The 48,876-nt window shown below is 38.9% G+C and carries 42 protein-coding genes (1 of these 42 only partly in view); 12 read left to right on the top strand and 30 right to left on the bottom strand.

The genetic code is table 11. From position 1 onward, the window contains the following. Positions 1–657: 657 nt before the first annotated feature. The 5 genes from ZA05_RS12945 to ZA05_RS12925 all read right to left on the bottom strand — a co-directional run bounded on the left by ZA05_RS12945 (position 658) and on the right by ZA05_RS12925 (position 10,015). Positions 658–2,625 (bottom strand): putative porin, encoded by a 1,968-nt coding sequence (locus ZA05_RS12945; RefSeq protein WP_053992104.1) that lies wholly within the window; start codon positions 2,623–2,625, stop codon positions 658–660. 206 nt (positions 2,626–2,831) lie between these two features. Then, on the bottom strand, positions 2,832–4,730 hold the full coding sequence (locus tag ZA05_RS12940) for a S8 family serine peptidase (RefSeq protein WP_053992103.1): 1,899 nt from the start codon (positions 4,728–4,730) through the stop codon (positions 2,832–2,834). Positions 4,731–4,838: 108 nt separating this feature from the next. After that, complete coding sequence (locus ZA05_RS12935) at positions 4,839–5,627, bottom strand: hypothetical protein (RefSeq protein WP_157514707.1); 789 nt, start codon at positions 5,625–5,627, stop codon at positions 4,839–4,841. Positions 5,628–5,646: 19 nt separating this feature from the next. Further along, positions 5,647–7,011 (bottom strand): RagB/SusD family nutrient uptake outer membrane protein, encoded by a 1,365-nt coding sequence (locus ZA05_RS12930; RefSeq protein ID WP_053992101.1) that lies wholly within the window; start codon positions 7,009–7,011, stop codon positions 5,647–5,649. A gap of 49 nt (positions 7,012–7,060) precedes the next feature. Next, positions 7,061–10,015, bottom strand: coding sequence for a TonB-dependent receptor (locus ZA05_RS12925; protein ID WP_053992100.1), 2,955 nt, complete (start codon positions 10,013–10,015; stop codon positions 7,061–7,063). A gap of 253 nt (positions 10,016–10,268) precedes the next feature. Here ZA05_RS12925 and ZA05_RS12920 point away from each other — a divergent pair, with 253 nt between their 5' ends. From ZA05_RS12920 to ZA05_RS12905, 4 genes are all read left to right on the top strand, one after another. Next, positions 10,269–10,838, top strand: coding sequence for a ribonuclease HII (locus ZA05_RS12920; protein WP_053992115.1), 570 nt, complete (start codon positions 10,269–10,271; stop codon positions 10,836–10,838). 85 nt (positions 10,839–10,923) lie between these two features. Then, the gene (locus ZA05_RS12915) at positions 10,924–13,350 is read left to right on the top strand and encodes a hypothetical protein (protein WP_053992099.1); all 2,427 of its coding nucleotides are present in this window, start codon (positions 10,924–10,926) and stop codon (positions 13,348–13,350) included. Between the two features lie 256 nt (positions 13,351–13,606). Beyond that, positions 13,607–14,656, top strand: coding sequence for a nucleoid-associated protein (locus ZA05_RS12910; RefSeq protein WP_053992098.1), 1,050 nt, complete (start codon positions 13,607–13,609; stop codon positions 14,654–14,656). Between the two features lie 52 nt (positions 14,657–14,708). Further along, complete coding sequence (locus ZA05_RS12905; RefSeq protein WP_053992097.1) at positions 14,709–15,077, top strand: hypothetical protein; 369 nt, start codon at positions 14,709–14,711, stop codon at positions 15,075–15,077. 95 nt (positions 15,078–15,172) lie between these two features. On the opposite strand, the gene lipB is transcribed toward ZA05_RS12905, so the two are convergent. From lipB to ZA05_RS18085, 3 genes are all read right to left on the bottom strand, one after another. Next, complete coding sequence (gene lipB / locus ZA05_RS12900) at positions 15,173–15,895, bottom strand: lipoyl(octanoyl) transferase LipB (RefSeq protein ID WP_053992096.1); 723 nt, start codon at positions 15,893–15,895, stop codon at positions 15,173–15,175. After that, positions 15,892–16,635 carry a hypothetical protein gene (locus tag ZA05_RS12895; RefSeq protein WP_053992095.1) on the bottom strand — a complete coding sequence of 248 codons (744 nt, stop codon included), beginning with the start codon at positions 16,633–16,635 and terminating at the stop codon, positions 15,892–15,894. Before ZA05_RS12895 ends, lipB begins: the two co-directional genes overlap by 4 nt. 78 nt (positions 16,636–16,713) lie before the next feature. Then, positions 16,714–16,872: a YqaE/Pmp3 family membrane protein gene (locus ZA05_RS18085; RefSeq protein ID WP_082333775.1), complete on the bottom strand. Its 159-nt coding sequence runs from the start codon at positions 16,870–16,872 to the stop codon at positions 16,714–16,716. 176 nt (positions 16,873–17,048) lie between these two features. On the opposite strand from ZA05_RS18085, the gene lysS reads away from it, so the two are divergent. The 3 genes from lysS to ZA05_RS12880 all read left to right on the top strand — a co-directional run bounded on the left by lysS (position 17,049) and on the right by ZA05_RS12880 (position 22,870). Further along, entirely contained in the window at positions 17,049–18,740 is a 1,692-nt protein-coding gene (gene lysS / locus ZA05_RS12890; protein WP_053992094.1) for a lysine--tRNA ligase, read from the top strand. Positions 18,741–18,973: 233 nt separating this feature from the next. Continuing rightward, on the top strand, positions 18,974–20,236 hold the full coding sequence (locus tag ZA05_RS12885; protein ID WP_082333774.1) for a fibronectin type III domain-containing protein: 1,263 nt from the start codon (positions 18,974–18,976) through the stop codon (positions 20,234–20,236). Positions 20,237–20,419: 183 nt separating this feature from the next. Next, a complete protein-coding gene (locus tag ZA05_RS12880) occupies positions 20,420–22,870 on the top strand; it encodes a zinc-dependent metalloprotease (RefSeq protein WP_053992093.1) in 2,451 nt (816 codons plus the stop codon). 75 nt (positions 22,871–22,945) lie between these two features. Here ZA05_RS12880 and ZA05_RS12875 read toward each other — a convergent pair whose 3' ends face one another. Further along, entirely contained in the window at positions 22,946–24,598 is a 1,653-nt protein-coding gene (locus ZA05_RS12875; RefSeq protein WP_053992092.1) for a Zn-dependent hydrolase, read from the bottom strand. Between the two features lie 222 nt (positions 24,599–24,820). Between ZA05_RS12875 and ZA05_RS12870 the strand changes: the two genes are divergently transcribed. Both ZA05_RS12870 and ZA05_RS12865 read left to right on the top strand, forming a co-directional pair. Then, entirely contained in the window at positions 24,821–25,273 is a 453-nt protein-coding gene (locus ZA05_RS12870; protein WP_082333773.1) for a hypothetical protein, read from the top strand. 131 nt (positions 25,274–25,404) lie between these two features. Next, positions 25,405–25,731 carry a hypothetical protein gene (locus ZA05_RS12865; protein ID WP_053992090.1) on the top strand — a complete coding sequence of 109 codons (327 nt, stop codon included), beginning with the start codon at positions 25,405–25,407 and terminating at the stop codon, positions 25,729–25,731. Between the two features lie 59 nt (positions 25,732–25,790). Here the strand turns inward: ZA05_RS12865 and hemL are convergent, their stop codons facing one another. From hemL to ZA05_RS12845, 4 genes are read right to left on the bottom strand one after another with little or no spacing between them, the layout of a single operon-like run. Further along, positions 25,791–27,080, bottom strand: coding sequence for a glutamate-1-semialdehyde 2,1-aminomutase (hemL, locus tag ZA05_RS12860; protein WP_053992089.1), 1,290 nt, complete (start codon positions 27,078–27,080; stop codon positions 25,791–25,793). A gap of 2 nt (positions 27,081–27,082) precedes the next feature. After that, positions 27,083–27,913 (bottom strand): glucosaminidase domain-containing protein, encoded by an 831-nt coding sequence (locus ZA05_RS12855; RefSeq protein ID WP_053992088.1) that lies wholly within the window; start codon positions 27,911–27,913, stop codon positions 27,083–27,085. Positions 27,914–27,920: 7 nt separating this feature from the next. Further along, entirely contained in the window at positions 27,921–28,835 is a 915-nt protein-coding gene (locus ZA05_RS12850; RefSeq protein WP_082333772.1) for a 1-aminocyclopropane-1-carboxylate deaminase/D-cysteine desulfhydrase, read from the bottom strand. After that, on the bottom strand, positions 28,825–29,163 hold the full coding sequence (locus ZA05_RS12845; RefSeq protein WP_053992087.1) for a hypothetical protein: 339 nt from the start codon (positions 29,161–29,163) through the stop codon (positions 28,825–28,827). The genes ZA05_RS12850 and ZA05_RS12845 overlap by 11 nt, the downstream gene beginning before the upstream one ends. 48 nt (positions 29,164–29,211) lie before the next feature. Here ZA05_RS12845 and ZA05_RS18365 point away from each other — a divergent pair, with 48 nt between their 5' ends. From ZA05_RS18365 to ZA05_RS12835, 3 genes are all read left to right on the top strand, one after another. Beyond that, the gene (locus ZA05_RS18365) at positions 29,212–29,376 is read left to right on the top strand and encodes a DUF5522 domain-containing protein (RefSeq protein ID WP_197276095.1); all 165 of its coding nucleotides are present in this window, start codon (positions 29,212–29,214) and stop codon (positions 29,374–29,376) included. 165 nt (positions 29,377–29,541) lie between these two features. Continuing rightward, positions 29,542–30,081: a DUF4136 domain-containing protein gene (locus tag ZA05_RS12840; protein ID WP_053992086.1), complete on the top strand. Its 540-nt coding sequence runs from the start codon at positions 29,542–29,544 to the stop codon at positions 30,079–30,081. A 159-nt stretch (positions 30,082–30,240) separates the two neighbouring features. Continuing rightward, positions 30,241–31,893: a SulP family inorganic anion transporter gene (locus tag ZA05_RS12835; RefSeq protein WP_053992085.1), complete on the top strand. Its 1,653-nt coding sequence runs from the start codon at positions 30,241–30,243 to the stop codon at positions 31,891–31,893. A gap of 35 nt (positions 31,894–31,928) precedes the next feature. Here the strand turns inward: ZA05_RS12835 and ZA05_RS12830 are convergent, their stop codons facing one another. The 17 genes from ZA05_RS12830 to ZA05_RS12750 form a co-directional block, all read right to left on the bottom strand. Further along, entirely contained in the window at positions 31,929–33,998 is a 2,070-nt protein-coding gene (locus ZA05_RS12830; RefSeq protein WP_053992084.1) for a thiamine pyrophosphate-dependent enzyme, read from the bottom strand. Further along, on the bottom strand, positions 33,998–35,065 hold the full coding sequence (locus ZA05_RS12825) for a branched-chain amino acid aminotransferase (protein ID WP_053992083.1): 1,068 nt from the start codon (positions 35,063–35,065) through the stop codon (positions 33,998–34,000). Before ZA05_RS12825 ends, ZA05_RS12830 begins: the two co-directional genes overlap by 1 nt. A gap of 3 nt (positions 35,066–35,068) precedes the next feature. Further along, on the bottom strand, positions 35,069–36,352 hold the full coding sequence (locus ZA05_RS12820; protein WP_231632496.1) for a dihydrolipoamide acetyltransferase family protein: 1,284 nt from the start codon (positions 36,350–36,352) through the stop codon (positions 35,069–35,071). 63 nt (positions 36,353–36,415) lie between these two features. Further along, a complete protein-coding gene (locus ZA05_RS12815; protein WP_053992081.1) occupies positions 36,416–37,012 on the bottom strand; it encodes a transferase hexapeptide repeat family protein in 597 nt (198 codons plus the stop codon). Positions 37,013–37,015: 3 nt separating this feature from the next. Then, complete coding sequence (locus ZA05_RS12810) at positions 37,016–37,771, bottom strand: enoyl-CoA hydratase/isomerase family protein (RefSeq protein ID WP_053992080.1); 756 nt, start codon at positions 37,769–37,771, stop codon at positions 37,016–37,018. A gap of 19 nt (positions 37,772–37,790) precedes the next feature. After that, positions 37,791–40,292 (bottom strand): phenylacetic acid degradation bifunctional protein PaaZ, encoded by a 2,502-nt coding sequence (gene paaZ / locus ZA05_RS12805; protein ID WP_053992079.1) that lies wholly within the window; start codon positions 40,290–40,292, stop codon positions 37,791–37,793. A gap of 1 nt (position 40,293) precedes the next feature. Next, entirely contained in the window at positions 40,294–41,499 is a 1,206-nt protein-coding gene (pcaF, locus tag ZA05_RS12800; RefSeq protein WP_053992078.1) for a 3-oxoadipyl-CoA thiolase, read from the bottom strand. A gap of 155 nt (positions 41,500–41,654) precedes the next feature. Next, on the bottom strand, positions 41,655–42,059 hold the full coding sequence (locus ZA05_RS12795; RefSeq protein ID WP_053992077.1) for a PaaI family thioesterase: 405 nt from the start codon (positions 42,057–42,059) through the stop codon (positions 41,655–41,657). After that, entirely contained in the window at positions 42,059–43,213 is a 1,155-nt protein-coding gene (locus tag ZA05_RS12790) for a 3-hydroxyacyl-CoA dehydrogenase NAD-binding domain-containing protein (protein ID WP_053992076.1), read from the bottom strand. The genes ZA05_RS12795 and ZA05_RS12790 overlap by 1 nt, the downstream gene beginning before the upstream one ends. Next, complete coding sequence (locus tag ZA05_RS12785; protein WP_197276094.1) at positions 43,214–43,993, bottom strand: enoyl-CoA hydratase-related protein; 780 nt, start codon at positions 43,991–43,993, stop codon at positions 43,214–43,216. A 2-nt stretch (positions 43,994–43,995) separates the two neighbouring features. After that, positions 43,996–44,382 (bottom strand): VOC family protein, encoded by a 387-nt coding sequence (locus tag ZA05_RS12780; RefSeq protein ID WP_053992074.1) that lies wholly within the window; start codon positions 44,380–44,382, stop codon positions 43,996–43,998. 9 nt (positions 44,383–44,391) lie between these two features. Further along, complete coding sequence (paaD, locus tag ZA05_RS12775) at positions 44,392–44,892, bottom strand: 1,2-phenylacetyl-CoA epoxidase subunit PaaD (protein ID WP_053992073.1); 501 nt, start codon at positions 44,890–44,892, stop codon at positions 44,392–44,394. 3 nt (positions 44,893–44,895) lie between these two features. Next, positions 44,896–45,648: a 1,2-phenylacetyl-CoA epoxidase subunit PaaC gene (gene paaC / locus ZA05_RS12770; RefSeq protein ID WP_053992072.1), complete on the bottom strand. Its 753-nt coding sequence runs from the start codon at positions 45,646–45,648 to the stop codon at positions 44,896–44,898. 121 nt (positions 45,649–45,769) lie between these two features. Next, positions 45,770–46,057, bottom strand: coding sequence for a 1,2-phenylacetyl-CoA epoxidase subunit PaaB (gene paaB, locus ZA05_RS12765; RefSeq protein WP_053978437.1), 288 nt, complete (start codon positions 46,055–46,057; stop codon positions 45,770–45,772). A gap of 10 nt (positions 46,058–46,067) precedes the next feature. Further along, positions 46,068–47,024 (bottom strand): 1,2-phenylacetyl-CoA epoxidase subunit PaaA, encoded by a 957-nt coding sequence (gene paaA / locus ZA05_RS12760; RefSeq protein ID WP_053992071.1) that lies wholly within the window; start codon positions 47,022–47,024, stop codon positions 46,068–46,070. A 75-nt stretch (positions 47,025–47,099) separates the two neighbouring features. After that, positions 47,100–48,173 (bottom strand): 1,2-phenylacetyl-CoA epoxidase subunit PaaE, encoded by a 1,074-nt coding sequence (gene paaE / locus ZA05_RS12755; protein ID WP_053992070.1) that lies wholly within the window; start codon positions 48,171–48,173, stop codon positions 47,100–47,102. Between the two features lie 160 nt (positions 48,174–48,333). Next, positions 48,334–48,876, bottom strand: the 3' portion of a protein-coding gene (locus tag ZA05_RS12750; RefSeq protein ID WP_053992069.1) for a TetR/AcrR family transcriptional regulator. The gene runs 30 nt beyond the window's last position; 543 of the gene's 573 nt are visible here — the last part of the coding sequence; its start codon lies off the right edge, out of view; the stop codon is at positions 48,334–48,336.

Here is a 48,876-nt window from a genome sequence, read left to right as displayed (position 1 = left end):
CCAATGTGTTAGGCCTGCCGCTAGCGTTCATCCTGAGCCAGGATCAAACTCTTCATCGTTAAATCTTAAATATTATTCAGACTCCCGAAACGGAATTTTCTGGTTCTCAAAATGGCTTGTTCTTTGTGCGACCAAATCTCCTAAAAGATCCGGTCTTACGCTGTCAATTCAATATGTTAATGAACTTGTCTTCTTTGTTTTCCCTAAGCTTATCGCTTAAGCGGGTGCAAATATAGAACCCTTTTTTGAACCTCACAAGCAGTTCGGTTAATTTTTTAAAAGTTTTTTTTTCGTGGCGCTGACCGCTCTCAAAACTTCCCTAACCGACTCTCTCAATGAACTCCCTTCACTCCTACAGCACTCGCTGTTTTTGCGGCTGCAAATATACCGCCTTTTTGGATATGTGCAACTCTTTTTTGGGGTTTTTGGCGATTTTTTTGAGACACGGAATTTACAGGACTGGAATTGAGGTGTTTGGATGTGGAATTATTTTATATTTCCTTTTATCCTTCTCCGTCTCCCTCTTACTACATATATACAATGCACAAACCTTCATATACCTCAAAGCCTTCATTTGTCATATATACAAAGGATAGCCCAAAACAAAAAAGACATACTTTGAAGCATGTCTTTCATAGATATTATAAATTCCATTTACTAGAGAAAGAAGTTCCAGACCAAGCCGAAACGCACAATAAAATCGCGATATGGATAATTAGGAGCGGAATAAAACTTGTAACCTGTCCATGCGGAATTGAAATGTTCTGCCTTCAAATACACCCTCATGGTTCTCACCTTAGCATTTACAAAAAAGTCAAGCATGGGAAAGTTTCCTATTTTCGTGTCGTTTTGAACATAAAATTCAGCAAGCAGCGGATCGTAAGCATTCATATTATATTCGGTGAAATACTTAAAGGTAATTCCTGTTTGTAAAAAAAGTGCCTTCTTCTTAAAGAAATGGTTAGAATAGTAAAGGGTGTTTCTTGTGATAAATTGCGGAACGTTAAATATATTGTCGCCATTCAATACATTTTGATACATAAAGGTGTTATCCAGGGCAAATTTTCCTAATCCAATTTCCTTATTCAGCTTCAACCTTAAATAATTTACAGTATTGTTAGTTTGAAATGGCTTGACACCATCCGCTGTTTCATCCTTGGCAAAATAGGTGTAATTTGTAATATTGGAATAATCAAAAGAAATATTTGCCAACTTCTGGGATTCTAATTCCACAGCCAATTGCTGTGTTTGAACATTGTCAAACACATTAGAATTGTCCCAATTGTAATTTAGGTAATCACTATGGTAAAGCAAATAATTATAGTTTGGGGCCTTGGAGCTAGAATTGAAAGAAGCTCCAAACTTGATATCATCTGAGAACTCATATCTAGCAGAGCCCTGAAAAAAATTACCATCTAAATCTCCCGAAACATTTATCCCAAATTCTCCTTGGACATTAAACTTACCAAATGTGTTGGCATAACTTCCTCCTGCTTCCAGAACATCTCCCTTTAAACGGTTGGTAATTGTATTGCCCTCCAAGATTACCAATGCATCATAACCATAATTATAGTTGTAGTAATCTATGTTCACCTTAATATTCCCCAGTGTTTTTTCATTGAAATCTACATAAAAACGATTTCTGAAATCTTCCAAGGTTACTTTATCATTGATTTTATTAGTCAAAAATGCTTCGCCGAAGAAATCGTTTCGGGCACTTTGTACAAATTGATAGTATTTATCCTCAAAGGAAATAACATGACCAACATTAAAGCTGGGTTTTGGCAAGGAATCATTTGTTTTGGTTATTTGATATTGATGGTCCAAATGAAAACGCTTTCCTTCCAAAATATTTTCAGCATTTTCAAAAACGGGATCAAAAACCGACCTGTCCTTAAATTCCTTATTCCCTGATTCAAAATTCACCAAATCAAGATCCCTTAAACCTCCATTCTCTTCATTCATTAAATCCTGCATTACAATATGACCTCGCAAATTATACCGATTGTTTTTTGTAGTATAATTGGTCGTAAACCTAAAATTTCCAGTACTTGTAAGTTGGTGCTGATATTTCCCCAAAGAACGTAACCCTTTATAGGCTATTGTGAAGTTAAGCTGTTTAGAAGTGTTAACACTGAATAAGGCGTCCAACAAATGGCCTTGTTCAAATACAGTTTTATAGCAAAGTTCTGTAAAAGGCGTCGCCACTTGGTAATAATATATATCCTCAATTTCCATATAATTAAAATGCCTTGCCCTAGCACCAAAGTCCGGCATCACATCTGTATTGGAAACATTATAGCTTAAGGAATTGAAGGTTTGTCCAGTATTTAGGAAATTGATACGCTCAAAATTATCCTTTCTTAGGTAATTAAATTTGTAATCCTTTTTTATGGTAAGTGAGGTATCGACAAAAGTGGTATCATTTTTATACGACACCATTTTGTACATGTCGATTGTAGCCTTCTTTTCTTTTGACTTGCTTTTATTATCTCTTTTAAGATTGGAATTGGTTGTATCAATAGATGTTCTTCCTTCATTGGGGAATGTCTTGTCAAATTTCTTGACCTGAGCATTCATTGTCACAGTCATCAAAATAAAAACAATGAAAAATAATTTTCTCATACCTGTAGTAAAATATGGAGCAAAAGTAAGTATTTAAAACGAAAAATAGAGTTAGAATATTATGACTTAACCTGCTAAACATTTCTCCTTTCTTTATTATAAAAAAGACATGCGTACCCTATAAAAAAACCGCAATAAGTTAATCCTTATTGCGGTCATTTCAATAAGACCTATCCTGTTAAGATAAGTCTAATTACAACTAAATATTATTCTATAACAATTTTTTTGTTAAAGTTCTGTGTGCCATTTTCAACATTCAAGAAGTAAACACCAGCAGAGAACTCCTTAACATTAATAGTATGTACCAAACTTGAAGTTTTTACTTCAGATTGATATACCATACGACCATGGATGTCATACAAACTAACGTTTGTGTTATTCTCTAGCGAAGTTAACTTAAGGTTAATAACATCTTGAGCTGGGTTTGGCCAAACAGAAATATTCTCCATGATATTCTCTTCTACTCCCAAACTAGCATCAATTCCTGTAACAATAAGTGAAAAGTCTTGAAGGTCATCCACCAATGTTCCTTTATGAGTAACTGTTATGGTATATTCACCAGAAGCATTATTAACTTCAATTTTTTCAACATTATCTACAGTATTATCCCCATTATTAGTAGCTGCCCCGGAAGGAAACGCTGCATTAAGCTTCCATGGATAATATGTATTCTCTCCTTGAGTTACCCTTAAATCTAAATCGTTTACCAACATAGACGTTGTATTATCCAACATTTCTTCAGAAGTACCAGTGATAACCGTCCCCTCAGGATCAACCCAACTTATAGTAACAACTAAAGGTTCATCTCCTACCACCGTCACAGTAGTAGAGAAAGTATCTCCATCATCTATTGAAGTTTCAGAAATCATAGATGTTGCTCCATCATTCGTGATACATTCTGCAGCAGCCTCGGCGTTTAACAATCCCCATCCAAATTGAGCATCTGGCCCATCGGTAAACCCAGCTTCATTTGCCGTATGGGCAACCAAAGCTTTTACTGTAGCTGCCTTCATGTAAATATCGTTAAGATTATTATAATGCTCTTGTAAAAGCCCTAATGTTCCAGTTACACTAGGTGAAGCCATTGAAGTTCCTTGATAAGTTGCATATGATGCATCAGAAGTAGAAATACTTGACTTCACACCAACTCCTTGAGCGGAAATATCTGGCTTAACTCTACCATCATCAGTAGGCCCCCAATTACTAAAAGTACTCATACTCACACTAAAAGGACCTGTATAGTTATCCACTTCATTAACGGCCGCAACTACCAATGTATTCTTAGCCGTTCCCCATTGAGTCAACATATCATATCCACCCTTATTTGATCCTAAAGAACTTAAAGCTCTATCATTTCCAGCAGCCCAAACAGGCAAATAATATGGAGCACTATATGCCAATTCATCCATTGCTTTGGCATTAGTAGTGTATTTACCAAATGTATAAACAGGTATCACTAATTGATTATCATTATTAAAAGCAACCTGCCCCCAAGAGTTATTAGATAACAACATACCTGCCGCTGCTTGGGTAGTCATTTCGGACAAAAAATTATTTGTATCGTATGCTATGGCAGTTCCTGCATAAGACATTCCTTTAGCATCACTGCTCACACCAGAAGCAATTATAGTTCCTGTAACATGCGTAGCATGATCGGTTTCATCTGAAGGTGTTGTAAAAATAGCAAAGTCTCCTTGAGAAACACGCCCTACTAATTCTTGATGTGTAGTCCTAACTCCTTCAATTTCCCAAACTCTAAACGAAATGTCTGCACCTGAAAGATCCAAACCTAGACTCCCTCCTTCATACAATTCATCAGCCATAACGGTTGCTGCCGCGTCGGCATTAACACTTGCCACATACATTGCACTTCCATCTTCATTAAGCCCCTGTAAAACAGCCTTTCTTCCATTAATATAGGTTACAGCTGGGAACTTCTCCAAAGCCTCTCGAAGAGAATTTTGGTTGTTTGTCTCGAATTTTTTTGATAATTCCAACAACCTACTTTTGTCGTCTTCCTTAAGATACTTGGATACCTGGTCATTAGTTTGACCAAAGACATTAATGCCGGCACATAATAATAGAGATAGAGTAATATTCTTCATTGTAGAATTTTATAATAATAAAGCGGCCAAATATATAATTATAGCCGTTATAAAACAAAAAAGGAAGAGCTTTTAACTCTTCCTTTTTCCTAAATATTTGTTAAATCTTTACAATTTTGTAAAAGTAATATGTGTTTCTGGGAACACACCAGCATCCACTCTTACTTGGAAATACATATCAATAACTTTTTCACAAGCATCGAATGTCCCATATCCGTTATAGATATAAGCAGGTCCATAAGTTGGATGATCAAAAAGGTAGTTCTCTAAGTATGGAGGGAAATCCAATACGAAATTAGATGGATTATTATCATTTAAAAACACTCGAGTACTAGTAGTTGGAGAAACTCCCCAAACATTACTCAAAATAATTTCGTTATCAGCTTCACCAGCTGTTGCAACAGATTCATAAACACCAAAATCTTCTTCATCTGCTTCATAAACTCCTAAGAATTCATCTCTTACAAATGGACAGAATTGGTAGAATGTCATACTAAATGTGTTATCAAAAGTAGCAACTTCTGATCCAGTTACGTCCTCTAAATTCAATATTAAAGTACTTCCTGAAACTACATCTTCGTAAGAACCGAATACCTGAACTGTTCCTATATATTCTCCTGCAGGGATTACCATGGTATTTCCTATAGTAAATTGAGAAGCGTCCGCTGTAGAAGCTGGGTCAATAGACACTGTAATAGTTCTGTCTGTATCTGAAGCTACAGTTACTCCAACCTCGATATCAAAACTAGAACCATCAACATCTTGTACGTAATAATTGGCAACCGTACCATCCGTAAAATATGCTAAATCTGGTCCATTGTAAATTTCTGGTTCTTGTTCATCACAAGACGTCAAGAACAATGAAAATATGGACAGTATAAATAAATACTTTTTCATCTTTTATATTATTATATTATTAATATTGTGCGTTTTGTTGAATCACATCGTTGGCAAAAATTTCATCCGAAGGGATTGGCAATGCTAATCTGTAATCACCTGCATCCATAGAACAAGGATCAGCTGCTTCTGCACAGTCATCAGCCCCTCTATTTACACCTAATCCAAATCTTTTTAGATCGAAAAATCTATGCCCTTCATACGCCAATTCAAAACGTCTTTCCCCTAAAATATCATTTAAGGCATTGCTTTCACTTGAGTAAGAAACAACCCCCATTGAACCACCAGGAACAACACGCGTATTCCTTAATGTCTCAACGTCCTGAGCTGCTAAATCCAAAGATCCAGTTCTAGCATAAGCCTCAGCTCTAATTAAATATTGCTCTCCTGTTCTAAATAATTTAATATCATTTAGACCATAATTAGCAGAAGTACCTAAATACTTCCCTACCATTAAATTACTTTCGTCAAAATTAGCTACGTCAATGTTCACAAATGTTCTAATATCATTAGTCCATCCGCTAGCGAACATGTGGTCTAACAAATCATATGATAAATTAAAAAATACATCTCCATTTGTATCTGTAAAAATAGTTCCTACAGCACCATCACCTGAAGTTCTTCCTAATTTAAATACTACTTCTGTTTCAACTTGATCTGTAAACACCCCTTGAAACTCAGCAGAAGTCGCTAAAGGAGCAGCATTAATTACTTGTGTAGCATAACTGATTGCAGACGCATAATCTTTTTGGTACAAGGCTATTCTTGCTCTTAAGGCGTTAATACCTGTTTTTGTAAAACGTGTATTGTCAGTGTAAGTTGCACTCAACATATTATAAGCCTCTGTCAAATCTGCATTAATAAAAGCAAACACTTCACCAACAGTATTTCTCGGGAATTGCTCATACACATAAACACCGTCAATGATTGGTACACCCAAAGAAGCATTTTCATAATCCTGAGCAAACAATCTCAACAAGTCGAAATGCTCCATAGCTCTAATCGCCAAACATTCTGCCTTAATACGTTGCATTGTTGCTTCCTCATCCTCATTAATAGGATTAATGTTTTCCATTGCATCCATAAGTCTATTGGCTCTGGCAATAACATTGTACATATTACCCCATAATCCTACAACTTCATTTGTTCCTGGATTAATTGACCATCTATGAACAGCAATACCCTGTCCTCTATTGGTTTCAGCTATTCTAAGATCATCTGTAAAACGAGATGACCATTGAATTATGTTTGATCCAGAGATACCAGCGTATACACCATACATCCCTCTTTCCAAATCATCTACATTAGTAAATGAATTTTCCTCTAAAATTTCATCATCTGGGTCTATATTATAGGCATCCTCACATGAATAATTGAAGCCCATAAGTAGAACAACTACTAAAAATCTTGATATTCTTTTCATACTATTTTTTTTAGAAATTAAGATCCAATCCAATTGTAAACGTTCTTGGCGTTGGATACTCGTATTGAGCAATATTATTATCATCTTCAGGATCGAACCCTGTAAACTTAGTCCAAGTATACAAGTTTTGTCCTTGTGCATACAATCTCAATCCTGAAATATAACCAATGCTATCAATATATCTTTGAGGCAAATTATAGGCAATTGTTAAGTTTCTCCATTTAGTAAAAGATGCATCTTCTATGTCTTTTGAAGAAAACTCTCTGTTATACAAATAACTTTGTACTTCAGTAATATCACCTGGTTCTTGCCACATATCTAACATTACCGTAGACATATTGTACTGTGCAAAGTTAGGGTTTTCTTGGAAGAATGTTTGGTTATTAAATCTATAGTAATCTGCAGCAAACGTAAACAAAGTAGACAATTCAAATCCCTTATAATTTACTTTAGCTCCAAAACCACCTGTCCAAACAGGGTTATAACTTCCAAAATCAGCTACTGCATTAGTTTCACTATAAACATTTGTAATGTTTCCATCCAAATCATAGTATAATGGCTCACCATTCGCAGGGTTAACACCGGCCCACTCCACAATATAATGTGTTCCAAGAGGCAATCCTTCTCTAATGATAGAGGTTCCTTGTTCAAATTCACTTACTTGAGCAAGATCTAAGATTTCATTCTCATTATAATTAAAGTTACCGTTCAACTCAAATTGAAAATCATCAGTTCTTACAAGTACACCAGATAAACTAACATCTACACCAGCATTCCTCATAGATCCCGCATTGGCATCAATACTACCTATACCTGCAGAAGACAACGGCAAGCTAAATGGAATGAATAAATCTGTCGTTTTGTTGTTGTAATATTCAACAGTACCAGATAACCTATAATTAAACAAATCAAAATCAACCCCTACATTAAATTGGTTTGATGTTTCCCAACCTAAATCTGGATTTCCAATTGCACCAAAAGCAATACCAGTATTACCGTTGTAAGAAGTCTGACCATATTGTGTTGAGTATGAAAAATCGGCTGCTGATTCTTGGTTACCAGAAGTACCATAACTAGCTCTTAACTTTAAATTATTGATGGTTTTATTCCCTGCCAAAAACTCTTCATTAGAAATATTCCATCTACCAGCAACCGAGTAAAACGTTGCCCATTGGTTTTCATTAGAGAATTTAGATGACGCATCACGTCTTAACGATAGGTCTAAACCAAAACGACCGTCAAAATCATAGTTCACCAAACCGAAATAAGAAAACAATCCTCTTTCTGTAACACCTCCACTAACTGTTGGAATCAACTCATTATCTGGAGTTCCCTCACTAATTCCCGCAGGCACACCCACTAATGTTGGATTAATCCCATATCCAGTAAACCCACTAGATCTAGCATGAAGCTTCACATATTCGATATATGCTCCCGCCGTTAAGTTATGTTTGTTAGCAAAGGTATTTTCATATACCAATCTACTTGTAGAAGTTATTCTTGCACTATAACTATTAGATTCACTGTAGAATCCTGCATTACCAGGGTTTGTAGTGCTACCATAATGTGTAGCAGGATCAGAAAATCTAAAGGTATTATCTTGACGATAGTCAACTCCTATATCTGCTCTTGCATATACATTTTTGAATAAGTCTCTTTGAGCAAATCCAGAACCTACAAACCTCATTTGTTTATTTTCTCTTCCGTTAACCAAAAGATTTTCCAAAGCATTCGCTCCAACTTTCCCATTTCCCGTCGCAAATGAGCCATCTTCATTATATGGAGCATCATAAGGAGACCCTAAGTAAACCGCAGCATAAGGGTTTTGTAAAGTAATAGAGTTCTCTGAGTCAATCAAATCAGAAATAGTGTAAGCCACCAAAGTATTAAATCCAACTTTCGTTTTATCATTAGGTCTTACCTCAAAGTTATTACGCAAAGTAAAACGCTTTAAAGCAGATCTATCTGCAATCCCTTCTTGATCGAAGTAACTTAAACTACTGAAGTAACGAGATTTATCTGTACCTCCAGACATAGACATTTCATGAGTAGCTGTTTGAGCTGTTCTAAAGAAATAATCTTCCCAATTTGTATTAACTTGTGCAAGTTCAGCGATTTCAGCATCGGTTTTCCCAACTCCAAGTCCATTACCAACCAATCTTTGGAAATTTAGCAATTGTTCAGAATTCATCATTGTGAAACGTGAATTACCTACTTTAGATATACCGTATTGCGTTCTGTACTTGAATAGAGTTTTTTCTCCAAAAGCTCCTTTTTTGGTTGTTACAACAATCACACCATTCGCACCTCTAGAACCGTATTGAGCTGTAGCACTAGCATCCTTTAGCACAGAAACACTTTCAAAATCATTTGAATTTAAACCTGCAAAGTCTGCACCAGAAACCTGAATTCCATCTACAATATAAAGTGGATCGTTACTTCCGTTAATAGACCCATTACCTCTAATTCTAACCCTTGCAGAAGCTCCAGGTTGACCAGAACCAGCCGAAACTTGAACCCCAGGAGCCTGACCTTGTAGGATTTGATCAAATGAAGCAATCGGCACTTGCTCGATAGCTTCAGCATTCACTACAGAAACTGCTCCAGCAACTTTAGATTTGTCCTGTGTAGAATATCCCACAACAACAACTTCTTCTAATGCAGCAATATCTTCCTGCATAGATACATTTATAGAATTACTTGTGCCTACTACCATTTCAACAGTTTTCATACTAACAAAAGAAAACACCAGAGTCTCTCCAGAACTTACAGCAATAGTATAATTACCGTCAAAATCTGTTTGAACACCTCTAGATGTTCCTTTTACAATTACATTTACACCAGGCAATGGCAAGCCATCTGATTCTGATATAACTGTTCCTGTGACCGTCTTCTCCTGTGCGAAAGAAAACTGCATCACTAACGCCATGAATAGCGTCATTAACCATGTTAACTTTAATTTCATAAAACAATTATTTGAGTTAGTCTTGCGCAAACATCTTAATAATATATTAAATAAGCAAGTTATTTTATTAAAAAAGTGTTAACGCAAATTCCAGCAAAAAACTCAGCAATTACAAGTGTTTCAACATGGTACAACAACTAAAAGATGTATAAAATCCAATTTGGTTGCGTTAAAATTTTAACTTTGCCCAAACTTTAACATTTTCACTTCCTTTAACATTTTGCCTTTAAAAACCAATTTTTCAAATTTCCAGATGGAATGCGGCACAGACGAAGCCGGTCGCGGTTGTTTAGCTGGACCTGTTACTGCAGCCGCTGTTATTCTACCAAACAACTTAAAAAACTCTCTGATAAATGATTCGAAAGCACTTACGGAGCATAAGCGCTTAAATCTTAAACCTATTATTGAGGACCAAGCTACCGCTTTTGCCTTTTCGCATATTTGGCCTGAGGAAATTGACACCATCAATATTTTGAATGCTTCGATTCTCGCCATGCACAAAGCAATTGAACAGTTACTCCCCCAGCCTGAATTTATCATTGTAGATGGCAACAAGTTCAAACCGTTTAAAGACATCCCATTTGAAACTATTATAAAAGGAGACGGCAAATACCTTAGCATCGCGGCCGCTTCCATTATAGCAAAAACTGAACGAGACGCTTACATGAACAAAATCCACGAAGAATTTCCGATGTACAATTGGAAAAAAAATAAAGGCTATCCCACCAAAGAACACAGAGAGGCAATTAAAGAATATGGCATTACAAAATATCATCGTAAATCATTCAAGTTACTTCCAGACCAATTAAAACTGAAACTTTAGGTCAAAAATTTACATGCATTTTTTTTGATTCCGATTCAGTATATTTGTCTTGAAAAGTCCATGTTCCCAAAACCCCTCTTTATTAATGAAATACTTTTTTGCAAGCCTCCTAATTGTACTTCTATTTAGTTGCAACACCAACCATTCCAAACAAACTAAACTAAGCCACCTCATTCCAGAAAACTCTAGGGTTGTTATAAAAACTTCAAATTTAGGCAACCTAAGGAGCAATCTAAAAAACAACGACCTAATAAAATCTCTAGTAGAGGGTAGAGATAGCAGCTATATTTTCAAGCAACTTGAATTTTTAAAACACCTCAATCCCGAAGGGCCTGTTTTAATTTGCCTTGCCCAAAATAAAAAGGATAGTTTGGACTTAAGTATTATTACAAAAAACCGCACAAACCTTATAAGATTTGATTCGCTAACAAAACATGAGGAGGAAGTATTAAAAAGCAAGAGCAAAACCATCCAAAAAACCATTGTAGAAAATGAAGTTTTTTACAGCACAACAATTGACAGTATCTTTTTTACTTCCAGTTCAAGAAGTATTATAGAGAAGGTCAAGCCTCAACCTTTAACCGATTCCGAATTGCAAAAAGCCCTGAATGCTACCTCTAGCGACAAAACACTTTCAGTTGTTTTTACTTCTGGCAAGCAATTCCCTTCATTGTTCAAAACTGAAGAATTATCAAAGTCAAAACTTTCCGATTATCTTATGGTGGATCTGGAGATTTCCCAAGATGACCTGATTCTAAACGGTATCACCAAAGCAATAGATTCAACAAAAAGCTTCATCAATATTTTTAAAAATACAATTCCACAGGAAAATAAAATAAGTAAAGTATGCCCTCCAAATACCGAGGCATTTTTAAGCTTCACCTATAACAATTACAAAACCTTTCAGGACCAACTGAATCTTTTTTCCAATAAGGACTCAATTTCAGACTCCAATCCGCTTTTTGAGAACATCAACGAAATTGGCATACTATACAATAAGGACTCGCGAGCCATCTTCCTTAATTCTATCGACCCAACTTCAACCTTGGAGCTGCTTGAAGAAAACAGCCTTGTTGAAACCTACAGAACTATTACAATTCATTCATTTAGCACACCAGGCACTTTCAAAGCACAGTTCCAACCAATTATAACGTTTGAAAACGCCACACACTTCATTAATCTTGATGATTATTTTGTATTTAGTGACAATTTGGACTTTCTAAAAGAAATTATAGCCAATTATCAAAACGACCACACCCTTTCTTCCGAAAGCTTCTATAAAAATTTAACTCAACAGCTTAGTGACGAATCGTCTTTACTCACTTTTGGCAACCACAGAGAATTACTCTCTATTTTGAAACAGAACTTTTCCGAAGATTTAAACATAAACATTGACAATTATAAAGCCTCCGCACTGCAATTTATTTACGATTCGGATTTTGCACATATTAATGGGGTCATTAAAAAACATAAAGCAAAACAAGTCTCCAATGCTATTTCGGAGGAGTTTACCATTTCTTTGGACAACGATTTATTAACGACACCTCAATTTGTCACCAATCATATTACCAAGCAAAAGGATATTGTTGTACAGGACGTAAAAAACAACCTTTACCTTATTTCCAACGAGGGTAAAATTTATTGGAAAAAACAACTTCAAGGAAAAATTCTAGGCAAAATAGAGCAAATTGACATGTATAAAAACGGACGCTTGCAATTAGCCTTCACAACACCAAACCGTGTATATGTTATTGCCAGAAACGGGAAGGATGTTTCTCCTTTCCCTTTAAATTTCAAGGACCAAATCACGCAACCGCTGTCTGTTTTTGATTACGACAAAAGAAAAAAATATCGCCTAATGGTCACACAGGGCAAAGAAATACTCCTGTATGACCAGAGAGGAAAAACTGTAAAAGGATTTACTTTTAAAAAAGCTAAACACACAATTTCCTCACAGCCAAAACATTTTAGAATAGGAAGAAAGGACTATATTGTATTTGCTGAGGGAACTTCCCTCCAAATTTTGGACAGAGTTGGAAAGACAAGAGTAAACGTTAAGGACGCTATAAATTTTTCAGACAACGACATTTATTTATACGAAAACAAATTTACCACCACAACCAATAACGGCGCATTGTTTCAGGTAAATCAAAATGGCAAGATTAATAGCGCCAATTTAAACCTTAGCGATTCACATGGACTCACCACCACCAATAAAACTCTAGTAACGCTTTCTGAAAACAAATTGAATATAAAATCTCATTCAGTAGAATTGGATTATGGCGAGTATACGGAACCTAAAATCTTCTATGTAAATGACAAAATCTATGTCTCCACAACAGATTTACAATCCAAAAAAGTATACCTTTTTGACAGCCAAGGGAAATCCATTCCAAATTTCCCCATTTACGGAAACTCATCAATAGATTTAGACTCTATAGACCGGGATAAAAATGTTGAAATTGTTACCAAAGGAGAATCCAACAGTCTGATTATATACAAAATAAATTAAACACAATTTAAACCACTAAATATCCTTTATTTCCAACAGAATATACAATCTGTTTTGAAATACGCTGGAATTTAAGTATATTTAATAACATTCAAAAGACACACCACTTGCCTAGAGCAAAATAATATACGCCAAGGCAGCCAAATTACAAGTCCCCTTGAATCAAACGCCAAAGTTCAGCTTTGGCGTTTTTTTATACCCTTATTCCCTCTAAATTTAGTAGTATTGCAAACCGAAATAATCAGAGCTCCAAATCATGATAAAACGCACAAAAGCCTCCATCTCCAAATGCATTATTCACAAGGTTGGTAACAAATTCAACAGTACCAAAAATGCTTTTTCAGAAAGCCTTTTAGAGTTTGACGAGGCTAGTTACGAACTACTGCTTCCCTATTTGCTTCGTCCTTTCGGGAGTATTGCAGAAACCTACCGTTTCAACCATCATTCCAACATAGAACTGAACGAAATAAACAGTTATGCCAAACAGCTCTTGGAAAACGACACAGAGTTTATAGATATTTCAAAACATATTGTCAACCATTTGTTTGAACAATCCAATTCTGCTCAAATAAAAACGGGAGATGTTATTGTATGCTTATTTCACGACATTCAATACGAAGACTATACAACTGATGCCGTGGGGATTTTCAAAATTGAAAATAAGACCAATTTCTTCCAAACCTATATGGAAAATGGCAGTTACGACATTTACGTACAATCTGGGATTCAAACCAAAAAAGTAGACAAGGGTTGTTTGATTCTAAACGCTGCCGACACCGAAGGCAAAATTGTATTGAGCGTAGACCACAATAATTACGACACCCAATACTGGATCAAAAGCTTTTTGAACGTGAAATATCCAGACGACTCCAATGAGCACACCAAAAACTATATCGAGATGTGCCGTGAGTTTTCAAAAGAAGTGGTACAGCCCAATTTTGGCGGACAGGAACACAGTAATTTCTTAGCCAAAACGGTAGATTTCTTTAAGGAACGTGAAATTGCAAACGTCGAGAATTTTAAAGAAGAAGTGTTTGAGGAAGAAAAGCATAAGACACTTTTTGACGACTTTAAAAAGGATTACGAATCCGATCACAACATAGTAATCCGTAATCAATTTGACATTTCCGAAGTAGTCCTTAAAAAGCAAAAGCAAAAAATAAAAAGCGAAATCAAGCTAGATACCAACATCCAGATCAAACTAGATATCGATGCGCCGGATGCCTCTGAGGATTATTTGGAACGCGGCTATGACGAAGCCAAAAAAATGCATTATTACAAGGTATTTTTTAACAAAGAATTCTGATTTTATTCTATGTATATTCTGTAAATTTGCACCCGATTTTAATACTTTAATTATGAAAAATGCAATTTACACCTTAATTTTTGCGTTATTTTTAAATTTTAACGCATTTAGCACAACGACCAACATTCAAGATTCTGTAGTAATTGGAGATGTTTTAACCATCAACACTCCTGAAAATCAAACTTTTAAAGACGTTGATTTTCCAAAACTTAATCTCATTGTCAAACGTGGTGGAGTTGCCTCTTTCAATAGTGTAGACAATGTAGCTGTTGTGGTTTCTGAAATGAAAGAAGATAACAACGGGAATACCATTGTAGTATTGAAAAGACAAGACGGAAAAAAATTCTTCAACCAATACAAAGAAGTATCTGCCAATTTGGAAGATGCCTTGGCCTCTGGAGAATTGAGCATCGTAAAATAAGCTTATAATTTAGGCCCCTTATCTATAAAAAACCCCAAAGGACTCTTTAAGAGACTTTGGGGTTTTCTATGTCCAAAAAATTGTAATTTTTAAATTTATACTGTATGGGGCACAACGGTTAATTCCGCCTGAAAAAGCTGCTTAAAATGTTTTAGAAGCTTTTCCTTGACTTCATTTTCATCTACTTCATTTACGCCCAACTCCACATTTAAAGAGCTTACAGCCTTCCCTTTGATCCCACAAGGGATAATATTATCAAAATAGCCCAAATCTGCATTTACATTTAAGGCAAATCCGTGCATGGTCACCCAGCGACTGGCCCTAACACCCATGGCACAAATTTTTCTAGCAAACGGCGTTCCAACATCCAACCAAACACCGGTTTCTCCTTCACTACGCTCTGCTTTCAAACCGTATTCAGCCAAAGTGAGAATCACCATTTCTTCAAGAAACCGAAGATACTTATGAATATCCGTAAAGAAATTATCAAGATCCAAAATAGGATACCCTACAATTTGCCCTGGGCCATGATAAGTAATATCCCCACCACGATTTATTTTGTAAAAGGTAGCTCCTTTAGCACTAAGTTGCGCCTCGCTTAAAAGAAGATTTGAAAGGTCGCCGCTTTTGCCCAAAGTATATACATGGGGATGCTCTACCAACAACAAATAATTAGGTGTAGGATCGTTGGCAGCCTCTCGCCTATTTTTAATCTTTAAATCTAGAATTTCTTTAAACAGCCTCTCTTGATAGTCCCAAGTTTCCCTGTAGTCCTTTAATCCTAAATCCTGTATTTGTACAACTTTGTTAAAACTCATTTCTCTAATATCACTTCTAGATTCAAGGCTTCGGGATTCTTAAGGTACTCCATAAAGCCAAACTCAAGGGTTACAGTTTTACGATCGTCACTGAACATGGCTGTTTCGTTGGAAACCGACTTAATGGGCCGAGGAAAATGATAATTTAATTTATAGGTTGATGATTCATACAACATTGCCATTTCACCTAAACTATCCACTATTTGTTGGTGTAATTCCTTATTGAGGATTTTTGTTTTCCTTGTAAATTTTCTACCGTTAAAACTGTACTTTAATTCGGAAGTTTCAGGCCCCAAAGCAGAAAACTTGTTGTCACCTTCCGCTGCATTTTTATCTCCCAAACTTTGCATTTTTGTCATGGCAGCAAACATATCCTGAAGTTCGTCCACATCTTTAAAATTGGTAAACAAATCAAACTCCATGGTTTTGGACGCAGGATCCATTAACATATGCATGGAGAAATTCTCCAAGCTTTTCAAGGCTTCTTGCTCCTCCTTGGGCAATTTGGAAATACTATCTTTCTTCTCTTCAAAAAATTCCTTAAAAGTAAATGTAGAATCCACCTTTTCTTCGGTTTGGTTTGCCAACTCCTCTCCTGTCATTTTCATCATTTCAGAAGCGTCAAAGGTAAATTCCATTTTACCTGAGCCATTTTCATTGATATAGATGTTCTCAGAAAATTCGCAGCTTGTAGCAGTAGTCAAAAGAATCCCTAACAGGACCCAAATAATTTTGTTCATTGGTGATCATTTAAATTGCCTTACAAAGATACGTTATAAATTGCACATACCTAAGCGAGGAAGCCCACCAATACATTACTACCGTCTAGGATTATTTACAATTACCAAAGCAGCAATCACTCCCGGCACCCAACCGCAGAACCACAACAAAAATACAATTAATACAGAACCACAACCTTTGTCCAAAACTGCCAAAGGCGGGCAAATAATGGACACCAAAACTCTCCAAATACTCATTTAAAAAAACTATTATTATCTCACTATATCTGTCATGCAAGACTACACATTTGTTACAAGCATTATTCCTGAATTTTCTTAATATTTACATAAATGTTTCTTTCAAAAAATTCAAACTGAAAGTTGTATGCTAATTTTCACAAATAATGTAATTTTGCAGTTCAAAATTTATTAGCATGCAACTTTCAGAACAAGAACTCGTAAGAAGAGAGAAATTAACCAAACTTCGTGAACTGGGAATCAATCCCTACCCTGCCAACCTCTTTCCTGTGGACCACACCTCCAAACAGGTAAAGGAGAATTTTGAAGAAGGCAAGAAGGTCGTGGTAGCTGGTCGATTAATGTCCATGAGAGTTCAAGGGAAAGCATCCTTTGCACAGTTGCAGGATTCTGAAGGAAAAATACAAGTGTACTTCAACAGAGACGAAATCTGTCCAGGTGAAGACAAAACTAAATACAACGAAGTCTTCAAAAAACTATTGGATTTTGGAGATTTTATAGGCATTGAAGGTGAATTGTTCCTTACCCAAGTAGGGGAAAAAACCATCATGGTAAAAGACTTTACGGTATTGAGCAAGTCCCTAAAACCACTTCCGCTACCGAAAGAAAAGGACGGTGTGGTATACGATGCCTTTAGTGATCCAGAACAACGTTACAGACAACGTTATGCCGATTTAGTGGTAAATCCACAAGTGAAAGAAGTGTTTGTAAAGCGCACCAAACTCTTCAATGCCATGCGTCAGTTTTTTAACGACTCTGGTTATTTTGAAGTAGAAACCCCTGTATTGCAACCTATTCCGGGTGGTGCAGCAGCAAGACCGTTTATCACGCACCACAACTCTTTGGACATTCCATTGTACATGCGAATTGCCAACGAGCTTTACCTAAAACGTCTGATTGTTGGTGGTTTTGATGGGGTATATGAATTCTCCAAAAACTTCCGTAACGAAGGAATGGACAGAACCCACAACCCAGAATTTACGGCTATGGAAATTTATGTAGCCTATAAAGATTACAACTGGATGATGGATTTCTGCGAGCAATTGCTGGAGCACTGTGCTATGGCAGTTAATGGCACTACAGAAGCTACTTTTGGAGAACACAAAATAAACTTCAAGGCACCTTACAAACGTGTAACTATGGCCGATTCCATTAAGGAATTTACAGGCTTTGATATTACAGGAAAATCTGAAGATGAAATACGAGCTGCCGCCAAAGGCATGGGTATTGAAGTAGATGATACCATGGGTAAAGGAAAATTGATTGATGAGATTTTTGGAGAGAAATGTGAAGGTAACTACATCCAGCCAACCTTCATTACAGACTACCCAAAAGAGATGAGCCCATTGTGCAAAGAGCACAGAGAAAATCCTGAATTGACAGAGCGTTTTGAATTGATGGTATGTGGTAAGGAAATTGCCAATGCCTATTCTGAGTTGAACGACCCTATCGATCAAAGGGAACGTTTCGAACACCAATTAAAATTGGCCGAAAAAGGAGACGACGAAGCAACGCAGTTCATTGATTTCGACTTCCTTAGAGCTTTGGAATACGGAATGCCTCCTACATCTGGAATGGGAATTGGAATGGACCGTTTGATCATGTTCTTGACCAACAACCAATCCATCCAAGAAGTACTGTTCTTCCCGCAAATGAAACCGGAAAGAAAAGGACCAGAAATGAACGAGGAAGAAAAAGCACTGTTCGAACTTTTAAAAGCAGAATCCCCTATAGACTTAAACACCTTAAAAGTGAAGTCTGGATTGAGCAATAAAAAATGGGACAAAACCATTAAAGGTCTTACCAAACATGGTGTGGCCAAAGTAAATAAAACTGAAGAAGGACTTTTTGTAGAAGCCGTTAGCTAACATCCGGCCTCAACATCAAATTGTCTACGAAAAAGAACCGTTCCCCAATGCGGTTCTTTTTTTATACCCCTAAGGCAGGAACTCTCTATTGAGACCAAGCCTATTTCAATCCAATGCATTACCCCACTTCCATATATAGTAAAAAAATAACTACACATCGATAAGTTAGCCTCCTAAACAACATTTTCATTACATTAGTAACAGCTATTAATCAGTAATTTAAAACCAAATCCATGAAAAAGTGTTCTCTTTTAATGGTTTTTGTCATTTTGTGTGTTTCCTGTAATAAAGATGATGATTCCATAACTGTGGCAGAATGTATACAACCTACAAACCTTACCGAAGCGAATCTCACCCACAACAGTGTGACACTGCAATGGAGCAATCCAAACGAGAATTCCTCTTTTAAAATTGAATATGGCCCAAGTGGTTTTGAAACCGGCACCGGAACAATTTCAACTTCCAACAGCCCATCGGTAACGCTCTCCAATCTACAAGCCAATACTACTTATGACTATTATTTGGAAGCTGTATGTTCTGAAGACAACATAAGTTTACGCACAGCTTTAAAAAGCTTCACTACCTTGCCTCCCTTGGTAGTTGCACAGTTTAAGCCCACTTTATCCGAACTAAACCTGTACTCAGGCCCTTTGCAAAATCTAGAACCTAGTATGTATACATTTGAATATGATTTGAACACTAGACTCTATACAGATTACGCCCACAAACAACGCTTAATAGCATTACCTCAAGGAGAAACAATGACCTATGACGGTGACGGTCTACCAATATTTCCAGACAACACAGTTCTAGCCAAAACCTTTTATTACCACAACAATGAAACCGATGAATCTTTGGGAAAACAGATCATTGAAACTCGGGTGCTCATTAAAACAAATGGGGAATGGCTAACTGGAAATTACATTTGGAATGAAAATCAAACCGATGCCTCCCTAGATGAAAATGGCCTCGAACTTCCAATAAGTTGGATTGACTTAAATGGAACCACTCAAAATATCAATTATAAAGTTCCGGCGGGAACAGATTGTGTGATGTGCCATAAAACCTATGAGGATATCACCCCGATTGGCCCAAAACTCCGAAGCATGAATTTTGATGTAGCAGGCAACAATCAATTACAAACTATGATATCCCAAGGTTTATTAACAGGAGCTCCTTCAACTTCAGAAATAGCACAACTAATAGATTGGACCGACACCAATTATTCCACAGAAGATCGTGTGAAAGCTTATTTCGATGTAAACTGCGCGCATTGCCACTCTCCTGGGACCTATCACAATGTCAACTTTTTTGAAGCCATGGATCTTCGCTATGAAACTCCTTTTGATGACACCGGAATTTACGATTACCGATACAGCATTATGACGAGATTACCTTCTTCCATACCTGAATATAGCATGCCTTACATAGGAGTATCATTTCCTCACCAAGAGGCATTGGACCTTATTATCCCATATTTGGAATCCATGGAGTAATTTTTGAATTCAATTAGACTTAAACCTTTTAAAAAACCGAAATTTTCGACCGTTAAAAAAATATTAAAACCCTATTGGCATTTAACACTTTATACGCTTATCCTTATTTTCACGCAATCAATTTAAAACAGCTATATTTTGAGAAATTTTTACCTAAAACTACTTCCAGTGGTGTCGGCCTTCATGGTCATGACATGTTCCTCCACAAAAGAAGCTAGTAAATCCAAGGCCACAGTATCTTCTGGGCCAGTATCGTCTCCAGAGAAATCTAATGGAGACTTGAAACCATATGATAAAGTAATTACAAGCAGTGCTAAAACTGACAAAGGTCTTTTTACTGTCCATAAAATAGACGAAAGCTATTTTTATGAAATTCCAGACTCTCTGTTCGAACGTGAAATGCTTATGGTAACCCGTATTGCAAAAACCGCCAGTGGATTAGGCTTTGGCGGCGGCAAGCAGAATGAGCAGGTGTTACGCTGGCAAAAAAAGGACAAAAAAGTATTGCTACGCGTGGTTTCCTATAACGTGGTAGCAGAAGATTCGTTACCGGTACACGAAGCGGTGGTAAATTCCAATTTCGAACCGGTCCTTTACACCTTTCCTATAAAAACTATTGGTAAGGATTCTACCTCAACCGTGATTGATGTCACTGATCTATTTGAAAAAGATGTAAAAGCCATCGGGCTTCCTGAAGGCACTAGAAAACGCTATAAGGTCACAAGATTGGAAAGCGATAAATCCTTTATTGAAAGCGTTAAAAGTTACCCTCAAAATGTAGAAGTAAGACATGTAAAAACCTATAATGCAGGGAACCCTCCTTCCAATTCCACTACGGGAACCATTTCTATTGAGTTGAGCAACTCTATGATTTTACTCCCTGAAATTCCAATGAAACGTCGTTATTTCGACGAGCGTGTGGGTTGGTTTACTACTTCACAAACCGATTACGGCCTGGAAGCACAAAGAAGTAAAGAAGTTGAGTTTTTAGACCGTTGGAGATTAGAGGTTAAAGATGAAGACATCGAAAAGTTTAAACGAGGTGAATTAGTGGAGCCTAAAAAGCAAATTGTATACTATATAGATCGTGCCACTCCAGAAAAATGGAGAAAATACATCAAGCAAGGGATTGAAGATTGGCAAGTAGCCTTTGAAGCCGCCGGTTTTAAAAATGCCATCATAGCCAAAGACCCTCCAACTCCAGAAGAAGACCCAGAGTGGAGTCCTGAGGACGTTCGTTATTCTGTGGTGCGCTACTTGGCCTCCCCTATTCCAAATGCCAACGGACCACACGTAAGCGACCCAAGAACCGGTGAAATTTTGGAAAGCGACATTAACTGGTACCACAATGTGATGTCCTTATTGAGAGGCTGGTTTTTTGTACAAACAGCTGCCATCAATCCAGACGCCCAGTCTCCAGAATTTAAGGATGAAGTCATGGGGCGTTTGATCCGTTTTGTATCTTCTCACGAAGTTGGGCACACCTTAGGATTACCTCACAACTGGGCCAGTAGTGTTGCCTATCCGGTTGAAAAACTGAGAGACCCAGAGTTCACAAAAAAATACAGCACTGCTCCTTCCATTATGGATTATGCGCGTTTCAATTATGTAGCACAACCTGAAGATGGCGATGTAGCCTTGATGCCAAATATTGGAATCTATGACAAATACGCTATTTCTTGGGGGTACCGCCCAATCTTAGGCAAAACTGCCGAAGAGGAAAAAGCAACTTTAGACCAATGGATTTTAGAGCACGCAGGCGATCCATTATACCGTTTCGGCCACCAACAAGTGGGTGACATTGTAGACCCAAGTTCTCAACGAGAAGATTTGGGAGACGATGCTATTTTGGCTAGTGAATACGGAATTAAAAACTTAAAAAGAATAGTTCCTAACTTAATTAAATGGACTTCAGAGCCAGGCGAGGATTATTCCGATTTGGATGAGATGTACGGTCATGTGGTATCGCAGTTTAAGCGCTACATGGGCCATGTGTCCGTTAATATTGGAGGTATTTATGAATACTACAAAACTTCAGAACAAGAAGGTCCCGTGTACATTCCAGTTCCTAAGGAACACCAAAAGAACGCCCTTAAATTTGTGAACGAGCAATTGTTTGCAACTCCTGAATGGTTAATCGACACCGATATCTTTGGAAGAATAGAATATTCTGGAGCTGTGGAGCGTATCAGAAAACTACAATCTGATATCTTGGACGACATTTTAAGTTTGGGAAGGATGCAACGCTTAATTGAAACACAAACACTATATGGAAATTCGGCTTACGCTTTAACCGACATGATGAAAGACCTTAGAAACGGTGTTTGGAGCGAGTTGAAAAGCGGAAAGCCCATTGAAACCTACCGACGCAACTTACAACGTGCCCACATTGATAGGTTAGCCTATTTGATGACGGCCGACAGCCAAAAGAAAGCACCAACCTTTGGAGGCTATCAAAAATCGACGGCTGTCACTACAAGTCAATCGGATATTAGAGCGGTTGTAAGAGCTGAATTGAAGTCTTTGGAAAGTGCCGTTAAATCTGGTTTAAACAGAACCAACGACCAATTGAGCAGAATTCATTTACAAGATGCCCTAGAGCGTATCGATGCTATTTTGAATCCTCAATCGTAAACGAAGAACATCTTCAAAATAAAAAAGCTTCAGAATAACTTCTGAAGCTTTTTTTGTGTTTATATAAATTGTATTCTACAATCCTAAAACCTCTGTTCCTTGCTCGTAAATAACGTCCACAGGAATATTGGAAGCACTCAATTTATCCAAATCACTTTGAAGCTCATTTGAAATAGCTGCCTTTTCAGCTACCAATGTTTCTACTCCAGCATAATCACCGTCACCTTGAAGTTTCAAAATCAAACCAGACAAATCTTTCATGGCTACAATCATGTTATCGTAGTTCACTTTATAAGTTCCGTCTTCAGATCTAGAGAAAGCACCTTTTTCCTTAAAGAAATTGAAACGGATCATGTTTGCTTTACCATGGGCAGAAGACGCACCAAAACGCACAGAACGGAAAATACTCGCCATAAACGTGGTCATATAATCTTTCATATCCCCATCAATTTCACCTTTCTCATGCAATTGCTGAACCATATACAAGCCTAAAACATCAGCCTTTCCTTCTTCCAAAGCACTAGACAATTCCTTAAGCGACTCTCTAACGGTTCCTTTTCCATTAATCGTGTTTTTAACACCTAGACCATGCGCCACTTCATGGAACATTGTATTGGCAAAAAAGGCATCAAACGTAATATGATTACGTTGATTTTCGTCAATCAAAACTTCTGAAATAGGCACTAAAATTTTATCAAATTTGGCACGCATAGCATTTTTCAACTGCAAGCGTCTTGTTCCCTTTTTCAATTGCACTTCTTCATCATTTGGTAAGTTTATGGCAATAGTTTTACTACCGGCATTACAATCTCCTGCATAATAAACCACGTCATAAGCATTCAGGTCGCTATCGGTTCCTGCAGTTTCTGTTTTATAAGCCTCTTCCACTGGCAAGTTCTTTTGAAGTTCTGGTAAAAAGCTAGCAAAACGCGCCAATTTTGCACTCCAATCCTGATCTTTGATTAACACATAACCTTCGTGAGACGCTTTGTTTCCAAACATCTTGTCTTCATAAGTTTCAATTGGACCAATTACAATGTCCAGAGTATTTGATTTCATATCCATCCAAGCCAAATCACTTGGCTGGTAATCATCCGTTAAAAGTGCATTTGCTCTAAGCTCCAAGTATTTCTTTAATCCTTCATCTTCCGCTAAAGCAGAGGCTTCCATCAATAAAGCGGCCACTTCCTTAACTTCCGTTTCAAATTGTTGGTGGTAAGGAATGGAATATAGTTTTCCGTTCTCATCACGACGCACAAAATTGTAAATACTGTTTTTATCTTCAATCTCAGCAGCCTTAAACTCTTCTGCAGTCATATCCTTAGGATAATAATTAGCCCCTAAAGGCTTCTCCCCGACACCTTCTACAAACGGTTTGTCTCCATCCAAGCGGTCCCATGGTCCATAATTGATAATAGTAAAGGTTTTAGTGTCTGCATCGGAAATGGAATTAAGCAAAGCGTCCTTATCTCCATAAGCTTCGTACCAAAACAAATCGTTCATCTTTTCAGCCGCCTGAATTAAAATAGGTAACATTTTACGTTCGTTTTCGGTAAGCTTGGAAAAATCGGAAGTAAGTTTAACCGAAACATATTTGTTTAACTTTTTGGTCATGTCTACCTGAGAGGTTTCCTGAGGTTCTTCTGAGACTACCTCTTCTTTAGTTTTTTCATTTTTACATGAGGTTGCCAACACCATTAGTGCCAACATTGCAACAATGTTTTTCATATAGTTTAGAGAATTTATTTACTGCCAAAGTTAGCTATTTACACATTAGTTTTCAACATAATTGGCAATTGGCTCTTCATTGACAATAACATTGTCAAAAAAAGCCCCACTATACTTTGTAACAGCCCAAAAATGTTAACAACTAGTTAAAGTTCAAACCTTTATTAAACCATTTTTCAATTACAAGGTCTTAGAAACAGAGTAACACAAAATCAAGATACCATGAAAAAAATAATTTTAATGATGGCCTTTACAGTAATCGCTTTTCAGGTCAACGCACAACAAGGCCCTAGAGAGTCCCAAAGAGGAAATCGAGGAGACCGCATGGAAATGCTAAAAGATTTAACGCCCGAACAGGCAGCTGAAATACACACAAAAAGAATGACCCTAGATCTAGATTTAACCGATGCCCAACAAAAGCAATTACAGGCCATAAACTTGGAAGAAGCTAAATATAAAAAAGCAAAAATGGAGGCCAGAAAAAATATGACGGAAAAGCCTACCAGCGATGAAATGGCAGCAAGAAAGATTGAAATGTTGGACCATCAAATTGAATACAAAAGAAAAGTAAAAAGCATTTTAACAGAGGAACAATATAAAAAATGGGAAGAAACAAGAGCCCAGTATCAAAAACAAATGAAAGGACAAAAAGGGAAATCCCCTAAGAATAGATAAATTTTTGGTTGGTTAATTAGTTTTGATTAGTAGAAAAGCATTGATTTTAAAGTCAATGCTTTTTGTTTGTTTTTAAATTTTAATTTTTATTACTTTAGACTTTTCAATTTAGAACTAACACTACTTAACTTATGAAAAAAATAATGACACTTTGCCTTTTTATGGCTGCCCTATTTTTGGGAACTGAAAATCTTAGTGCACAGAACACTATTGAAATCAACAAGATTGCTTCCGAAAAAGCTGAAAACCTTAGAAAGGTAATTAAGTTCGACACCAATACACTTGAGGAGGTATACCAAGCTTACAAAGCTTACGAAACCAAATACCAATTAATTAGCGCGGATCTTAAAGCCAATTGGGAGTCTAAAGTAAAACTTGACAAAGAATTGGACCAATCCATGAAAACCATTTTAACTGAAGATCAATATTTCCAATATAAAAATCTCTCGGCTAATTAATTTTCAAGCAAGAATATTTATAAAAAAAGCGATTCCAATAGAATCGCTTTTTTTATACTTTATTTTAATGTTGCGGCTACTTTGTCTACCGCTTTAATGGTGGCATCCAAATCTTCATAAGAAAGCGCATCACTAATAAACCATGTTTCAAAGGCACTAGGCGCTATATACACCCCTTCATTAAGCATTCCATGGAAAAAGGCCTTAAACGTATCATTATTGCCCTTCGCTGAGGATTCAAAATCTACCACAGCATCTTCCGCAAAATGAACCGAAATCATAGACCCCACTCTATTGATGGTATGCACTATTTCATGTTGTTCCAACACTTCGGCTATCCCTTTATGTAAATAGGCCGTTTTTTCTTCTAATCTTATGAATATTTCTGGAGTATCATTCAATTCGGAAAGCATGGCCAAACCAGCTGCCATTGCCAGCGGGTTTCCACTTAAGGTTCCTGCCTGATAAACAGCTCCCAACGGTGCCAAGAAATTCATAATTTCGTTTCTAGCAGCGAAAGCTCCTACAGGCAAACCACCTCCAATTACTTTTCCAAAACACACGATATCGGCATCTACATTGAATAATTCCTGAGCGCCTCCTTTGGCCAATCTAAAACCAGTCATGACCTCATCAAAAATCAACAGAATTGCATGTTCATCACAAAGCGCTCTCAACTTTTGAAGGAAGTTATCTCTTGGCGGCACACAGCCCATATTTCCAGCCACAGGCTCCAAAATGATACAAGCTATTTCTCCTGCATTGGCCTCAATAAGCGCTTTTACATTTTCAATATCATTATACTTTGCCAATAAGGTATCTTTTGCAGTTCCTTCCGTTACTCCTGGACTGTTAGGACTTCCAAAAGTCACAGCACCACTTCCTGCTTGGATCAAAAATGAATCACTATGACCGTGGTAGCAACCTGCAAATTTTATAATCTTATCTTTTCCTGTAAACCCTCTCGCCAAACGCACGGCACTCATACAAGCTTCGGTTCCCGAATTCACAAAACGGATTTTATCAATATTAGGCACCATAGAAACAGCCAATTCAGCAATCGTAGTTTCTATCTCTGTTGGCATCCCAAAAGAAGTCCCTTTTTTAGCTTTTTCAATAACCGCTTCAACTACGGGAGGGTGTGCATGACCTAAAATCATGGGCCCCCAAGAGTTGATATAATCTATATAGCGATTGTCATCTTCATCATATACATAAGCACCTTTGGCCGATTTGGCAAAAATTGGTGTTCCTCCTACCGCTTTAAAAGCCCTTACTGGGGAATTTACCCCACCAGGAATCACTTCCTCCGCCAATTTGAACAGTGCACTGCTTCGTTGATATAACATCTTTAGTTATTTTTAATAATTAACATTTGACCAATACTTAAATCGTTCCCTCTCATACCATTCAGTTCTCTGATGGATTCCACAGTTGTATTATAACGCTTGGAAATTGAATACAAGGTATCCCCTTTTACCACCTCATGTGTAGTAACATTGTCATTGCTTGCAACAACATCTTTGGTTGGAGGTGTGTAACTCCCTCTTTTTCCAAGAACTTGCTCATCATATTTGTACAATTGGTAACGTTCAATCAAACTGATCAGTTTCTCTGGATATTTTCTATCAGTAGCATAACCTGCTGCTCTCAATCCTCTTGCCCAAGATTTATAATCGTCCTGTTTGTAATCGAACAATTTGGCATAGCGGCTTCTAGACGTCAAAAACGCCGAATGGTCTTCAAAAGAAGATTCCGCATGGGAATACTTTCTAAAACATTCCTGAGAGGCATCATCGTCGTGGTAAATTTTTGGGCCTGTCCATCCGTGGCATTTGATACCAAAATGGTTATTGGCCTCCACTGCCAATCGTGCTTGACCGGAACCAGATTCCAAAATACCTTGTGCCAAGGTGATACTTGCTGGAATTTTATACTTACGCATTTCTTCCATAGCAATGGCATTAAAATTAGCTATGTAAGCTTCGGTAGCACTGGCGTAGGTTTTAGGAGGAGTCTTGGTACTGGTTTCTTGAGAACTTTTAGGCTCTTCAGGTTTCACATCCACCTGAACAGAAACGGTTCTTCGTGGTACATCTTTCTTTTTGGTAACCACAGTCCTTTTGGACCCACATCCTACTAAAAACATTCCTGTCAAGGCTACTAAAACTATGCGCTTCATATGCTATTTAATCTATTATCGGTAATTGCTTTCGCTTTAAATTAATGTTCATTCCTGCAATGCCCTGCAAACCGCCCGTATGGACGGCCAATATTTTGGATGGCTCTGGGAAATACCCTTTTTTGAACAAATCCAAAATACCATACATCATTTTACCTGTGTAAACAGGATCTAAAGGAATTTGATATTCTTTCTTAAACTGATTAATAAAACTGATTAAATCTTCATTTATTTTGGCGTATCCTCCAAAATGGTAATCCTCAATCAACGACCAGTTTGTATTTCTTGCAAACTTAATAATATCCTTGGACAAAAAACCACCTTTCAAGGCGGGAAATCCCAGAATCTTTTGGGTTGAAGTGCTGCCATTAATGAGACCCGAAATAGTGCCGCCTGTGCCCACGGCACAACAGATATAATCAAAATCCTCTTGGACGTCCTTTAAAATTTCTTCACAGCCTTTCACCGCCAAATCATTGGTTCCTCCTTCAGGAACCAAATAGAACGATCCAAATCTGCTTTCTAATTGCTGAATAAACTCAGGGGAAGTTTTGTATCGATAATCCTCCCTGGTGACAAACTGAAATTGCATGCCACATTCCTCAGCAAATTTTAAGGTGGGGTTATCGGCAACTTTATAAGTCAGTTCTTCTCCCCTGATTACCCCTATGGTTTTAAATCCTTGTGCTTGTCCTGCAGCCGCAACTGCGGCAATATGGTTGGAAAAGGCTCCTCCAAAAGTGAGCAAGGTATCAAATCCCCCATCCTTGGCCGCTTTTAAATTATATAAAAGCTTACGGTATTTATTGCCAGAAACATGCTCGTGAATTCTATCTTCACGCTTTACAAACAATTGAACAGAACCAAATTCGGGTGGCAACAGCACCTCTTGAATGACGGCATCTTCAAGTTTAAATTTCATGTTTGCAAAGGTACTTCAAAAAGGCGAAAAAAGGTCTTGTCTTTAGATATTCCATATTGCTTTCCTGTAAAAAGGCTTCCCGCTCAAAAGAAATATTCCGATAGGCTCTTCTGTGGTTTCTGTATTTCATCAGTCCGAACAAATACTCCAAAAAATACCACACATAAAAAGGCAGGATCAACAATTCCAATTGCTGCCGTAAATGAATGTATTCATGGTTAATCAAAACTATATCGGACTTCAACGCTTTCTCCTTCAAAAATACAAAAGGGTACATTGTCATCCCTGTGTAACCCTTCGGCACTAAATATTTGGAAATAAAAATCATAGAAATTACCCTTTCAAAAATCACTCCAAATTACATTATCTTTGCCACATGAAGAAAATAATTCCTATTGAAGAAGGAGATTACTACCTCACCCCCGAAGGATACCGTTGCTTTACAGAACAATACCATTTAAAACGCGGCTACTGCTGCCAAAGTGGCTGTAGACACTGCCCCTATGGCTACAATAAAAATACGGGGACCACTAAAAAATAACCCCTTTTATTTCGTAATTTTAATTTTACAATTAGCTAGTCCTTCAATATTTGAGTAAAAAATATTGGTATGATTATTGATTACTTTATTGTTGAACCAAAAATGGACTAACTTAATTTTTGGCACTTTCAACAAACCAAACACCAAATTAAAATTGAAAACACGATGAAAAGATTCTTAACTACGCTCACACTTGCCATTGTAATAGTAACAGCGACTTCCTGTAGTTCTGTACAGGTAGCTTCCGATTACGATAAAAAGGTAGATTTCACGCAATACAAAACCTTTGCCTTTTTCAAAACAGGGATTGACAAGGCCGAAATTAGCGATTTGGACAAAAAACGTATCCTAAGAGCCATTGAAGCGGAACTTTTAGCCAAAGGCTATACAAAATCTGAAAATCCAGATATGTTGGTAAGCATTTTTACCAAATCCAGAGAAAGAGTGAATGTCTATAATAATGGTTTCGGCCCGTATGGCTATGGCTGGGGCTGGAGTCCTTACTACTGGAACAATTACAATACGGTTTCTGTAGACACTGAGGGTGTTTTATATATCGACCTTATTGACAATGCCAAAAAGGAATTGGTCTGGCAAGGTCAAGGCACTGGTTACTTAAGTAAAAATATGGACAAGAAAGAAGAACGCATCAATGAGTTTGTTTCCAAAATCATGGAGAAATATCCACCGGAAATGATCAAGTAAGATAACCTCACACTAAAACTTAAAGGCGCTGATTTTTATAAATCAGCGCCTTTTTTATCGCTTATAAATCAGGATTCTCCAAGCTATTTTAGTCTTCATTTATAAAACCCTATCTTTGCCGACTTTTAGTAGAAACAAATCAAGAAACTCGGTTTAAAGATGTTAAAAAACTTTACCCAAAACCCTAAAAACGACATTTTCGCTGGTATAACAGTGTCATTAGCGATGATTCCCGAAGTGGTTGCCTTTGCCTTCGTAGCGCAGATAGACCCTTTGGTAGCATTGTCCGGTGCCTTCATTATTGGATTGATCACCGCAATTTTTGGTGGAAGACCAGGATTGATCTCTGGAGCAGCGGGAGCTGTTGCCGTTATTTTTGTTCATCTTATTTCAGAAGGACATGCCAAGGGAATGCTATTTGACACGCCTATTGAAAACATGGGCTATTTCTACCTATTGGCGGCCGTCATTTTAATGGGAATTATCCAAATAGCGGCTGGTGTTTTTAAATTGGGGCGTTTTGTACGCTTGATACCGCATCCCGTAATGATGGGATTTGTAAACGGATTAGCCATCGTAATTTTTTTGGCACAAGTCCGTATGTTCTCCCACAAACAATTGGAAATTGGCGCCGATGGCCTAAAAAAATATATCGACATCCCTATGCAAGGCGTGGAACTTTACACCATGCTTGGCCTTGTTGGACTTACCATGGCCATTATTTGGTTGTTGCCTAAAGTGACCTCCAAAATCCCAGCTGCCTTAACCGCAATTCTTGTTACCACAGGTATTGTTGTGTTCTTCAACCTTGATGTCAGCACTGTTGGTTCTTATATCATAGAAGGCGGAGGTGAAGGTCTAAAAGGTGAATTCCCTACTCCAAACATTGAACTTTGGCAAAATCTACCTTTCAATTTAGACACTCTGAAATTCATTCTTCCATATGCTTTTTTAGCAGCCTCAGTAGGCCTTATTGAATCATTGATGACCATGAACTTGGTGGATGAACTTACAGAAACCAGAGGAAACGGAAACCGTGAATGTGTAGCTCAAGGAGCAGGGAATATTGTAAGCGGTCTGTTTGGAGGTACCGGTGGTTGTGGTATGATTGGCCAAACGGTGATTAACATTAATGCTGGCGGTAGAGGGCGCCTTTCTGGAGTTATGATGGCCTTAACCTTGTTGACCTTCATATTATTTACCGCGCAATATATTGAGCAAGTTCCTATTGCCGCCTTGGTAGGTGTCATGTTTATGATGGTTATTGAAACTTTTGCTTGGTCCAGTTTTAGAATTCTCGGAAAAATTCCTGTAGCAGATGCAGCGGTACTAATTATTGTATCAGCTGTAACCGTTATTTTTGATTTGGCAATTGCGGTATTTATTGGAGTTATTTTATCGGCTTTGGTATTTGCTTGGAAAAATGCCACCATGATTAGAGCGCGCAAACGCATGCAACTGGACGGCACCAAAACCTATGAAATTTGGGGGCCTTTGTTCTTTGGGTCTATTCAAAATTTCAACGAGAAGTTTGATGTGAAAAATGACCCTGATAAGGTAGAAATTGATTTTGTGGAATCCCGAGTAAGCGACCACTCTGCTTTGGAAGCCATCACCAATTTGGTGAACAAGTATGAAGCAGAAGGCAAATCCATCAAACTAAAACACTTAAGCGAAGATTGCAAAACCTTGCTATATAAAGCCAATCCTAAATTTAAAGATGTGGTGATTGAAGATATCGACGATCCTAGATATTATCTAGCCGCCGATCCTGAGAAATTTACTAAACCTCTTTCTGAATACAACCTATAAAAGAAAAGCGACTCAATTGAGTCGCTTTTTTATTTTTAATATTCCAATAACTGAATAATTTTCTCTTTCACTTTTTCTGTGGAAGGAATCATGGTCTGCTCTAAAGTGCTATTCAATGGAATGGCTGGCATGTTTTCACTACCAATGGTCATCACCGGTCCATCCAAATATTTAAAACATTCCTCCTGAATTTTTCCTGACAAGGCCCTTGCAAAACTATTATTGGAAGGCTCCTCAGTAACCACCAAACACTTACCGGTCTTCTTTACCGATTTCATGATGGTCTCTTCGTCCAAAGGATATAACGTACGTAAATCGATCACTTCTATTTGGTCTTGCATCCCCAATTCCTCCGATGCATTCATCGCCCAATGCACTCCCATTCCATAGGACACAATAGTCAAGGTTTCAACCTCTTCCTGTTTCCATATTTCCTGAAGCACCCAAGCTTGCCCGAATGGCAATACATAATCCTCAGCAGGCTCCACCGAAGTAGCTCCTTGCGTTCCTTTCACCTTACTCCAATACAATCCTTTGTGCTCAAAAATAACTACTGGATTTGGATCGTGATAGGCTGCTTTCATCAACCCTTTTAAATCGGCACCATTACTTGGATAGGCAATTTTAATCCCACGGATATTGGTCACCACACTCTCCACAGAAGATGAGTGGTAAGGTCCTCCACTACCATAGGCACCAATAGGCACGCGCAAAATCATGCTTACCGGCCATTTTCCATTGGACAAATAACAGCTTCTACTTACCTCCGTAAACAGCTGATTCAATCCTGGCCAGATATAATCGGCAAACTGAACCTCAACAATAGGTTTTAAACCAACAGCGCTCATTCCAACCGTGGACCCTACAATAAAAGCCTCCTGAATCGGCGTATTGAACACACGATCGTCACCAAACTTTTGAGCCAAGGTAGCAGCCTCACGGAACACTCCTCCCAATCTTCCTCCAACATCCTGTCCGTACAACAAACATTCCTTGTGCTGTTTCATCAATTCTTCCACCGCAAACAACGCACAGTCTACCATCACGACCTTTTCGGCTCCTTTTGGTGTACGCTCTCCTTTTTCTTCGGTGATTGGTGTCGGCGCAAAATCGTTTGTAAACAAGTCTTCCGGTTGCGGATCTTCGGCTTGTAAAGCTCTTTCATAATCGGCTTCAACTTTTGCTTTGGCAGCAGCTTCTATTTGCTCAATTTCTTCAGCTGAAAATCCATGATCCAACAATTGCTGTTTCAACACAGGGTATGGATCTCTTGTTTTGGCCTCTTCCAAATCATCGCGATACCATTCCATTCTCACCCCAGATGTGTGGTGATTCAACAACGGCACTTTGGCGTGCACCAAGAATGGTCTGCGCTCCTTACGAATGGTAGCAATTACCTTTTCAATAGCCTCGTAACTCTCAATAAAATTGGCACCGTCAATAGAAATAGCTTCTAATCCATTGAACCCTTGGGCATATTCAAAAGCACTCTGGGCACGGGTTTCAGCTTCATTGGCAGAAATATCCCAACCATTGTCCTGTACCAAATACAGAATTGGCATTTGCTTTAAAGCGGCCATTTGAAAAGCTTCGGCAATCTCTCCTTCAGTAACCGAGGCATCTCCCAAACTACATACCGAAATAGGCGCGTCATCCGAAAGTTCTATATCGCCAAGAATTGGATTTTTCAACCCTTGCTTTTCCAAATATTGCATCCCCATGGCTACGCCAGTTGCTGGAATCGCCTGCATACCCGTTGCCGAAGACTGGTGAGGGATTTTAGGCTTATCCAAATCCTTTAAACTAGGGTGCGAATAATAAGTTCTTCCTCCTGAAAACGGATCATCCTTTTTGGCCAACACCTGTAGCATTAAATCGTACGGCTGTAATCCAAACGAAAGCAACATGGCATCATCTCGGTAATATGGAAAGGCATAATCCTGCGGTAACAATTGCATTCCCAAAGCCGTCTGTACTGCCTCATGCCCTCTTGAGGTTGCATGAACATATTTGGAAACAACCTTAAAATTGGTTTCGTACAATTCGGCCATGGCTTTGGCCGTGCATAAATTTGAAAATCCTCTTTCTAAAATGTCCTTCTTCATTAAACTAATTCCTTTTCAATTTTAATGATCCAGTTGAAAGGATCTTCAATCTTTCCTGTTTTGATGGCATTAAGCGTATCGTTCACATCCAAACCAACAGGGCTTTCATCGGAAACATGGATTAGCTCATCTCCCATTCCAATCTCTTGGATGTAGGCAATTCCTACGGCAGTTCCCGTTCCAAAAGCCTCCTCTAAGGTTCCTGCATTTGCCGCTTCCTTAATTTCATCTATGGTTATTGGACGCTCCACCACTTCAAAACCTTTGGCTTTTAAAACATCCATAACACTCATTCTAGTGATACCGTCCAAAATGGCTCCATCACGTTTTGGTGTGATAAACTTCCCATCTATTTTAAAGAAGATGTTCATGGTACCCACCTCCTGAATATATCTATGCTCCACAGCATCCAACCATAGAACTTGATCATAACCTTTTGCCTTCGCAAGTTCTGTTGGCCTGATGGCCGCAGCATAATTACCCGCGGCTTTGGCTTCTCCCGTTCCTCCTTCAACTGCTCTCACGTACTTTTTCTCTGCCCACAACTTGATACGTTTGCTAAAAAACGGACCTGACGGCGATGCCATGATAATGAACTTGTAATGGTTTGCGGCACGCATTCCAATAAAAGGTTCATCGGCGTACATAAAAGGTCGCAAATACAAAGCGCTTCCTTCTGCTGGCGGAATCCAATTATGTTCCAAAGCAACCAACTGCTTCAAACCTTCAACAAATAAATCTTCAGGAAAATGAGGCATTCCCATTCTATCGGCGCTGGTATTTAAACGGGCGGCATTTTTTTCGGCACGGAACAACCTCGGGCAACCATCGGCTCCTATTGTTGCCTTCATCCCTTCAAAAATGGCCTGTCCATAATGCAAGGCCATGGCTGCTGGATGGGTTGCTATGGGAGCCAAAGGCTCTATCCTTGGATTGACCCACTCCCCATTTTCATAATCACAAATAAACATGTGATCGGTGAAGGTGGTTCCCAAAGGGATATTGGTAAAGTCTACCGTATCAACTTTCGACTTTTCTACTGTTGTTATATGTATGTTATAAGACATGACTTATATTTTTCTATTCGTATCAAACTGTTCAAAATAATCGGCTACACGACGCACAAAACTACCTCCCAAATAGCCATCAACTACACGGTGGTCAAAAGACAGGGACAGGTACATCATGCTTCTAATAGCAATTTCATCGCCATTTTCGGTTTCGATGACTTCAGGGCGCTTTTTAATAATCCCCAAAGCTAAAATGGCCACTTCTGGTTGGTTGATAATAGGCGTTCCCATAACGCTTCCAAAGGTTCCAACATTGGAAATGGTAAAGGTGCTTCCCTTAATATCGTCACCCCCCAGCTTATTTTCTCTGGCCTTTCCAGCCATTTCGTTTACGTTTTGAGCCAGCGTTTTCAAATCCTTAGTATCGGCATTTTTCACTACAGGAACAATTAAATTTCCTGAAGGCAAGGCAGTTGCCATCCCAATATTGATATCCTCCTTAACAATGATGTTTTTACCATCCACCGAAGCGTTGATATTTGGAAAATCCTTAACAGCCTTGGCAACGGCTTCCACAAACAAAGGTGTAAAGGTTAAACGCTCTCCGTACTTTTCCTCGAAAGCCTTTTTATTGTCATTGCGCCATTGCACCATATTGGTCAAATCGGCCTCCATGTAAGCAGTCACGTGTGGGGACGTATGCTTTGAATACACCATATGGTCGGCAATCATTTGACGCATACGGTCCATTTCAACAACCTTTCCTTTTCCTTTGTCAAAACTTAACTGCGGAATGCGATAAGCTGTTGGATCTTGAACTACAGGCTGTGCAAACTTATATGGTCTGCCCTCTTGGATATAATTGAAAACATCGCTTTTTCGCAACCTGCCTTCATGCCCAGTAGCAGGAATTCTGGAGAGTTCCTCAAAACTGATATAGTGTTCCTTTGCAATTTTTTCTACCAAAGGCGAAAAAAATGTATTGGTATTATTTACCGAAAAACTAGCCGTATCAATTACTGATGGCTTTATATTCTTTACTTTTTTAGGTTGAGAATTCGTTTCCTTTTTGGATGTAACGGTCTTTGTCTTATCAGATGTATTCTTGGCATCTTCAGTAGAATTCAACGTTTCCGAAACTTCCAAAACAGCAATCACCTCTCCGACGGGCACCACATCTTTAGCTTGGAACATGGTTTTCACCAAAGTCCCCGAACTCGTTGCCGGCACTTCATTGTCAACCTTATCTGTAGCAACTTCTAAAAGAATATCCCCTTCCTCAAAGCTATCTCCCTCATTCACCAACCAATTGATAATGGTTCCCTCTGTTATACTTTCGCCCATTTTGGGCATTTTCAATTCGAATTTCGACATTCTTGTGAACTAATGTTTGTTAGTTTATTAAACTTACTTTTTCATAAAATCACGAAGCGTGTCATAGGCACCCTCCTGAACTTTCATGTTTTCCGGAATCTCCCTTAAAGGTGCAACCTCCTTCAAACTCTCACGGCAATCTGCAGGTAATTGCTGATACAATTGCGTCCCTTTGGTCTTCCATGCAATCATGTCATCGGAAACTTCCTTGACCACTTTGGCTGGGTTTCCAACAACAAGACTTCGGTTTGGAATGATGGTTTCTGCCTTTACAAAGGCCATAGCCCCAACAATGCACTCATCCCCTATTTGGGCATCGTCCATGATAACACTGTTCATCCCAATCAAGCAATTTCTTCCCAAATTAGCACCATGAATCACGGCTCCATGACCAACATGGGCACTTTCTTTAAGTGTAATTGATTTCCCAGGAAACATGTGTACTGTACAGTTTTCCTGAACGTTCACTCCATCTTCCAAAATGATTTGTCCCCAATCGCCACGAATGGCAGCTCCAGGACCTATATAGCAGTTTTTTCCGATGATAACGTTTCCGGTTACGGCCGCCAAAGGGTGCACAAAACTACTTTCGTGTACCATTGGCGTATATCCTTTAAAACTGTAAATCATGGTTTACTTAAAACGTTTCAAAATTTCCTTTGTAAACTCTCCCAACACCAGACGACCGCTGATAGCTGCGCGTTCTGAAAGCAATTTATCCCAATGCTCGGTTCCTTGCCAGAACATAGTTTTCATTTCTTTCATGGCCTCTGGATTGTAAGTACACAAATTTTCAGCCATCGCTTTTATCGCTTCATCCATGTCTTGAGTCGTATCAAAAACCTGAGTAAACAGACCTTTGTCTGTAGCCCATTCTGGAGAATAAAAACTATTGGCATCCATAGCAATTTGCGACATGGCACTCACGCCCATTTTACGCTCAATGGCAGGACCAACCACAAACGGACCAATCCCAATATTAAGTTCGCTTAGTTTGATTTCGGCGAATTTGGTCGCCATACAATAATCAGTTGCGGCTGCCAGACCAACACCACCACCAACGGTTTTACCTTGAATACGCCCAATAACAAACTTTGGACATTTACGCATGGCATTGATTACATTGGCAAAGCCAGAAAAGAATACCTTTCCTGTGGCATCGTCATTGATATTGATCAATTCCTTAAAGCTTGCTCCTGCACAAAAAGTTCTATCGCCTCCACTTTTAAGAACGATGACCTTAACATCTTCATTGTTTCCTGCATCGGTAATGGTTTGGGCTAAATCGGCCAATAAATTTCCTGGCAAGGAATTATGTTCTGGGTGAAAAAACTCCACATACCCAACATGATTCTCTATGCTTAACTTTACGTATGGACTATTTTCCATCTTTAATTTCTTTTATAATTTATATCAATCCGAATTGTTCGAAATGATGATTTAAATGTTTTCTCTCCAATAAATACCACTCGTATCTATTCAACTCTCCAAAAACAACATTTTTGGTTTTAGCTTCTGGATGTTCTTTAAAATAGGCCAAATAGGCTTCACGAGCTTCTTTCAATTTTTCTTTGGCTTCCTCTAAACTGGCATGTTTTAATTCGGTAATTCGAGATCTTTCTGCCAATGGAAAATCATAACCACTTGGCATTTTTTCATAGTTATATAGCGTGGCGTGCACTTTTTCCAAAATCTTTTTAGGCGTCGCTATATCAAAATCCTGAATTTCCCCCGAAGCAATTCTGTAGGTATATTCCAAATGCTCCAACATTAATTGAGGGGTTAGATTCCCCCACTTTGCTTTATCCTCTTCGGTAAGCTTGTTGATGCATTCTGCAATTTTAGCTTCGGTCATTTCCACCAAAGTTTCTTGTTTCTTCTGAACCATGGTCAAAATGGTCGCAAAAGCCACCATTTCATCATTATTAGCATCAAATACCTCTACAAACCATTTTACAATCCCACTAGGATGCTCGGCTCCTGCCACATCCCGATCTACTTTTTGCTTACAAGTCAATCGTACATATACCGTATCGTTATGGTACAGTGGACGCAGGAATCGACATTCTTCCAAACCGTAGTTTGCTGCCACAGGGCCTTTGTTTGGATATACAAACAATCCCGCTGCTGCGGAAATGATAAAATATCCATGGGCCGTGCGTTTTTCAAAAATGCTTCCATCAAGCGATGTGATGTCTGTATGGGCATAAAAATGGTCCCAAGTCAAATTCGCAAAATTGATAATATCGGTATCTGTAAAGGTTCGCTTATGGGTTTTAAGTGACATTCCTGGTTGGATGTCTTCCCAATGGTATTTAAATGGATGCTGCTCTGCTTCCTTATAGGCTGCTTTTTGCTGATATATCCCTGTTATTTCGGTCAAAGTAGTTGGTGAGCCCTGAATTGCAGTACGCTGCAAATAATGTTTGATACCACGTACACCTCCCATTTCTTCGCCACCTCCGGCACGTCCTGGACCACCGTGAACCAAATACGGTAATGGAGAACCGTGTCCGGTGCTTTGTTTGGCACTTTCACGATTCAATACTAGAATTCGGCCATGATGCGAGGCTGCATTTATCACATATTCCTTCGCAATCTTATCATCGTTAGTCGCTATGGAAGACACAAGAGATCCTTTCCCCATTTGGGCCAAAGTAACCGCTTCGTCCATAGTTTTATATGGCATTATGGTACTTACCGGACCAAAAGCCTCGCGTTCATGAACCACCGTGTTTTGCAACGGATTATCCGTACGGAATAATACTGGGCTAATAAACGCTCCTTTCTGGGCATCGGCTCCTATGGTATCCAAAGTATCTAAATTCCCATATACCATTTCTGCTTCTTTGGCAATATCCGAAATGGAATTCTTCACGGCTTCCACCTGTTGTTTGCTCACCAAAGATCCCATTCTCACTTCTTTCAATCTTGGGTCTCCTATGGTAACTTTATCCAGCGCTTTTCCTAAGGCAATCTGAACATCCTCCACAATGCCTTCAGGCACAATGATACGACGGATAGCCGTACACTTCTGTCCTGCTTTCACCGTCATTTCATTTCGAACTTCCTTTATGAACAGATCAAATTCTGGAGTCCCTGGCACAGCATCTTCCCCAAGAATAGAAGCATTCAAAGAATCTGCTTCCATAGTAAATGGCACAGCCTCCTGTATTAATCTAGGATGCGCTTTTAACAAACGTCCCGTTGCTGCAGACCCTGTAAAGGTCACCACATCTTGAGACTCTACCGTATCCAATATAGATTTTACGGTACCGTTAATAATTTGTAAGGCTCCCTCAGGCAAAATTCCTGAGGCTATGATTTCCCTTGCTACGGCCTCTGCCAAATAAGATGATGATGGGGCTGGCAACACGACTGCAGGAACCCCTGCCATCCAATTCACTGCGCACTTTTCCAACATTCCCCAAACTGGGAAATTAAAGGCATTGATATGCACGGCCACCCCTTTTTTAGGAACCATAATATGGTGTGCCATAAAACGGCCTCCACGAGATAAATCGATTGGATCGCCCTCAACATGATAGGGTTGATTAGGAAATAATTTTCTTAAGGACGCATTGGCAAAAAGGTTTCCAAAACCTCCTTCAATGTCAATCCAACTATCTATTCTAGTTGCTCCTGTGCGATAACTTAAATCGTAAAATTGCTCTTTGCGTTTGGTAAGATACAAGGCCAACTTTTTAAGCATGTTCCCACGCTCCTGAAACGTCATTTTCCTAAGAATCTCGCCTCCCTTGGTTCTTCCGTAGTTTAATATTTCTGGAATGTCCAAACCTTCAATGGCCACACTGGTAAAAGCTTCCCCAGTAATAGCATCTAAAACCGGAATTCCCTCTTCTTTACCTTCGGTCCATTGACCTTGAACGTAATGTTGTATTTTTTTCATATTACACTCTTTCAATAATTGCCGCGTAACCTTGACCTACACCAATACACATGGTCACCAAAGCGTAACGCTTATTTTGTTCCTGTAATTCCAATGCTGCCGAATAAGCAATACGTGCACCTGTCACTCCCAGTGGATGTCCTATAGCAATAGAGCCTCCATTTGGGTTCAATCTAGTGTCGTCGTCGGCCAATCCCCAAGCACGTGTACATGCCAAGGCCTGAGCAGCAAACGCTTCATTAAGTTCAATAATGTCCATGTCATCCATGGTCAAACCTGCCTTTGCCAAAGCTTTATTGGAAGCCTCTACAGGGCCAATCCCCATAATGCGAGGCTCAACGCCAACCACTGCCGAACTTACAATTCTAGCCAATGGTTTAAGGTTATATTTTTCAACCGCTTCTGAAGACGCGATAATGGTCGCAGCTGCGCCATCATTCAATCCAGAGGAATTTCCTGCAGTCACACTACCATCCTTTTTAAAGGCCGGACGCAATTTCCCCAACACTTCCATAGTGGTTGTTGGTTTTACAAATTCATCTTTTGCAAACAGAATCGGGTCCTTTTTGCGTTGTGGAATTTCAACCGTCATTATTTCTTTTGCCAATCTCCCATTTTCTTGGGCTTTGGTCGCCTTCATTTGGCTCCAGTTGGCAAACTTATCTTGATCCTCACGTGAAATATCGTGCAACTCCACCAAGTTTTCAGCGGTATTCCCCATACCATCTGTTCCATACATCTCGTGCATTTTTGGATTTACAAAACGCCATCCGAAACTGGAATCGTACATTTTGGAATCTGTACCAAAACCTGATGACGGCTTTGAAACTACCAAAGGGCCACGTGTCATATTTTCAACACCGCCAGCAATAAAAATGTCGCCATCGCCAGCTTTTATCGCTCTATTGGCATGAATAATCGCCGACAATCCTGAACTGCACAAACGGTTCACCGTTTCTCCCGGTACGGTATATGGCAAGCCAGCCAACAACAAAGACATTCTAGCCACATTACGGTTGTCTTCCCCTGCTTGGTTGGCGCAACCCAAAATCACATCGTCATATGCTTCTTTTGGAATGTTTGGATTTCTTTTAACTATTTCTTCAATTACCAAAGCCCCTAAATCGTCCGTTCTCACAGCCGACAAAGTGCCTTTGTAACTTCCTATTGGAGTACGAACTCCATCTATGATATATGCTTCTTTCATATTTATGCCCACGAAAGTGGGTATCTTTTCGGTTTAATTCTCTCGAAAGTGTGAATCCTATTTACTATTATATTTTTACGCATTCCTAAACAATACTAATCTGTTTAGGTTTCAATATTTCTTTTGAATTAAGAGATTCCTGCCTTCGCAAGAATTCATTCCCATTCTTTTTGAGTGCGATACACCACACCTTTGAACAGTGCTACCAATTCATCGCCTCGCTTTACTTCAACAATGTTGAAGCCTAATTTGTTATTTACTTTTTCTATCACGGATTCCGCCTCCAAATAATCGCCCTCGTTTAAGGCTTCGATATGATTGATACTGGTTTCTATGGAAACCGAAAATCTACCATGGGTATTTGCGGCAAAACCAAAGGCTGTATCCGCCAGGGAATAACTTATGCCTCCATGTGCTTTGCCCATGCTGTTGAGCATTTCCTTTCTAACGGTCATCCCTACTTTGCAACGACCAATTTCGCATTCCAAAATTTCTATGCCCAACCAAGTACTAAACGGATCTTGGTGTAACATTTTGTGCGGTATTTGTTCGCCCTGCATTAAAAAAAGCTTTTGTTTTCTTTGTTCATTTTACGCAATAACGGACTGCACCTGTAACGATCTTCGTGATACTCGTTATAAAGCTCATCCAACTTGGCCACACACCAAGCGATTCCTTTTTCATCTGCCCATGCCAACAGCCCTTTAGGATAATTTACCCCTTTGGTCATGGCATTGTCAATATCTTCTGCAGAGGCTATGTTTAAAAACAAAGCATCTGCCGCTTCGTTGATCAGCATCACCAAGACACGGTCAAAAATTTGTTGGGCCAATTCTTTATTCTCTGTTGGAGTAGGCATTTCAACTCCTTCGGAATAATCGTAATATCCCTTCCCGGTTTTTCTACCTAAATACCCTGCTTCGCTCAAACGCTTTTGCGTAAAAGACGGTTTGTATCTAGGATCGAAATAGAAAGATGTAAATACCGTTTCTGTCACGGTATAATTCACGTCATTCCCAATGAAATCCATCAACTCAAAAGGCCCCATACGGAAACCTCCAATGGTTTTCAAGCTCCAATCAATCGTTGCAAAATCAGCTATCCCTTCTTCATAAATTCGCAACGCTTCCCCATAAAATGGACGTGCTACACGATTCACAATAAATCCAGGGGTATCTTTAGCAACCGCCACGGTTTTACTCCAATCGGAAATAGTTTTTACCGCCAAATCCAAAACATCCTTGGAAGTTTGCACGGCAGGAATCACCTCCACCAACTTCATTAAAGGCGCCGGGTTAAAAAAGTGAATTCCAATGCAACGCTCTGGCTTTTGAAGCGAGGCCGCAATGGAAGCAATGGATAAGGAAGAGGTGTTTGAAGCGATGATACAGTCATCACTCACATAGCTTTCCAATTCTAAAAAAACCTTTTTCTTGATGTCCAAATTCTCTACAATGGCTTCTATGGTAAGGTTGGAATCTGCCAATTCCTTTAGGGTATCCACATATTGAATGTTACCTTGAATCCTCAGTTTTTCATGAGTTTCAATGCGTCCCTTTTCAACCAATTTGGTCAATATTTTCTCCAATGACAGTCTTGCTTTTTCCAAAGCTGCTTCATTGGTGTCATATAATTTAACGGTACACCCTGCGGTGGCTGCCACTTGTGCAATGCCACTCCCCATGGTGCCGCTTCCTATGATTCCTAAGTTCATTTACTTTCCTTTAAAAGTTGGTTTTCTTTTCTCTACGAAGGCCGAAACCCCTTCAGCATAGTCCTCGGTTCCTGCGGCTTCAATTTGATATTTTGACTCCAAAGCCAACTGTTCCTCCAAGTTGTTGGTCAAGGATTGATTTAAACTTTTCTTGATTAATCCCAAAGCTTTGGTTGGCATGTTTGCCAATTTTAAGGCCAGTTTTGAGACCTCTTCCTCAAAACTTTCCAATGGCAATACTTTATAGATCATCCCCAAGCGCTCGGCTTCTTCAGCAGACACTTTATCTCCCAACATCGCCAAGGCAGACGCTTTTTGGAAGCCAATCAATCTTGGTAAAAAGAAAGTCCCGGCGCTATCAGGAATCAAACCAATCAAACTAAAAGCCTGAATAAAGCTCACCTGTTCATGGGCTACCACAACATCACAAGCCAAAGCTATATTGGCACCTGCACCAGCAGCAACGCCATTTACTGCACCTATAATCGGTTTTTCTATATGTCGAATTCTGGTGATGATTGGATTGTAGTGTTCTTCCAATATTTTCTTGAAGCCAGGGTTCAATTCTGGTGAAGTAACTTCCTTTAAATCCTGTCCCGCACAAAATGCCTTTCCGTTTCCAGTCAACACGATGGCTCTTACCTCTTCATTTGTTTCACAAGCATCCAGAGTCTCTTGAAGTTTCAAGGCCATTTCGCGATTGAAACTATTGAATACTTCTAGACGGTTAAGCGTGATATAGGCTATATTATTTTCAATTTTCAATTCAATTGAACTCATATCTATTTTGGTAGTTTAAATTCTGGATTATAAATAATTCCAATGATATTTTTCCAAGGATCATACACGCTAGCTGCGGCTATGTCACCTCCAACATTATTGGGTGCTTCATGCTTGGTGGCTCCCATTTCAATTAAGGAATCATACACCTTTTGGATATCCTCCACACCCCAATAGGTTTGCACAGTACCATTATCGGTGCCTTGTACCTTTTCTTTGGGATGCAGGCCCAATTCGTAGCCGCCAATATTAAATCCCACATAATAAGGGGTATCGTAATATGGTTGCGCATTGAAGACTTTGGCATACCATGCCTTGGCTTTTTCAAGGTCTTCCACCATGTATACAACCGTACGAAGACCCAACATTGGTGATTGTTTATTTTCCATTGTGTTTTATTATTTCAAGCATTTAAAATAATCGAAAGGTTCATGGCAATCATCACATTGAAACTGGGCCTTACAGGCCGTAGAACCAAATTGGCTTACCAACCGGGTATTGGTTGAACCACATTGAGGACACTTCACAATTCGCTTGCCATGAAGAAGCACATCTTTATCGGCTTCGGCTTCCAAAGGGGCTGCAATGCCATACGCTTCCAGCTCCTTTCTTCCTCTGGGTGTGATCCAATCGGTAGTCCAAGCTGGGGCCAGAATCAATTCTATTTCCGATTCATAACCAGCCTTTTTTAATGCGGCTTTGATATCGTCTCCAATGACATCCATGGCAGGACAACCACTATAGGTAGGGGTAATTTTAACCTTGACGAGGTTATTTTCAATAATGGCAGAACGTACAACTCCCATATCCATAATGGACAACACTGGAATTTCAGGATCTGACACCTGTTCCAGAATTGGGATAAGAATTTCATCTATATGTTGTGCTGTCGTTGTCATTGATTACCACTCCATATTTGGGTAGGCGCGTTGCATGTATTGCATATCGGCCAACAAATAGCCCATATGTTCTGTGTGAATTCCTTGTTTTCCTCCTTTTTGGAAATACTTTGATTCTGGTATTTCTATTGTTGCTTCTTCCAACACTTCAGAAACCGTCTTGTAATAAGCTTCCTTAAGTGTCGTCACATCCACTCCAATGCCTTCTTCAACCATCGTCTTATCTGCATCCGTTAGATGAAACAACTCATCGGTATAAGTCCAAAGATCATTGATAGCGGTTTGAATGCGTGTATTGCTCTCTTCGGTTCCATCCCCCAAACGTTTGATCCAATCGGAAGAAAACCGTTGATGATAGCTCACTTCCTTGATGGATTTTGTCGCAATGGCCGACAGGGTTAAATCGCTACTTTTTTGTAATTCGGTTAGAAACAACAAATGATACACATCAAACAAAAATTGACGCGCCATAGTGTATCCAAAATCTGTATTAGGCTGCTCCACCAAGAGTACATTATAATATTCACGTTCCTTTCGAAGGAATGCGATACTATCTTCGGAAGCGCCTTCTCCTTTTATTTTTGCGGCATATTGATAATAACTGCGCACTTGCCCCAACAAATCCAAGGACATATTGGTACAGGCAATATCGGTTTCCAAATTTGGCCCGTGTCCGCACAGTTCTCCCAACCTTTGACCTAAAATCAAAGAATTATCGGCAATGCCTAGTATATATCTATATAAATTGTCTTTCATATCTCTTTCCCACAAAAGTGGGAATCTGTTTAATTACTTCTCGACACAATTTGTTACTATCGTACAAATTACTCGAAGTGACATTTGTTTTACTTACGAATTTCCCGTTTTCAGGAAACCACTACATATGTTTTACTTCGTCCGGCAAGTCATAAAAGGTAGGATGACGATACACCTTATCCTGCGCCGGCTCAAACATTTCACCATTATGTTCTGGGTTTGAAGCAGTGATATACTTTGATTCTACCACCCAAATGCTCACACCTTCATTTCTTCTTGTGTAGACATCACGTGCATTTTCCAATGCCATTTCGGCATCGGCCGCATGTAAGCTACCAAAATGTCTGTGTTCCAATCCGTTTTTACTTCTTACAAAGACTTCCCAAAGAGGCCAGTTTTTTGTTGACATAATATTATTTTTAAACTGCTTGTTTTTCTTTTCTTTCTTGTTGCTTTTCGGCATGCGCCATGGCTGCATCACGCACCCATTCGCCACGCTCCCATGCTCCCACACGAGCTTTCATACGTGCTTTGTTCATTGGTCCGTGGCCTTTTACCACTTGCCAAAACTCATCCCAATTGATTTCACCAAAGTCATAGCTTCCGCGTTCTTCATTCCACTTTAAATCTGGATCTGGAATAGTTAAACCTAGAATTTCTGCCTGAGGTACCGTTTGATCAATAAACTGCTGACGCAATTCGTCATTGGTTTTACGTTTCAACTTCCATTTCATAGATTGTTCGGTATGGGTTGACTCTGCATCGGTAGGACCAAACATCATCAAACTAGGCCACCACCAACGGTTTAAAGCATCCTGAGCCATTTCTTTTTGTTCCGGAGCTCCTTGACAAAGTTTCAACATGATTTCATATCCTTGACGCTGGTGGAAACTTTCTTCCTTACACACTCTCACCATAGCTCGGGCATAAGGTCCAAATGAGGTATTGCACAAGGGCACTTGATTAATAATGGCAGCGCCATCTACCAACCAACCTATGGCTCCCATATCGGCCCAAGTCACGGTTGGATAATTGAATATCGAGGAATATTTAGCTTTACCAGAATGTAGTTGTTCATACAATTCGTCACGAGAAATCCCTAAAGTTTCACATGCCGAATACAAATACAAACCATGCCCAGCCTCATCCTGAACCTTGGCCAATAAAGCCACTTTTCTTCTTAACGAAGGGGCTCTGGTAATCCAGTTCCCTTCTGGCAACATCCCCACAATCTCTGAATGAGCGTGTTGTGATATTTGCCTAATATGGGTCTGGCGGTATTTCTCCGGCATCCAATCTTTAGGTTCTATTTTCTCGTCACGTGCAATACGTGCCTCAAATTGTTCTTCTAAATTTTTAATTTGTTCTTCACTCATAATTTATGCCTGCCCAAACAGGTATGTTTAAATTAATTGTTTCAATACTTTTAAGAATTCACTTCTTCGGAATTCTTACACATCAAAGTCAACCACTACTTTATCTGTCGTTGGTACCGCTTGACAACTTAAAACATAGTTTTGCGCTACCTCTTTTTCTTCCAAAGCGTAGTTGATTTTCATTTTAACCGAACCTTCCTTCACCTGACATTTACAAGTAGAGCAAACCCCACCTTTACAAGCGAAAGGTAAATCGGCTCCTGCGGCTAAAGCACCATCCAAAATGTTGTCGAAATCATCATCCATGATGAAATGGAATTCTTTTCCTCCATCGATAATGGTCACTTCGGTACCATCTACTTTCTCTTCCAAAACTTCTGCGATGTGCTTATTTTCTTCTTCAGAACTTCCAGAGAAAAACAATTCATAATGAATGTTCTCTTTAGGCAATCCCGCTGCCTGAAGTTCATCACGAATCAAAAAGATCATGTCTTGGGGCCCACAGATAAAGGCATGTGCCGTATCTGGAATATCAATAAAGGTCTTGGTTAAAATCTCAAGTTTTTCGTGGTCAAAACGTCCATTTAAAAATGGAATATCGCGTTGCTCTTTGGTTAAAAAGTAGAACACTTGAAAGCGTCCAAAGAACTCATTTTTAAGCTGCTCTATTTCTTCCTTAAAGATAATGGATTTCACGGTGCGATTCAAATAAAACAACTTGAATGTACTCTGTGGTTCTTTGTGCAAATGGGTCTTGATAATGGACAGCATTGGGGTAATTCCACTACCGGCAGCAAAGGCGATATAATTTTTGGAACTTTCGGGCTCGCATTCCACGAAGAACTCCCCGTGTGGTGGCATTACCTCTAACTCATCGCCCGCCTTTAATTCGTTAAAAGCATAGTTGGAAAACAGCCCTCCTCTAATGGTCTTGATAGCCACTTTCCACTCATTGTCCAACGGACTAGAACAAAGCGAATAATTTCTTCGCACGTCCTGCCCATTTATTTCTTTTCGTAAGGTTAAATGTTGCCCTTGCTTAAACTTGAATACCTTTTTTAAATCTTCAGGAATCTCAAAAGAGACCACTACAGTATCTTTGGTTTCCTTGTATATATCTGAAACTTTTATTCGATAAAACTCTGCCATATTTTGTTCGATGCATTTTAACTAACACTTGTTAGTTTGATAGCAAATTTACAAAATATTTCGAGATACAAATGTTAATTTCCAAAGCTTAACGCTTTATAATTGTAGATATCGAAATTTAGCTGCCAAAAAATTGCAGCCAAGTGCATAAAATTCAACTTTAAACAATGCCGTTAATAAGTACGTTGCTCAAGTTTTCGGATAGTTCTTCGGGGTTCAAATCCTCCTTTTTCGGGATCCAGATATAAAGAGAACGTAGTGTGGACAACATAGAAAACAACATAACATCCACATTAGAGTCTTCAATTTCACCCGCCTCGATACCCTTAATCAAAATATCCCGAAACTCCTCTTCGTAGTCTGTCCGCAAGGTTAAATAATACTCCAACTTTTCCTCCAAATGCATCCAATCATTATTCAAGGATGCCATCCCGGAGGTATTGTTTGACGTAATATCCACATGCAATTTGACAATTTTCCGAAGTTTTTCGATACTGGAAATTTCGGCAGACTTGATCTCTCTCATCCCTTCCGTAAAAGTTTCCGCCAAGGAAATAATAATATCCTTAAGGATTTCCTGCTTGGAACTAATATGGTTGTACAAGCTTGCTGCCTTGATCCCCATAGTTCCCGCCAAATCCCGCATGGTTACAGCACTATAGCCCTTTTCCTTAAAAAGTTTGGCCGCGGTTTTTATAATTTC

The organism is Mangrovimonas sp. TPBH4 (assembly GCF_001280505.1).
Lineage (GTDB): Bacteria > Bacteroidota > Bacteroidia > Flavobacteriales > Flavobacteriaceae > Mangrovimonas_A.
This window is presented reverse-complemented; position numbering and strand designations above follow the sequence as displayed.

What these genes read in the sequence shown, in the direction of transcription:
- ZA05_RS12865 (WP_053992090.1), top strand. Translation starts at nt 25,405, where the DNA reads ATGAAAAAAATAATGACACTTTGCCTTTTTATGGCTGCCCTATTTTTG.
- paaC (WP_053992072.1), bottom strand. Translation starts at nt 45,648, where the DNA reads ATGAAAGACAATTTATATAGATATATACTAGGCATTGCCGATAATTCT.
- ZA05_RS12945 (WP_053992104.1), bottom strand. Translation starts at nt 2,625, where the DNA reads ATGAGAAAATTATTTTTCATTGTTTTTATTTTGATGACTGTGACAATG.
- paaA (WP_053992071.1), bottom strand. Translation starts at nt 47,024, where the DNA reads ATGAGTGAAGAACAAATTAAAAATTTAGAAGAACAATTTGAGGCACGT.
- ZA05_RS12935 (WP_157514707.1), bottom strand. Translation starts at nt 5,627, where the DNA reads ATGAAAAAGTATTTATTTATACTGTCCATATTTTCATTGTTCTTGACG.
- ZA05_RS12825 (WP_053992083.1), bottom strand. Translation starts at nt 35,065, where the DNA reads ATGTCTTATAACATACATATAACAACAGTAGAAAAGTCGAAAGTTGAT.
- ZA05_RS12835 (WP_053992085.1), top strand. Translation starts at nt 30,241, where the DNA reads ATGTTAAAAAACTTTACCCAAAACCCTAAAAACGACATTTTCGCTGGT.
- pcaF (WP_053992078.1), bottom strand. Translation starts at nt 41,499, where the DNA reads ATGAAAGAAGCATATATCATAGATGGAGTTCGTACTCCAATAGGAAGT.
- ZA05_RS12880 (WP_053992093.1), top strand. Translation starts at nt 20,420, where the DNA reads ATGGTCATGACATGTTCCTCCACAAAAGAAGCTAGTAAATCCAAGGCC.
- lysS (WP_053992094.1), top strand. Translation starts at nt 17,049, where the DNA reads ATGCAACTTTCAGAACAAGAACTCGTAAGAAGAGAGAAATTAACCAAA.
- ZA05_RS12815 (WP_053992081.1), bottom strand. Translation starts at nt 37,012, where the DNA reads ATGATTTACAGTTTTAAAGGATATACGCCAATGGTACACGAAAGTAGT.
- lipB (WP_053992096.1), bottom strand. Translation starts at nt 15,895, where the DNA reads ATGAGTTTTAACAAAGTTGTACAAATACAGGATTTAGGATTAAAGGAC.
- ZA05_RS18085 (WP_082333775.1), bottom strand. Translation starts at nt 16,872, where the DNA reads ATGAGTATTTGGAGAGTTTTGGTGTCCATTATTTGCCCGCCTTTGGCA.
- ZA05_RS12840 (WP_053992086.1), top strand. Translation starts at nt 29,542, where the DNA reads ATGAAAAGATTCTTAACTACGCTCACACTTGCCATTGTAATAGTAACA.
- ZA05_RS12885 (WP_082333774.1), top strand. Translation starts at nt 18,974, where the DNA reads ATGAAAAAGTGTTCTCTTTTAATGGTTTTTGTCATTTTGTGTGTTTCC.
- ZA05_RS12895 (WP_053992095.1), bottom strand. Translation starts at nt 16,635, where the DNA reads ATGAACAAAATTATTTGGGTCCTGTTAGGGATTCTTTTGACTACTGCT.
- ZA05_RS12850 (WP_082333772.1), bottom strand. Translation starts at nt 28,835, where the DNA reads ATGAAATTTAAACTTGAAGATGCCGTCATTCAAGAGGTGCTGTTGCCA.
- ZA05_RS18365 (WP_197276095.1), top strand. Translation starts at nt 29,212, where the DNA reads ATGAAGAAAATAATTCCTATTGAAGAAGGAGATTACTACCTCACCCCC.
- paaE (WP_053992070.1), bottom strand. Translation starts at nt 48,173, where the DNA reads ATGGCAGAGTTTTATCGAATAAAAGTTTCAGATATATACAAGGAAACC.
- ZA05_RS12875 (WP_053992092.1), bottom strand. Translation starts at nt 24,598, where the DNA reads ATGAAAAACATTGTTGCAATGTTGGCACTAATGGTGTTGGCAACCTCA.
- ZA05_RS12810 (WP_053992080.1), bottom strand. Translation starts at nt 37,771, where the DNA reads ATGGAAAATAGTCCATACGTAAAGTTAAGCATAGAGAATCATGTTGGG.
- paaZ (WP_053992079.1), bottom strand. Translation starts at nt 40,292, where the DNA reads ATGAAAAAAATACAACATTACGTTCAAGGTCAATGGACCGAAGGTAAA.
- ZA05_RS12790 (WP_053992076.1), bottom strand. Translation starts at nt 43,213, where the DNA reads ATGAACTTAGGAATCATAGGAAGCGGCACCATGGGGAGTGGCATTGCA.
- ZA05_RS12820 (WP_231632496.1), bottom strand. Translation starts at nt 36,352, where the DNA reads ATGGGCGAAAGTATAACAGAGGGAACCATTATCAATTGGTTGGTGAAT.
- ZA05_RS12905 (WP_053992097.1), top strand. Translation starts at nt 14,709, where the DNA reads ATGAAAAATGCAATTTACACCTTAATTTTTGCGTTATTTTTAAATTTT.
- ZA05_RS12830 (WP_053992084.1), bottom strand. Translation starts at nt 33,998, where the DNA reads ATGAAGAAGGACATTTTAGAAAGAGGATTTTCAAATTTATGCACGGCC.
- ZA05_RS12870 (WP_082333773.1), top strand. Translation starts at nt 24,821, where the DNA reads ATGAAAAAAATAATTTTAATGATGGCCTTTACAGTAATCGCTTTTCAG.
- ZA05_RS12930 (WP_053992101.1), bottom strand. Translation starts at nt 7,011, where the DNA reads ATGGGCTTCAATTATTCATGTGAGGATGCCTATAATATAGACCCAGAT.
- ZA05_RS12780 (WP_053992074.1), bottom strand. Translation starts at nt 44,382, where the DNA reads ATGGAAAATAAACAATCACCAATGTTGGGTCTTCGTACGGTTGTATAC.
- paaB (WP_053978437.1), bottom strand. Translation starts at nt 46,057, where the DNA reads ATGTCAACAAAAAACTGGCCTCTTTGGGAAGTCTTTGTAAGAAGTAAA.
- ZA05_RS12855 (WP_053992088.1), bottom strand. Translation starts at nt 27,913, where the DNA reads ATGAAGCGCATAGTTTTAGTAGCCTTGACAGGAATGTTTTTAGTAGGA.
- ZA05_RS12910 (WP_053992098.1), top strand. Translation starts at nt 13,607, where the DNA reads ATGATAAAACGCACAAAAGCCTCCATCTCCAAATGCATTATTCACAAG.
- ZA05_RS12925 (WP_053992100.1), bottom strand. Translation starts at nt 10,015, where the DNA reads ATGAAATTAAAGTTAACATGGTTAATGACGCTATTCATGGCGTTAGTG.
- paaD (WP_053992073.1), bottom strand. Translation starts at nt 44,892, where the DNA reads ATGACAACGACAGCACAACATATAGATGAAATTCTTATCCCAATTCTG.
- ZA05_RS12845 (WP_053992087.1), bottom strand. Translation starts at nt 29,163, where the DNA reads ATGATTTTTATTTCCAAATATTTAGTGCCGAAGGGTTACACAGGGATG.
- ZA05_RS12785 (WP_197276094.1), bottom strand. Translation starts at nt 43,993, where the DNA reads ATGAGTTCAATTGAATTGAAAATTGAAAATAATATAGCCTATATCACG.
- ZA05_RS12795 (WP_053992077.1), bottom strand. Translation starts at nt 42,059, where the DNA reads ATGCAGGGCGAACAAATACCGCACAAAATGTTACACCAAGATCCGTTT.
- hemL (WP_053992089.1), bottom strand. Translation starts at nt 27,080, where the DNA reads ATGTTATATCAACGAAGCAGTGCACTGTTCAAATTGGCGGAGGAAGTG.
- ZA05_RS12915 (WP_053992099.1), top strand. Translation starts at nt 10,924, where the DNA reads ATGAAATACTTTTTTGCAAGCCTCCTAATTGTACTTCTATTTAGTTGC.
- ZA05_RS12920 (WP_053992115.1), top strand. Translation starts at nt 10,269, where the DNA reads ATGGAATGCGGCACAGACGAAGCCGGTCGCGGTTGTTTAGCTGGACCT.
- ZA05_RS12940 (WP_053992103.1), bottom strand. Translation starts at nt 4,730, where the DNA reads ATGAAGAATATTACTCTATCTCTATTATTATGTGCCGGCATTAATGTC.